This window comes from Pseudomonas sp. NY15372 (genome assembly GCF_048068215.1).
Lineage (GTDB): Bacteria > Pseudomonadota > Gammaproteobacteria > Pseudomonadales > Pseudomonadaceae > Aquipseudomonas > Aquipseudomonas guariconensis_A.
Genome location: NZ_JBLUPY010000003.1, coordinates 228,382 through 284,677 on the forward strand (window position 1 = coordinate 228,382; position 56,296 = coordinate 284,677).

Annotated in this window: 50 protein-coding genes, 1 other RNA gene and 1 pseudogene (2 of these 52 running past the window's edge); 14 read left to right on the forward strand and 38 right to left on the reverse strand. The window is 63.9% G+C overall.

The annotated features are described in order from the left end of the window. From ACNFG0_RS04225 to ACNFG0_RS04245, 5 genes are all read right to left on the reverse strand, one after another. Positions 1 to 184 carry the start of an ABC transporter ATP-binding protein gene (locus ACNFG0_RS04225; protein ID WP_196143870.1) on the reverse strand. The gene continues 959 nt to the left of window position 1, outside the view, so the window shows 184 of its 1,143 coding nt (coding positions 1-184); the start codon lies at positions 182 to 184; its stop codon lies beyond the left edge, outside the window. A gap of 72 nt (positions 185 to 256) precedes the next feature. After that, on the reverse strand, positions 257 to 1,351 hold the full coding sequence (locus ACNFG0_RS04230; protein ID WP_196143869.1) for a polyamine ABC transporter substrate-binding protein: 1,095 nt from the start codon (positions 1,349 to 1,351) through the stop codon (positions 257 to 259). Positions 1,352 to 1,513: 162 nt separating this feature from the next. Further along, positions 1,514 to 2,611: a polyamine ABC transporter substrate-binding protein gene (locus tag ACNFG0_RS04235; RefSeq protein WP_196143868.1), complete on the reverse strand. Its 1,098-nt coding sequence runs from the start codon at positions 2,609 to 2,611 to the stop codon at positions 1,514 to 1,516. A 169-nt stretch (positions 2,612 to 2,780) separates the two neighbouring features. Next, positions 2,781 to 4,142 carry an aspartate aminotransferase family protein gene (locus ACNFG0_RS04240; RefSeq protein WP_196165768.1) on the reverse strand — a complete coding sequence of 454 codons (1,362 nt, stop codon included), beginning with the start codon at positions 4,140 to 4,142 and terminating at the stop codon, positions 2,781 to 2,783. Between the two features lie 48 nt (positions 4,143 to 4,190). Continuing rightward, positions 4,191 to 5,549 carry a glutamine synthetase family protein gene (locus tag ACNFG0_RS04245; protein ID WP_084856531.1) on the reverse strand — a complete coding sequence of 453 codons (1,359 nt, stop codon included), beginning with the start codon at positions 5,547 to 5,549 and terminating at the stop codon, positions 4,191 to 4,193. Between the two features lie 667 nt (positions 5,550 to 6,216). On the opposite strand from ACNFG0_RS04245, the gene ACNFG0_RS04250 reads away from it, so the two are divergent. Beyond that, a complete protein-coding gene (locus ACNFG0_RS04250; RefSeq protein WP_016712594.1) occupies positions 6,217 to 7,593 on the forward strand; it encodes a glutamine synthetase family protein in 1,377 nt (458 codons plus the stop codon). Between the two features lie 149 nt (positions 7,594 to 7,742). Here ACNFG0_RS04250 and argA read toward each other — a convergent pair whose 3' ends face one another. Next, the gene (gene argA, locus ACNFG0_RS04255; RefSeq protein WP_196143865.1) at positions 7,743 to 9,041 is read right to left on the reverse strand and encodes an amino-acid N-acetyltransferase; all 1,299 of its coding nucleotides are present in this window, start codon (positions 9,039 to 9,041) and stop codon (positions 7,743 to 7,745) included. 127 nt (positions 9,042 to 9,168) lie between these two features. Beyond that, complete coding sequence (argE, locus tag ACNFG0_RS04260; protein ID WP_416764070.1) at positions 9,169 to 10,311, reverse strand: acetylornithine deacetylase; 1,143 nt, start codon at positions 10,309 to 10,311, stop codon at positions 9,169 to 9,171. A 222-nt stretch (positions 10,312 to 10,533) separates the two neighbouring features. Between argE and ACNFG0_RS04265 the strand changes: the two genes are divergently transcribed. Then, the gene (locus tag ACNFG0_RS04265) at positions 10,534 to 11,913 is read left to right on the forward strand and encodes an inorganic triphosphatase (RefSeq protein ID WP_416764071.1); all 1,380 of its coding nucleotides are present in this window, start codon (positions 10,534 to 10,536) and stop codon (positions 11,911 to 11,913) included. Positions 11,914 to 12,003: 90 nt separating this feature from the next. Here the strand turns inward: ACNFG0_RS04265 and ACNFG0_RS04270 are convergent, their stop codons facing one another. Next, positions 12,004 to 12,471 (reverse strand): Lrp/AsnC family transcriptional regulator, encoded by a 468-nt coding sequence (locus ACNFG0_RS04270; RefSeq protein WP_196143862.1) that lies wholly within the window; start codon positions 12,469 to 12,471, stop codon positions 12,004 to 12,006. Positions 12,472 to 12,774: 303 nt separating this feature from the next. Here ACNFG0_RS04270 and ACNFG0_RS04275 point away from each other — a divergent pair, with 303 nt between their 5' ends. Beyond that, positions 12,775 to 14,457 carry a GspE/PulE family protein gene (locus tag ACNFG0_RS04275; RefSeq protein ID WP_416764072.1) on the forward strand — a complete coding sequence of 561 codons (1,683 nt, stop codon included), beginning with the start codon at positions 12,775 to 12,777 and terminating at the stop codon, positions 14,455 to 14,457. 91 nt (positions 14,458 to 14,548) lie between these two features. Continuing rightward, entirely contained in the window at positions 14,549 to 14,869 is a 321-nt protein-coding gene (locus ACNFG0_RS04280) for a DUF2388 domain-containing protein (protein WP_416764073.1), read from the forward strand. A gap of 157 nt (positions 14,870 to 15,026) precedes the next feature. On the opposite strand, the gene gcvP is transcribed toward ACNFG0_RS04280, so the two are convergent. The 10 genes from gcvP to ACNFG0_RS04330 form a co-directional block, all read right to left on the reverse strand. Further along, complete coding sequence (gene gcvP / locus ACNFG0_RS04285; RefSeq protein WP_416764074.1) at positions 15,027 to 17,900, reverse strand: aminomethyl-transferring glycine dehydrogenase; 2,874 nt, start codon at positions 17,898 to 17,900, stop codon at positions 15,027 to 15,029. 171 nt (positions 17,901 to 18,071) lie between these two features. Continuing rightward, positions 18,072 to 18,455: a glycine cleavage system protein GcvH gene (gcvH, locus tag ACNFG0_RS04290; RefSeq protein WP_196143858.1), complete on the reverse strand. Its 384-nt coding sequence runs from the start codon at positions 18,453 to 18,455 to the stop codon at positions 18,072 to 18,074. Positions 18,456 to 18,503: 48 nt separating this feature from the next. Then, positions 18,504 to 19,586 carry a glycine cleavage system aminomethyltransferase GcvT gene (gcvT, locus tag ACNFG0_RS04295; RefSeq protein ID WP_416764075.1) on the reverse strand — a complete coding sequence of 361 codons (1,083 nt, stop codon included), beginning with the start codon at positions 19,584 to 19,586 and terminating at the stop codon, positions 18,504 to 18,506. A 125-nt stretch (positions 19,587 to 19,711) separates the two neighbouring features. Then, complete coding sequence (locus ACNFG0_RS04300; protein ID WP_416764076.1) at positions 19,712 to 21,364, reverse strand: ABC transporter permease; 1,653 nt, start codon at positions 21,362 to 21,364, stop codon at positions 19,712 to 19,714. Between the two features lie 102 nt (positions 21,365 to 21,466). Beyond that, a complete protein-coding gene (locus ACNFG0_RS04305; protein WP_196143855.1) occupies positions 21,467 to 22,468 on the reverse strand; it encodes an extracellular solute-binding protein in 1,002 nt (333 codons plus the stop codon). Between the two features lie 421 nt (positions 22,469 to 22,889). Then, positions 22,890 to 24,107: a 2-octaprenyl-3-methyl-6-methoxy-1,4-benzoquinol hydroxylase gene (locus ACNFG0_RS04310; protein ID WP_196154532.1), complete on the reverse strand. Its 1,218-nt coding sequence runs from the start codon at positions 24,105 to 24,107 to the stop codon at positions 22,890 to 22,892. 9 nt (positions 24,108 to 24,116) lie between these two features. Then, the gene (locus ACNFG0_RS04315) at positions 24,117 to 24,599 is read right to left on the reverse strand and encodes a DUF4442 domain-containing protein (RefSeq protein WP_196143854.1); all 483 of its coding nucleotides are present in this window, start codon (positions 24,597 to 24,599) and stop codon (positions 24,117 to 24,119) included. After that, a complete protein-coding gene (ubiH, locus tag ACNFG0_RS04320) occupies positions 24,596 to 25,795 on the reverse strand; it encodes a 2-octaprenyl-6-methoxyphenyl hydroxylase (protein WP_416764077.1) in 1,200 nt (399 codons plus the stop codon). Before ubiH ends, ACNFG0_RS04315 begins: the two co-directional genes overlap by 4 nt. Beyond that, complete coding sequence (gene pepP / locus ACNFG0_RS04325) at positions 25,792 to 27,126, reverse strand: Xaa-Pro aminopeptidase (protein WP_196143852.1); 1,335 nt, start codon at positions 27,124 to 27,126, stop codon at positions 25,792 to 25,794. Before pepP ends, ubiH begins: the two co-directional genes overlap by 4 nt. Before the next feature lie 22 nt (positions 27,127 to 27,148). Beyond that, positions 27,149 to 27,703: a YecA family protein gene (locus tag ACNFG0_RS04330; RefSeq protein WP_196143851.1), complete on the reverse strand. Its 555-nt coding sequence runs from the start codon at positions 27,701 to 27,703 to the stop codon at positions 27,149 to 27,151. Positions 27,704 to 27,856: 153 nt separating this feature from the next. Between ACNFG0_RS04330 and ACNFG0_RS04335 the strand changes: the two genes are divergently transcribed. The 4 genes from ACNFG0_RS04335 to ACNFG0_RS04350 all read left to right on the forward strand — a co-directional run bounded on the left by ACNFG0_RS04335 (position 27,857) and on the right by ACNFG0_RS04350 (position 29,268). After that, positions 27,857 to 28,066: a TIGR02449 family protein gene (locus tag ACNFG0_RS04335; protein ID WP_084856565.1), complete on the forward strand. Its 210-nt coding sequence runs from the start codon at positions 27,857 to 27,859 to the stop codon at positions 28,064 to 28,066. Then, on the forward strand, positions 28,063 to 28,380 hold the full coding sequence (locus ACNFG0_RS04340; protein WP_043212146.1) for a cell division protein ZapA: 318 nt from the start codon (positions 28,063 to 28,065) through the stop codon (positions 28,378 to 28,380). Before ACNFG0_RS04335 ends, ACNFG0_RS04340 begins: the two co-directional genes overlap by 4 nt. Positions 28,381 to 28,397: 17 nt before the next feature. Beyond that, positions 28,398 to 28,577, forward strand: a non-coding RNA gene (gene ssrS, locus ACNFG0_RS04345) — 6S RNA. Between the two features lie 82 nt (positions 28,578 to 28,659). Continuing rightward, positions 28,660 to 29,268 (forward strand): 5-formyltetrahydrofolate cyclo-ligase, encoded by a 609-nt coding sequence (locus tag ACNFG0_RS04350; RefSeq protein ID WP_196144009.1) that lies wholly within the window; start codon positions 28,660 to 28,662, stop codon positions 29,266 to 29,268. Between the two features lie 18 nt (positions 29,269 to 29,286). Here the strand turns inward: ACNFG0_RS04350 and ACNFG0_RS04355 are convergent, their stop codons facing one another. Continuing rightward, a complete protein-coding gene (locus ACNFG0_RS04355) occupies positions 29,287 to 29,436 on the reverse strand; it encodes a hypothetical protein (protein ID WP_196154523.1) in 150 nt (49 codons plus the stop codon). 179 nt (positions 29,437 to 29,615) lie between these two features. Between ACNFG0_RS04355 and ACNFG0_RS04360 the strand changes: the two genes are divergently transcribed. After that, complete coding sequence (locus tag ACNFG0_RS04360) at positions 29,616 to 30,068, forward strand: EVE domain-containing protein (protein ID WP_196154524.1); 453 nt, start codon at positions 29,616 to 29,618, stop codon at positions 30,066 to 30,068. An 86-nt stretch (positions 30,069 to 30,154) separates the two neighbouring features. Here the strand turns inward: ACNFG0_RS04360 and ACNFG0_RS04365 are convergent, their stop codons facing one another. Further along, on the reverse strand, positions 30,155 to 30,559 hold the full coding sequence (locus ACNFG0_RS04365) for a flagellar basal body-associated protein FliL (protein ID WP_196143848.1): 405 nt from the start codon (positions 30,557 to 30,559) through the stop codon (positions 30,155 to 30,157). Between the two features lie 157 nt (positions 30,560 to 30,716). Between ACNFG0_RS04365 and ACNFG0_RS04370 the strand changes: the two genes are divergently transcribed. Then, positions 30,717 to 31,694 carry an NADPH:quinone oxidoreductase family protein gene (locus tag ACNFG0_RS04370; protein ID WP_196143847.1) on the forward strand — a complete coding sequence of 326 codons (978 nt, stop codon included), beginning with the start codon at positions 30,717 to 30,719 and terminating at the stop codon, positions 31,692 to 31,694. 133 nt (positions 31,695 to 31,827) lie between these two features. Here ACNFG0_RS04370 and ACNFG0_RS04375 read toward each other — a convergent pair whose 3' ends face one another. From ACNFG0_RS04375 to trxA, 5 genes are all read right to left on the reverse strand, one after another. Then, a complete protein-coding gene (locus ACNFG0_RS04375) occupies positions 31,828 to 32,478 on the reverse strand; it encodes a gamma-glutamylcyclotransferase (protein ID WP_416764078.1) in 651 nt (216 codons plus the stop codon). Between the two features lie 276 nt (positions 32,479 to 32,754). Continuing rightward, entirely contained in the window at positions 32,755 to 33,723 is a 969-nt protein-coding gene (locus ACNFG0_RS04380; protein ID WP_416764079.1) for a CDP-6-deoxy-delta-3,4-glucoseen reductase, read from the reverse strand. Beyond that, entirely contained in the window at positions 33,723 to 35,189 is a 1,467-nt protein-coding gene (gene ubiD / locus ACNFG0_RS04385) for a 4-hydroxy-3-polyprenylbenzoate decarboxylase (RefSeq protein ID WP_023382977.1), read from the reverse strand. Before ubiD ends, ACNFG0_RS04380 begins: the two co-directional genes overlap by 1 nt. A gap of 208 nt (positions 35,190 to 35,397) precedes the next feature. Further along, positions 35,398 to 36,657: a transcription termination factor Rho gene (gene rho, locus ACNFG0_RS04390; RefSeq protein WP_043212134.1), complete on the reverse strand. Its 1,260-nt coding sequence runs from the start codon at positions 36,655 to 36,657 to the stop codon at positions 35,398 to 35,400. Between the two features lie 327 nt (positions 36,658 to 36,984). Then, positions 36,985 to 37,311: a thioredoxin TrxA gene (gene trxA / locus ACNFG0_RS04395; RefSeq protein WP_012274768.1), complete on the reverse strand. Its 327-nt coding sequence runs from the start codon at positions 37,309 to 37,311 to the stop codon at positions 36,985 to 36,987. A 247-nt stretch (positions 37,312 to 37,558) separates the two neighbouring features. On the opposite strand from trxA, the gene ppx reads away from it, so the two are divergent. Then, a complete protein-coding gene (gene ppx / locus ACNFG0_RS04400) occupies positions 37,559 to 39,061 on the forward strand; it encodes an exopolyphosphatase (protein WP_416764092.1) in 1,503 nt (500 codons plus the stop codon). A gap of 123 nt (positions 39,062 to 39,184) precedes the next feature. On the opposite strand, the gene ppk1 is transcribed toward ppx, so the two are convergent. After that, positions 39,185 to 41,356 carry a polyphosphate kinase 1 gene (gene ppk1, locus ACNFG0_RS04405; protein ID WP_416764093.1) on the reverse strand — a complete coding sequence of 724 codons (2,172 nt, stop codon included), beginning with the start codon at positions 41,354 to 41,356 and terminating at the stop codon, positions 39,185 to 39,187. A gap of 483 nt (positions 41,357 to 41,839) precedes the next feature. Between ppk1 and ACNFG0_RS04410 the strand changes: the two genes are divergently transcribed. Both ACNFG0_RS04410 and elbB read left to right on the forward strand, forming a co-directional pair. Then, complete coding sequence (locus ACNFG0_RS04410; protein WP_416764080.1) at positions 41,840 to 42,463, forward strand: DedA family protein; 624 nt, start codon at positions 41,840 to 41,842, stop codon at positions 42,461 to 42,463. Positions 42,464 to 42,617: 154 nt separating this feature from the next. Next, the gene (gene elbB, locus ACNFG0_RS04415) at positions 42,618 to 43,286 is read left to right on the forward strand and encodes an isoprenoid biosynthesis glyoxalase ElbB (protein ID WP_196154529.1); all 669 of its coding nucleotides are present in this window, start codon (positions 42,618 to 42,620) and stop codon (positions 43,284 to 43,286) included. A gap of 128 nt (positions 43,287 to 43,414) precedes the next feature. On the opposite strand, the gene ACNFG0_RS04420 is transcribed toward elbB, so the two are convergent. From ACNFG0_RS04420 to ACNFG0_RS04455, 8 genes are all read right to left on the reverse strand, one after another. Continuing rightward, positions 43,415 to 43,867, reverse strand: coding sequence for a YaiI/YqxD family protein (locus ACNFG0_RS04420; protein ID WP_196143840.1), 453 nt, complete (start codon positions 43,865 to 43,867; stop codon positions 43,415 to 43,417). Positions 43,868 to 44,007: 140 nt separating this feature from the next. After that, the gene (locus ACNFG0_RS04425; protein ID WP_416764081.1) at positions 44,008 to 45,951 is read right to left on the reverse strand and encodes an FTR1 family protein; all 1,944 of its coding nucleotides are present in this window, start codon (positions 45,949 to 45,951) and stop codon (positions 44,008 to 44,010) included. A 197-nt stretch (positions 45,952 to 46,148) separates the two neighbouring features. Then, a complete protein-coding gene (locus tag ACNFG0_RS04430; RefSeq protein ID WP_416764082.1) occupies positions 46,149 to 47,570 on the reverse strand; it encodes an efflux transporter outer membrane subunit in 1,422 nt (473 codons plus the stop codon). Next, positions 47,567 to 48,442 carry an HlyD family secretion protein gene (locus tag ACNFG0_RS04435; protein ID WP_196143837.1) on the reverse strand — a complete coding sequence of 292 codons (876 nt, stop codon included), beginning with the start codon at positions 48,440 to 48,442 and terminating at the stop codon, positions 47,567 to 47,569. Before ACNFG0_RS04435 ends, ACNFG0_RS04430 begins: the two co-directional genes overlap by 4 nt. Next, complete coding sequence (locus ACNFG0_RS04440; RefSeq protein ID WP_084856592.1) at positions 48,439 to 48,651, reverse strand: DUF1656 domain-containing protein; 213 nt, start codon at positions 48,649 to 48,651, stop codon at positions 48,439 to 48,441. Before ACNFG0_RS04440 ends, ACNFG0_RS04435 begins: the two co-directional genes overlap by 4 nt. After that, the gene (locus ACNFG0_RS04445) at positions 48,648 to 50,735 is read right to left on the reverse strand and encodes an FUSC family protein (protein WP_416764083.1); all 2,088 of its coding nucleotides are present in this window, start codon (positions 50,733 to 50,735) and stop codon (positions 48,648 to 48,650) included. The genes ACNFG0_RS04440 and ACNFG0_RS04445 overlap by 4 nt, the downstream gene beginning before the upstream one ends. Next, positions 50,732 to 51,175, reverse strand: a complete 444-nt coding sequence (locus ACNFG0_RS04450) for a MarR family winged helix-turn-helix transcriptional regulator (RefSeq protein WP_416764084.1) — start codon at positions 51,173 to 51,175, stop codon at positions 50,732 to 50,734. Before ACNFG0_RS04450 ends, ACNFG0_RS04445 begins: the two co-directional genes overlap by 4 nt. 165 nt (positions 51,176 to 51,340) lie before the next feature. Beyond that, entirely contained in the window at positions 51,341 to 52,153 is an 813-nt protein-coding gene (locus ACNFG0_RS04455; RefSeq protein ID WP_196143833.1) for a tetratricopeptide repeat protein, read from the reverse strand. Between the two features lie 208 nt (positions 52,154 to 52,361). Between ACNFG0_RS04455 and ACNFG0_RS04460 the strand changes: the two genes are divergently transcribed. Next, the gene (locus tag ACNFG0_RS04460) at positions 52,362 to 52,919 is read left to right on the forward strand and encodes a WYL domain-containing protein (RefSeq protein ID WP_416764085.1); all 558 of its coding nucleotides are present in this window, start codon (positions 52,362 to 52,364) and stop codon (positions 52,917 to 52,919) included. A 180-nt stretch (positions 52,920 to 53,099) separates the two neighbouring features. Here the strand turns inward: ACNFG0_RS04460 and ACNFG0_RS04465 are convergent, their stop codons facing one another. The 4 genes and pseudogenes from ACNFG0_RS04465 to ACNFG0_RS04480 form a co-directional block, all read right to left on the reverse strand. Then, positions 53,100 to 53,963 carry an ABC transporter permease gene (locus ACNFG0_RS04465; RefSeq protein WP_196143831.1) on the reverse strand — a complete coding sequence of 288 codons (864 nt, stop codon included), beginning with the start codon at positions 53,961 to 53,963 and terminating at the stop codon, positions 53,100 to 53,102. Between the two features lie 14 nt (positions 53,964 to 53,977). Next, a complete protein-coding gene (locus ACNFG0_RS04470; RefSeq protein WP_416764086.1) occupies positions 53,978 to 54,841 on the reverse strand; it encodes an ABC transporter ATP-binding protein in 864 nt (287 codons plus the stop codon). Positions 54,842 to 54,847: 6 nt separating this feature from the next. Continuing rightward, the gene (locus tag ACNFG0_RS04475; protein WP_196156598.1) at positions 54,848 to 55,867 is read right to left on the reverse strand and encodes an ABC transporter substrate-binding protein; all 1,020 of its coding nucleotides are present in this window, start codon (positions 55,865 to 55,867) and stop codon (positions 54,848 to 54,850) included. A gap of 18 nt (positions 55,868 to 55,885) precedes the next feature. After that, positions 55,886 to 56,296 (reverse strand): annotated as a pseudogene (locus ACNFG0_RS04480) (TauD/TfdA dioxygenase family protein) (it continues 488 nt past the right edge of the window).

Here is a 56,296-nt window from a genome sequence, read left to right on the forward strand (position 1 = left end):
ATTTGCCGGAACCGGAGCCACCGAGCAAGGCGAAGATCTCACCTTTGCGGATTTCCAGGGACACATCGTCCACGGCTACCGTTTCGTCGAATTTTTTCGTGACCCGGTCGATCTTGACCAGCACCTGCTTGGGTTGCTGGCCACCCTCGAGGGCTTTTTTATAGGCACCGGAGGCAACTGCCATGAGTGAAACTCCCAACAAGATTTTTATGCCCGCACGCGTGGCTTTCGCAGCCGGCGTGGCGGGTCTGGATAGTTACTTGCCCGACTTGACCTTGGTCCAGCTGCGGGTCATCAGACGTTGCACCTTGGGTGGCAACTCGGCATTGACGAACATCTTGTCCAGCACTTCCTGCGGTGGGTAAACCGCGGCGTCGGTCCTCACGGCCTGGTCCATCAGGTCGCCAGCCTTGGGGTTCGGGTTGGCGTAACCGACATAATCGCTGACCTGGGCGATGACCTCAGGTTTCAGCAGATAGTTGATGAAGGCGTGGGCCTCCTTGACGTTGTTGGCGTCCTTGGGGATCGCCAGCACGTCGAACCAGAGGTTGCCGCCTTCCTTGGGAATGGCGTAGGCCAGCTTCACGCCCTTGCCGGCTTCTTCGGCACGGGCCTTGGCCTGGAACACATCGCCCGAGAAACCTGCCGCGACGCAGATGTCGCCGTTGGCCAGGTCGGTGATGTACTTGGACGAGTGGAAGTAGGTCACGTACGGGCGTACCGCCAGCAGCTTCTGCTCGGCCTTGGCATAATCCTTGGGGTTGCTGCTGTTGGGGTCCAGGCCCATGTAGTTGAGCACCGCCGGCAGCATTTCGTCGGCCGAGTCGAGGAAGGCCACACCACACTTGGAGAGCTTCTTCATGTTCTCAGGCTCGAACAGCACGGCCCAGGAGTCGATGGTGTCGGTGCCCAACGCGGCCTTGACCTTCTCGACGTTGTAGCCGATGCCATTGGTACCCCACAGATAGGGCACGGCGTACTGGTTGCCCGGATCGTTCTTCTCGAGGCGCTTCATCAGCGCAGGATCCAGGTTGGAATAATTGGGCAGCAGGCTGCGGTCGAGCTTCTGGAAAGCGCCCGCCTTGATCTGCTTGCCGAGGAAATGGTTGGACGGCACCACCACGTCATAGCCGGTGCGTCCGGCCAGCAGCTTGCCTTCCAGGGTTTCGTTGGAATCGAAGACGTCGTACTTGGCCTCGATACCGGTTTCCTTGTGGAAATCGGCAAGGGTCGTCGGCCCGATGTAGTCCGACCAGTTATAGATATGCACCGTCGGCGCTGCTTGGACGCCGAATGCCAGCGTCAGACCCGCTCCAGCCATCATGGCCTTGCGAAATAAGGAAATAGACAAGTGGGTGGTCCTCACGATCAGTGCCTCCAGGTGCCGGCGTGACGCCGCCGTACACGCAAAACCGGCGCGCAACTTACCTTCGCTGCATCGATGCCGCAAACTAATTTGCCTTGCAGGCCTTCTGGGCCGGGAAACCCCGGCCCAGAAGGCTTCGAGACGGGCTTACTTGCCCGACTTGATCTTGGTCCAGCTGCGGGTGATCAGGCGCTGCGCGCTGGCTTCAGGTGCAGCGATCGCATACAGCTGCTTCTTCACTTCAGCAGGCGGATAGATGCTCGGGTCGCTGGTGATTTCCTTGTCCACGTACTGGGTGGCGGCCTTGTTGCCGTTCGGGAAGCGCACGGCGTTGGTGATCTCGGCCATGATTTCCGGCTGCATCAGGAAGTCCATGAACTTGTACGCGGCATCCTTGTGCTCGGCATCTTTAGGGATGGCGACCATGTCGTAGAACGTACCGGCACCTTCTTTCGGAATGATGTAGTCCACTTTGACCTTGTCGCCGGCTTCGTGAGCGCGGGCCTTGGACTGCTCCAGGTCGCCCGAGTAACCGACGGCCACGCAGATGTTGCCGTTGGCCATGTCGCCGATGTACTTGGACGAGTGGAAGTAGGTGATCGAAGGACGAATGCTCAGGAACAGCTCCTCGGCCTTCTTCAGGTCGTCTTTCTTGGTGCTGTTGCTCGGCAAGCCCAGGTAGTGCAGCGCAGCCGGAATCATCTCGGTCGGCGCGTCGAGGAAGCTCACGCCACAGCTTTTGAGCTTGGCGATGTTCTCGGGCTTGAACACCACATCCCAGGAATCGATCTTGTCCACGCCCAGCGCAGCCTTGACCTTCTCCGGGTTGTAGCCGATGCCGATGGAGCCCCACATGTACGGGAAGGCATGCTTGTTGCCCGGGTCGCTGGCATCGCCCACGGCCTTGAGCAGGTCTTCGTCCAGGTTCTTCCAGTTCGGCAACTTGGAACGGTCCAGTTCCTCGTAGACGCCTGCCTTGATCTGCTTGGCCAGGAAGTTGTTGGACGGCACGACCACGTCATAACCCGACTTGCCCGCCAGCAACTTGGCTTCCAGGGTTTCGTTGCTGTCGAACACGTCGTACTTGACCTTGATGCCGCTTTGTTTCTCGAACTTGGCGATGGTGTCCGGCGCGATATAGTCCGACCAGTTATAGACGTTCAATACCTTGTCTTCAGCCTGAACAGCGGTTGCCATGGCACCCAACAGGGCCGTGGCCAGCAACGTCTTGCCCATTTTCTTCATGCGAAATGCTCCAGAATTTATTATCAAGCCATCTGTTCAGCAGCCAAGATCCCACGGTACAGCGCTGGGCGACTGAAACAGTCGCTAGTCTGGCAAGTTACAAGGCGCTGTTTCAAGAAAAGCAGGACCTTGTAACCGCTTAATGTCACGCTGCCAGCCTAGCAGACCGTTACTTGATCGCCTCATAAGTCAAATCCAGGCACTTGCGTGCCTTTTCCACCAGCTCGTCAATCTCTTCACGGCTGATTACCAAGGGCGGTGCGATGATCATGGTGTCGCCCACCGCACGCATCACCAGGCCGTTTTCGAAGCAATGTTGGCGGCAGATCATGCCAACGCCCTTGCCCTCGAAGCGGCTGCGGGTGGCCTTGTCCTTGACCAGCTCGATCGCGCCGAGCAGGCCCAGGCCGCGGACCTCGCCCACCAGCGGGTGGTCCAGAAGCTCGCGCAAACGCTTTTGCAAATAAGGTGCCGTGTCTGCCTTGGCACGCTCGATGATCTTCTCATCACGCAGGATGCGCAGGTTTTCCAGGCCCACGGCAGCCGCGACCGGGTGGCCGGAGTAGGTGAAGCCGTGGTTGAAGTCCCCGCCCTCGGCGAGCACCTTGGCCACTTCGTCACGAACGATCACACCGCCCATGGGGATGTAACCGGAGGTCAGGCCCTTGGCGATGGTCATCAGGTCGGGTTCGAGGCCGTAGTAGTCGGAGCCGAACCATTCGCCGGTGCGGCCGAAACCACAGATCACTTCATCGGCGACGAACAGGATGTCGTACTTGGCGAGGATCTCCTTGACCTTGGGCCAGTAGGTTTCAGGCGGGATGATCACCCCACCGGCCCCCTGGATCGGCTCGGCGATGAAAGCGGCGACGTTGTCCTCGCCGACTTCCAGGATCTTCTTCTCCAACTGCTCGGCGGCCCAGACGCCGAATTCGTCCGGGGTCATGTCGCCCCCCTCGCCGAACCAGTACGGCTGCGGGATATGCACGATGCCAGGGATCGGCAGGCCGCCCTGCTCGTGCATGCCGCTCATGCCGCCCAGGCTTGCGCCGGCGACGGTGGAGCCGTGGTAGCCGTTGATACGGCCGATGAGGGTCTGCTTGCCGGGCTTGCCCTTGAGCGCCCAGTAATGGCGGACCATGCGCAGCACGGTGTCGTTGCCTTCGGAGCCGGAGCCGGTGAAGAACACATGGGTCATGCCCTTGGGCGCCACGTCGGTGATCGCCTTGGCCAGCTCCAGCGCTGGCGGGTGGGCGGTCTGGAAGAACAGGTTGTAGTACGGCAGCTCGCGCATCTGTTTTTCCGCCGCCTGCACCAGCTCCTCACGACCATAGCCGACCGCTACGCACCACAGGCCCGCCATGCCGTCGAGGATCTTGTGCCCCTCGCTGTCCCACAAATGCACGCCCTGGGCCTTGGTGATGATGCGCGGCCCTTTTTCCTTCAGCTGCTTGTAATCGCTGAAAGGTGCAAGGTGGTGCTCACCGCTCAAGGTTTGCCATTCACGGGTTTGCGGGTTGTTGACGCTCATGGGCTTCTCCGTTATCCGACAGCCGCGCTCCAGCGGCCCCAGGGTTGATCAGACGGCAAACAGCAGGAACTCACGTTCCCAGGAGCTGATTACCCGTTTGAAGTTCTCGTGTTCGGCACGCTTGGTGGCGACGTAACCGGTGATGAATTTCTTGCCCAGGTACTGGTCCAGGGCACGGCAGTTCTCCATGCGTTCCAGGGCATCCTCGATGGTCAGCGGCAGACGCAGGTTGCGGCGCTCATAGCCGCGGCCCTGGACCGGCGCGCTGGCACCGATCCCCTCGACCATGCCGATGTAGCCGCACAAGAGGCTCGCAGCGATGGCCAGGTAGGGGTTGGCATCAGCGCCTGGCAGGCGGTTCTCCACACGGCGGTTCTGTGGGCCGGCATCCGGCACGCGCAGGCCTACGGTGCGGTTCTCCTCGCCCCACTCGACGTTCACCGGTGCCGAGGTGTCCGGCAGGAAACGGCGGAACGAGTTGACGTTGGGGGCGAACAGCGGCAACGCCTCGGGGATGAACTTCTGCAACCCACCGATGTGGTGCAGGAACAGCTCGCTCATGCTGCCGTCATCGTTGGAAAAGATGTTCTTGCCGGTGGCCACGTCGATCACGCTCTGGTGCAGGTGCATGGCGCTGCCCGGCTCGCCGGTCATGGGCTTGGCCATGAAGGTGGCGGCCACGTTGTGCTTGAGCGCCGCCTCGCGCATGGTGCGCTTGAACACCAGGATCTGGTCGGCCAGGTGCAAGGCGCTGCCGTGACGGAAGTTGATCTCCATCTGCGCCGTGCCGTCCTCGTGGATCAATGTGTCCAGGTCCAGCTGCTGCAGTTCGCACCAGTCGTACACGTCTTCGAACAGCGGGTCGAATTCGTTGGCGGCCTCGATGGAGAATGACTGGCGACCGGTTTCCGGGCGGCCGGAGCGGCCTACCGGCGGCTGCAACGGAAAGTCCGGGTCTTCGCTGCGCTTGGTCAGGTAGAACTCCATTTCCGGCGCGACGATCGGCTGCCAGCCTTTGTCGGCATACAGCTTGAGGACCTTCTTGAGCACGTTGCGCGGCGACAGCTCGACCGGGTTGCCCTTCTTGTCATAGGTGTCGTGGATCACCTGGGCGGTCGGCTCGATGGCCCAAGGCACGAGAAACACCGCGTTCTCGTCGGGGCGGCAGATCATGTCGATATCGGCCGGGTCGAGCAATTCGTAATAGATGTCGTCGTCGACATAGTCGCCGGTCACGGTCTGCAGCAGCACGCTCTCGGGCAGACGCATGCCTTTTTCGGCGATGAACTTGTTGGTCGGCGAAATCTTGCCGCGGGTGATGCCGGTCAGGTCGCTGATCAGGCATTCCACTTCGGTGATCTTGTGCTCTTTCAACCAATCGGTGAGCTGGTCGAGGTTGTTACTCATAAATACCTCAGGAGGTAATGTGGCCCGGCTGATGAAGGTCGGGCGCCGCTGACGCCTGGCGTCGATCAAGGTGGGCGCTGCCTGGCTGCAAGTGCCTGGACAGACCCGCGCCTTGATTCTGGATGCAGTGCTTGGCTAAAGCAAAAGCGCATGCACGGGACGGCAGCGGATACACTCGAAACAAGCGTGTCCGTGAAGCGAATGAAGGGCAGAAAAGCGAAAAGTCGTGCAGGAAACTGCTACGAAAGGAGGATGATCCGAGCCAGCCGTCAATTATTGCGAGCAGCGCACGCGCACCGGCTCCGAGGCGGGCCATGCCCTCGCGACGAATGCTGGGGGGACCTGACAGCGCGGCGCAGGCAGCACTTTCAGGTCGCGGCAAGCGGACCATATGACCCTCGTATTATTGTGTTCTGGGTTGTGGCCGAGCTTAGCCTTGTTCATTTTTTTACACAACACCTCCGTAAAAAATAAAACACGCTCAGCGCGAGATAGCCCTTTGCGCCCAAAATAGCGGATAATGATTCGCCCCCAGATGCAGCATTTCTGCCGTCGCTGTGCCATTTAGGGGCATCATGGGGTTGGCTTGACTTCGCCAGGTCTTTCGGATTGACTGGGCTTGCAAGCCCCCCTTGATTGATATTTTTAACAACAAAGGTGTTGCATCATGTCGGTACCCCCGCGTGCCGTTCAGCTTAACGAAGCGAACGCGTTCCTTAAGGAACATCCTGAGGTTCTCTACGTTGACCTTCTGATTGCAGATATGAATGGTGTGGTGCGCGGCAAGCGCATCGAGCGCACCAGCCTCCACAAGGTTTACGAGAAAGGCATCAACTTGCCCGCCTCCCTCTTCGCCCTGGATATCAACGGTTCCACCGTCGAAAGCACCGGGCTCGGCCTGGACATCGGCGATGCCGACCGCATCTGCTACCCGATTCCTGGCACCCTCTCCAACGAACCCTGGCAGAAGCGCCCTACCGCACAGTTGCTGATGACCATGCACGAGCTGGAAGGCGAGCCGTTCTTCGCCGACCCACGCGAGGTCCTGCGCCAGGTGGTAAGCAAGTTCACCGAGATGGGCCTGACCATCTGCGCGGCGTTCGAGCTGGAGTTCTACCTGATCGACCAGGAAAACGTGAACGGCCGTCCGCAGCCGCCCCGTTCGCCGATTTCCGGCAAGCGCCCACAGTCGACCCAGGTGTACCTGATCGACGACCTGGACGAATACGCCGACTGCCTGCAGGACATCCTCGAAGGCGCCAAGGAGCAAGGCATCCCTGCCGACGCCATCGTCAAGGAAAGTGCCCCGGCGCAGTTCGAGGTCAACCTGCACCATGTCGCCGACCCGCTCAAGGCCTGTGACTATGCGGTGCTGCTCAAGCGCCTGATCAAGAACATCGCCTACGACCATGAAATGGACACCACTTTCATGGCCAAGCCCTACCCGGGCCAGGCTGGCAACGGCCTGCATGTGCATATCTCCGTGCTGGACAAAGATGGCAACAACATCTTCACCAGCGAGGATCCCGAGCAGAACGCCGCGCTACGTCACGCTGTCGGCGGTGTGCTCGAGACCCTGCCCGCGTCCATGGCTTTCCTCTGCCCGAACGTCAACTCGTACCGCCGCTTCGGTGCGCAGTTCTATGTGCCGAACGCACCGAGCTGGGGCCTGGACAACCGCACCGTGGCCCTGCGCGTGCCTACCGGCTCGCCGGATGCCGTGCGCATCGAGCACCGCGTGGCCGGTGCCGACGCCAACCCGTACCTGATGATGGCTGCCGTGCTGGCCGGCGTGCACCATGGTCTGACCAACAAGATCGAGCCGGGCGAGCCGATCGAAGGCAACTCGTACGAACAACTGGAGCAGAGCCTGCCGAACAACCTGCGCGATGCACTGCGCGAGCTGGACGACAGCGAGATCCTGAACAAGTACATCGATCCGAAGTACATCGACATCTTCGTCGCGTGCAAGGAGAGCGAGCTGGAGGAGTTCGAGCATTCGATCTCCGACCTCGAGTACAACTGGTACCTGCACACCGTGTAATGAAAACGCCGCCCTCAGGGGCGGCGTTTTTCATTGAATCACGGGTTGCCTGTACCGGCCCTATCGCCGGCAAGCCGGCTCCCCCTTAGCCCGCGCCGCACCTGCGGGAGCCGGCTTGCCGGCGATAGGGCCGTTGCAGGTAACGACTATTACAACGGTTTCTCGAAAATCTTCGAATTACGCTGGTAGTTGTACAGCGAAGCCCTTGCCGCCGGTAGACGCTCAACGCCGCTGGGGGCAAAGCCGCGTTCGCGGAACCAGTGCGCGGTACGGGTCGTCAGCACGAACAGGGTGTTGAGCCCCTGCTGCCGCGCCCGGCTCTCGATACGTTCGAGCAACTCGTCGCCGCGGCCACCATGGCGATACTCCGGGTTCACCGCCAGGCAAGCCAGCTCCCCCGCCTCCGAATCGGCGATCGGGTACAGCGCTGCGCAGGCGATGATCATGCCTTCGCGCTCGACCACGCTGAACTGTTCGATCTCACGCTCCAGCACCTCGCGCGAACGCCGCACCAGGATGCCCTGCTCTTCCAGCGGGCTGATCAGCTCCAGCAAGCCGCCGACATCGTCGATGGTCGCCTCGCGCACGACCTCGAACTGCTCCTGGGACACCAGCGTGCCGCCACCCTCGCGGGTGAACAGCTCGGTCAGCAACGCGCCGTCCTCGGCATAGCTGACGATATGGCTACGCGCCACGCCGCCCTTGCAGGCCTCGGCGGCGGCATCGAGCAGCTCGGCCTGGTAGTCGCTGCCCAAGCGCAGCAGGTGCGGTGCAACCTGCTGCGGGCGCAGTTCGCGCACCAGCTTGCCGTTTTCATCCAAAAGGCCCGGTGCGGCGCCGAACAGCAGCAGCTTGTCGGCCCCCAGCTCGATGGCAGCGCGGGTAGCCACGTCTTCGCAGGCCAGGTTGAAGATTTCGCCAGTGGGCGAGTAGCCCAAGGGCGAAAGCAACACGATGGAGCGCTCGTCCAACAGGCGGTTGATCCCCTTGCGGTCGATACGCCGCACCTCGCCGGTGTGGTGGTAGTCAACGCCTTCGAGCACGCCGATCGGGCGAGCGGTCACCAAGTTGCCGGACGCCACCCGCAGCCGCGAGCCTTGCATCGGCGAAGCGGCGATGTCCATGGACAACCGCGCCTCGATGGCCAGGCGCAAGGCACCGACGGCATCGATCACGCAATCGAGGGTCGCCGCATCGGTGATGCGCATGCCGCGATGATAGTGCGGCGTCAATCCGCGGGCGGCCAGGCGGCTTTCGATCTGCGGGCGCGAGCCATGCACCAGCACCAGCCGCACACCCAGGCTGTGCAACAGCACCAGGTCATGGACGATGTTGCCGAAATTGGGGTGGTCCACGCCATCGCCGGGGAGCATGACCACGAAGGTGCAATCGCGATGGGCATTGATATAGGGGGACGCATGGCGTAGCCAGTTGACGTATTCGGGCATGACAGGGCCTGTGGATAAGTGAACGGAGAACGGCGAAACAAACGGCGGCGTTCAAAATCATCGTCGGAACAGGCTTGCGGTCACGCGCGGTCTCCTCTAGGCAAGGACGAATCAGGTCGAAGAACGTTTAGCTCAGGCAATAGTGCCGGATCAGGTCACGCAATAGACGCACGGTAGGCTCGATTCGTGACATTTCAAGGTATTCGCCCGGTTGGTGCGCACAGGCAATGTCGCCTGGGCCGAGCACGATGGTCTGGCAACCCAGTTGCTGAAGATAAGGCGCTTCGGTGCCAAAGGCCACCGCTTCGGCACGATGCCCGGTAAGCCGCTCGGCCAGTTGCACCAGCTCGGTATCGGCCGGCTGCTCGAAGGGCGGTACCTCCGGGAACAGCGGCGCGTAGTCGATGCGCACTTCCAGGCGCTCGGCCAGCGGTACCAGCTTCTCGCGGATGGCCGCACGCAACTGCTCGACGTCCATGCCCGGCAAGGGGCGCAGGTCGAACTCCAGGGCGCACTGGCCGCAGATACGGTTGGGGTTGTCGCCACCATGGATGCAACCGAAGTTCAAGGTCGGGGTCGGCACGCTGAACTGCGGGTTGCGGTAGGCCTGTTGCCATTGCTGGCGCAAACCCATCAGTTCGCCCATCACCGCGTGCATGGCCTCCAGGGCACTGTGCCCAAGGCTGGGGTCCGACGAATGGCCGCTGCGTCCGAGGATGTCGATGCGGTCCATGAGGATGCCTTTATGCATGCGGATCGGTCGCAACCCGGTGGGCTCGCCGATCACCGCCGCGCGGCCGAGGGGCTGGCCAGCCTCGGCCAAGGCGCGGGCACCGGACATGGAGCTTTCTTCGTCGCAGGTAGCGAGGATCAGCAGCGGCTGCTTGAAGTCGTGGGCCAGAAGCGGCAAGACCGCCTCGATGACCAGCGCGAAAAAGCCTTTCATGTCGCAACTGCCAAGGCCCACCCAACGGCCGTCGATCTCGGTCAGCTTGAGTGGGTCGCTGGACCACAATTGCTCATCATAGGGCACGGTGTCGCTATGGCCGGCCAGGACCAGCCCGCCAGGGCCGCTGCCACGGCTGGCCAGCAGGTTGAACTTGCCAGGAGTCACCTGGCGAATTTCGCAGGCAAAGCCCAAGTCGCCCAACCAGCCGGCCAGCAGTTCGATGACCTGGCGGTTGGACTGGTCCAGCGCAGGTTGGGTGCAACTGACCGAGGGCGCAGCGATCAGGGCGGCGAATTGGTCTTTCAGCGACGGCAACGGCATGCGCGTACTCCTCGGAGGCGTTGCCCATCATAGCAATGCCGTCCCCGCTTGCGGCAAGCAATGCTGGGGCCTTCTCGCTGCACAGGGCCGCTCCGACAAGGGCCGACACTGGGCGCAGGCGCGGCCTCGTGTCGCGAAAGGGGTGCGCAGCGCCCCCAAATGCAACAGTCCACAAGCGACTCCTGTAGACTGCACCCAAAGATGCCCTCCTTCGAGCCTGCGATGCACAAAGAAACCGAACTCAAGCTCCGCGCCAGCCGCGAGACCCTGGCCGCCCTGCGCGAGCACCCCCTGCTGAAAAAGCGCAACAAGTCCGGTTGGCAGACCCGCGAACTGCTCAACCAGTACTTCGACACCCCGGAGCGTGAACTCTCCGCCGCCCACGTCGCCCTGCGCCTGCGCCGCGATGGCGAGCAGGTCATCCAGACCCTCAAGTGCCGCGGCCAGAGCGTGGCCGGCCTGTCCGAGCGCAACGAGTACGAATGGCACCTGGACAAGGTCAAGCTCGACCTGAAGAAGCTCGACGACACCTGCTGGCCGGCCCAGCTGGCCGGGCTGGACAAAAAGACCATCAAGCCACTGTTCACCACCGACTTCACCCGCGAATATGCCGAAATCGCCTGGGGCCGTGGCAAGGCCAAGGTGGTGATCGAAGCCGCCCTGGACCAAGGCTTCGTGATTGCCGGCAAGCGCAAGGAAGCAATCTGCGAACTGGAACTGGAGCTGCGCGAAGGCGCGCCCGAGGCGCTGCTTGAACTCGCCGCCGAGCTGGCCGCCAGCCTGCCCCTGATGCCGTGCGACATCAGCAAGGCCGAGCGTGGCTATCGCCTGCTCGAGCCCGACAGCTATGACCTGAGCCTGCCGACCACCGTGCTGGAAGCCGAAACCGCACTGGACGACGCCTTCGCCGCCCTTGCTTGGCAGTTGCTGGGCAGCAGCCAGCGCCTGGCCGAGCAGTACCGCCACAATGGCCATTGGAGCCTGTTGCAGGGTTGGGTGCAGTGCCTGGCAGAACTGCGCGCTCTGGTCAGCACCCTGGGCCAGGCTGCACCTCGGGCCACCACCCGTGAGCTGCGCAGCCGCCTGGACGCGCTGCTGGAAGATTGGCGCCCACTGGTGCAGGCCGGAAATGACGACGAAGACGTCCGCCGCGTCGCCCCCGAGCAGTTCGCCGACGAGCTGGAAGACACCCGCTGGGGCCAGTTCTCCCTGGAAACCTCGCGCTGGCTGCTGGCCCGCGCCTGGACCGAGGAGCGTAAAGGCCGTGGCGAACGCCAGGGCAAGGCGCACCTGGCCAGCTGGCTGATGCACCTGCTCGGCGAGGAAGCTCGTGCATTGCAATTGCCGCTGTACAAGCAGCGCCCCGAAGACCTGGCCGAACAGCTACCGCGCATCGAGCGCCTGCAGGCCTGGTTGCACCATGCCCGCCAGGTACTGGACGTACCGCAACTCGACCGTCTCTATGGCGAGCTGAACAAACTGCACCAACTGGCCGAACAACCGTTGTCCGACGAGTTGTTGGAAGCCCGCATCGAACAGGCCCGCGCGGTGGACCAGAACCGCGCCTGGAAGTACCTGCTCAAATCTGCGTCCACGCGCTGATCCAGCGCGCAATGGGGCTGCTTTGCAGCCCTTTCGCGGCGCAAGGCCGCTCCTACAGGGGCGGCGACATGCGGAGGACGCGAGAGGTGCCTAGGCCAAGGGCAAGCTGGTCGTGGACTTGATCTCGGACAAGGCCACGATCGAATTGACCTCTTGGATCCCCGGCACATTCGACAGCTTCTCGAAGAAGAATCGCTCGTAGGCTTCGATGTCCGACGTGACGATGCGCAGCAGGAAGTCCACCGAGCCCATCAGCACATAGCATTCGAGTACCTCCGGAAAGCCGCGGATCGCCTCGGTGAACTCGGTGAAATTCGAGCGCCCGTGGGCATTGAGCTTGACCTCAGCGAAGATCTGCGTGTTCAGGCCGACTTTCTTGCGGTCGAGCAACGTCACCTGGCTGCGGATCACGCCTTCATCTTTCAAACGCTGAATGCGCCGCCAGCAGGGCGATTGCGACAGCCCGACACGTTCGGCGATCTGCGCGCTGGACAACGAAGCGTCTTCTTGCAGCAACGCCAGGATGCGCCGGTCATAGGCGTCCAGTTCACCTTGCATTAATAAGTCCTTTAACTATGAAAATTTGAATTTCTCGATCGAAAACCCAAGGGAATCGAAGGAATCATAGCGGAGAATTATCCCAGTACCGCGTGTTCATTCTGTTCGCGCTGCACAGTTTTGCGCGAGCCCGCTCCCACAGAGGTCAGCGCTTGCCACCGGTTCTTTGCCCAACAGCGCAGCCCGAAGGGCGGGGTAGCCTCCCACAAGATCGCGCAAGATCCCGAAACCCTTTGCCCCGCCTGCACCTTGTCATGCCGGCTAGCCTTACCAGCACCGACCCATCTGGCAAGGAAGCCAAGTATGCACACCGACGATACCCACGCCCTCGACCTGGGCCGGCTGCTCGATGCCCTGCTGCTCGACCAGCGCCTGGATGCCGGCGATACCCTGCGCGTCCTCGAGCAGGCCAGCGGCCAGCCAAGCATCCACCCGCTGGAACGCATCGCCGGCCTGGCCCTCGAGGATCGTCAGCGTCCAGGCCGGCGCCTGGACCTGGACACTCTTTGCCAATGGCTCGCCAGCAAGGCCAAGCAACCCTTCTTGCGCATCGACCCGCTGCAGGTCGACGTGCAGAAGGTCAGCGGGTTGATGTCCCCGGCCTTCGCCCAGCGCCACGGCATATTGGCCGTGGCTGCGGACGACAACAGCGTCACGGTGGCCAGCGCCCAGCCCTACCAGTGCGAATGGGAAGCTGACCTTACTCGCAGCCTGGGCAAGCCGGTCCGGCGGGTACTGGCAAGCCCGGTGCAGATCCGCCAGCTGGCCCAGACCTTCTTTCGCCTGGCCCATTCGGTCCAGGGCGCCCAGTACCAGCAGCCTACCGGCCTGGGGGAGCTGGAGCAGTTGCTGGAGCTGGGCCAGCGCCATACCGACGCCAGCGCCGATGATGCGCATATCGTGCACATCGTCGACTGGGTGCTGCAGTACGCCATCGAACAGCGGGCCAGCGATATCCACCTCGAACCGCGCCGCGAACAGGGGCAACTGCGTTATCGCATCGACGGCCTGCTGCACGGTGTCTATGCCTTTCCCGCAGGCGTCACCCTGGCCTTGGTCAGCCGCCTGAAACATCTGGGACGCATGGACGTAGCAGAAAAACGCCGCCCCCAGGACGGCCGCCTGAAAAGCCGCCTACCCGGTGGTGGCGAAGTGGAGCTGCGCCTGTCCACCCTGCCCACGCCCTTCGGCGAGAAACTCGTGCTGCGCCTGTTCGACCCGCAACAGCTGCACCAGGACTTCGACCGGCTGGGCCTGGAAGGCGAGCAACTGCGGCAATGGCAAGCCCTGCTCGGCCATCGCCAGGGCATCCTCCTGGTCACAGGCCCCACCGGGTCAGGCAAGACCAGTACGCTCTACGCCAGCCTTCGGCAACTGGCCACACCCCAGGTCAACCTGTGCACCATCGAAGACCCCATCGAACGCCTGGAGCCGGCGTTCAACCAATTGCAGGTCCAGCCGGGCCTGGACCTGGGTTTTGCCAACGGCGTCCGGGCTTTGCTGCGCCAGGACCCGGACATCATCATGGTGGGCGAGATCCGTGACCGCGAAACCGCACAGGTCGCCGTCCAAGCCGCATTGACCGGGCACCTGGTACTTTCCACGCTGCACACCGACGACGCCTGCAGCGCGATCATCCGGCTGCAAGAACTGGGCGTGGCCGACTACCTGATCAAGGCCACGCTGCTCGGCATCATGGCTCAGCGCCTAGTGCGCACGCTGTGTGTCGACTGCCGGGGCGCCGCGGCCCACGAAACCCTGCCCTGCCGCACCTGCCGGGGCACCGGGTACCACGGCCGCACGGGCCTGTTCGAGCTGTTGACGCCCAGTGCACAGCTGCGCGCCAGCATCGGCCCGGGCAGCGACTTGGCGACCTTGCGCCAACAGGCTGTTGCCGAAGGGCTGCAGGATCTGCGTCGGTGCGGCGAAGCGAAAGTCGAGGCCGGCACAACCAGCCTGGCGGAGGTGCTACGCGTCTGCTCTTGAGGAAAAAACCCTTGTATTCAGGGAACTTGCGTCACCTAGGCAAGATCAAAGCGGCCATCCCACAACCCTCACCATTCGAGGTGAATGCATCATGCGTCTCAAAACCGTCATCGCAGCCGCTGCCCTGCTCTCGCTGCCCCTCGGCTCCGCCATGGCCGACGATGAAACCTTCTGGCGCAACGTCATTTCTTCCGGCGCGACCACCGCATCGAGCTACCTGACCTCTGCCGACCACAAGATGGTCCTGGCTGCCCAGGACGATGCCGGCAGCTTCGTCGCCAGCGAAGGCGCCATCCGCGGGCCTTACCTGGAAGCGGCGATTCGCAAGGTGCGCGCCGACAATCCAGGCATGAAGGCGAGCGACATGGACCTGGCCAACGCGATCCTGGCCAAGAACGCCGTCGTCGAGTAACCCCATCGCGGTCGCGCTGAGCACAAGCGGCTAGCGCAGCCGCCCCCTGTGGGAGCGGGCTCGTCCCGCGATTGGGCCGGGCCCGATATCATCGTCGCCTGGCAAGGGCTTCGCCCTTGATCGCGGGACCAGCCCGCTCCCACAAGGGCTTGCAAAATCAGCGATACGCTTCCACCGGCACACACGCGCAAAACAGGTTCCTGTCTCCATACACGTTGTCGACCCGGTTCACCGCCGGCCAGTACTTGTGCTGCCGGACGTGGGCACTGGGGGCGACCGCCTGCTCCAGGCTGTATGGTCGCGTCCATGGCGCCAATACGTCGGCCAAGGTATGCGGCGCATGCTTCAGCGGGTTGTCATCTGCCGGCCAGCTGCCCTCCTGTACCTGGTCTATTTCCGCACGAATCGCCAGCATCGCCTCGACGAAGCGGTCCAGCTCGGCCTTGGACTCGCTCTCCGTCGGCTCGACCATCAGCGTTCCCGGCACCGGGAACGACATGGTCGGTGCATGGAAGCCGTAGTCCATCAGACGCTTGGCGACATCCTCCTCGGTGATGCCGGTCAAGGCCTTGAGTGGGCGCAGGTCGAGAATGCATTCATGGGCCACGCGTTCGTTGCGCCCACGGTAGAGCACCGGGAAGACCCCTTCGAGCTGGCGGGCCAGGTAGTTGGCCGACAAGATCGCCACCTCGCTGGCGTCGGCCAGTTGCGGCCCCATCATGGCGATGTACATCCAACTGATCGGCAGGATGCTGGCACTGCCCCACGGGGCTGCGCTGACGGCACTGTTGTTCGGGTCGAGCCCCGGCACCGGCACCACGGGGTGGCTGGCAACGAACGGCTTGAGGTGCGCGCGCACGCCGATCGGCCCCATGCCCGGGCCGCCACCGCCGTGGGGGATGCAGAACGTCTTGTGCAGGTTCATGTGCGAGACATCGGCACCGATGTCCGCCGGCCGCGCGAGGCCGACCTGGGCGTTGAGGTTGGCGCCGTCCATGTACACCTGGCCACCGTGCTGGTGGATCACTTCGCAGATCTCGCGGATACCTTCCTCGTACACGCCGTGGGTCGACGGGTAGGTGATCATCAGGCATGACAGCCGTGTGCCGGCTTGACGGGCCTTGGCCTTGAGGTCGTCGAGGTCGACGTTGCCAGCGTCGTCGCATTCGACGATCACCACCTCCATGCCGGCCATCTGCGCCGAGGCCGGGTTGGTGCCGTGGGCGGAGGAAGGAATCAGGCACAAGGTCCGCTGCGGTTCATGGCGGCTGTGGTGATAACGGGTGATCGCCATCAGACCGGCATATTCGCCCTGGGCACCGGAGTTGGGCTGCATGCAGATCGCATCGAAGCCGGTTATGGCGCATAACCAGCTTTCCAGCTCGTCGATCATGGCTTTGTAGCCCTGGGCCTGAGCCGCCGGGACGAAGGGGTGCAACAGGGCGAAGCCAGGCCAGGTGATAGGGATCATCTCACTGGTGGCGTTGAGCTTCATGGTGCAGGAGCCCAGCGGGATCATCGACTGGTTCAGCGCCAGGTCCTTGTTCTCCAGCTGTTTGAGATAGCGCAGCATCTCGGTTTCGCTGTGGTGCAGGTTGAACACCGGGTGGGTGAGGAACGGCGTACGCCGTACCAGGGCGCCGGGAATGCCTTCGGGCAAGGCCTGGCCATCCAGCTCGGCGATGTTCAGACCATGGTCGACCCCCAGGAAAATATCGAACAGGCGCAGCACCGTCGCCTCGCTGCAGGTCTCGTCCAGGCTCACGCCCAGGTGTCCACGCCCGAGGATCCGCAGGTTGATGCGCGCATTCTCGGCACTCTCGATGATCGCCGCCTGGGCACCACCGACATCGAGGGTCAAGGTATCGAAGAAATGCTGGTTCAGGCGCTTGATGCCCTTGGCCTCCAGGCCTGCAGCCAGGATGAAGGTCAGCCGGTGCACCCGCTGGGCGATGCGCCGCAGCCCCTCCGGGCCGTGATAGACGGCATAGAAGCCGGCGATATTGGCCAGCAGTACCTGGGCCGTGCAGATGTTCGAGTTGGCCTTCTCGCGGCGAATGTGCTGCTCGCGGGTCTGCAAGGCCATGCGCAGGGCTGTGTTGCCTCGGGCATCGCGCGACACACCGATGATGCGCCCGGGCATGGCCCGCTTGTATTCGTCGCGGCAGGCAAAGTAGGCGGCATGGGGGCCGCCATAGCCCATGGGCACGCCAAAGCGTTGAGTCGAGCCCAGCACCACATCGGCACCCAGCTCGCCGGGCGGCGTGAGCACGACCAGGCTTAGGATATCCGCAGCTACGCAGGCCAGGGCATGCTGGCCATGCAACTGGTCGATCAGCGGGCGCAGGTCGCGCACCTCGCCATGGGTATCCGGGTATTGCAGCAGGGCACCGAACACCTGGTGCTTGCCCAGGTTATCCACCGAGTCGACGACCAGTTCGAAGCCGAAGCCTTCGGCGCGCGTGCGCAGCACCGAGAGCGTCTGTGGGTGGCAGTGCTCGTCGGCGAAGAAGACGTTGCTCTTGTTCTTGGCCACCCGCTTGGCCAGCGCCATGGCCTCGGCTGCCGCGGTGGCCTCATCGAGCAGCGAGGCATTGGCCAGGGCCAGGCCCGTGAGGTCGATGACCATCTGCTGGAAGTTCAGCAGCGCCTCCAGGCGCCCTTGGGCGATTTCTGGCTGATAGGGCGTGTAGGCGGTATACCAGCCTGGGTTCTCCAGCACGTTGCGCAGGATGACGGTTGGCGTGACGGTGGCGTGGTAGCCCATGCCAATCAGGCTGGTCCAGACCTGGTTCTGCTCGGCGTAGCCGGCCAGCTTGGCCAGGGCGGCCTGTTCGTCCAGCGCAGGCGGCAGGTCGAGGGGCCGCCCGAGGCGAATGCCGGGTGGCACAGTCTGCTCGATCAGCTCCATACGGCTGGCGACGCCCAAGGCGTCGAGCATGGCCTTCTGCTCCGAGGCATCAGGCCCCAGGTGACGATGCAGGAAGGGGTTGAGCTCTTGCAGTTGACTCAGCGATGGCGACTGGGACATGGCGACGATCTCTTCCTGGACCCGTTCTCTTGGAAACTTACAAGTCTAGGAAGGGATTGCCGATGCTGCGGGATTTTTGGGGTGCTTTGTGCCCTATCGCGGAACAAGCTCCACAGGACCTATGGGAGCGGGCTTGTTCCGCGATGGGCTGCACAGCAGCCCCGGAGCGACTTACTCGCCGATGGCAGCCTTGTAGCCGGCAGCATCCAGCAGCTTGTCCAGCTCGGCCTTGTCGCTTGGCTTGAGCTTGAAGATCCAGGACTCGTAAGGCTCCTCGTTGAGCAGTTCCGGGTTGTCGGCCAGTTCTTCGTTGACCGCGATGACTTCACCGCCCACCGGGGCATAGATATCCGAAGCGGCCTTGACCGATTCGACCACGCCTGCGGCGTCGCCTGCAGCGAACACCTTGCCGACTTCGGCCAGTTCGACGAACACCACGTCACCCAGGGCTTGCTGGGCATGGTCGCTGATACCTACGGTCACGGTGCCGTCGGCTTCCAGGCGAGCCCACTCGTGGCTCTCGGCAAAACGCAGGTCGTCGGGGATTTGGCTCATTGTCTTGTCTTCCTCGTTAGGGTCAGCGGTCGGCCCGCCGTTGGGTATTCAGATCAGGATCTTGCCATGGCGCACGAAGGTCGGCTTGACCACCCGCACCGGGTACCACTTGCCACGAATCTCCACTTCGGCACGGTCGCCCGTGGCCATGGGTACGCGTGCCAAGGCAATGGACTTGCTCAGCGTAGGCGAGAAACTACCACTGGTGATCTCTCCTTCGCCAATTCCGGCTACCCGCACCACCTGGTGGGCACGCAGCACGCCACGTTCCTCCAGCACCAGGCCGACCAGTTTTTCCTGCACGCCCTGCTCGATTTCCGCCAGCAGGCCGGCCCGGCCGATGAAGTCGCGCTCGGCCGGTTCCCAGGCGATGCTCCAGCCCAGGTTGGAGGTCAGGGGAGTATGGGTTTCGTCGATATCTTGGCCGTAGAGGTTCATGCCGGCTTCCAGGCGCAGGGTGTCGCGCGCCCCCAGGCCGCTGGGCGCGATGCCCGCTCCGACCAGGTCGTTGAAAAAGGCTGGGGCCTGAAGCCCCGGGAAGATGATTTCCAGGCCGTCCTCGCCGGTATAACCGGTGCGGGCGATGAACCACTCACCTTCGGCCACCCCTTCGAACGGGCGCAGTTCGCGAATCAGCGCGGCGCGCGGCGCGCTGAGCAGCTGGGCGACTTTTTCGCGGGCGTGGGGGCCCTGGATAGCGAGAATGGCGAGCTCCGAACGCTCGACGAAGTTGACTGCGAAGCCCACACTCTGCGCCTGAAGCCACGCCAGGACCTTGTCGCGGGTGGCGGCGTTGGCCACCAGGCGATAGCCCCCTTCGGTGCGGTAGGCGATCAGGTCGTCGATGACCCCGCCCTCGGCATTGAGCAGCGGGCTGTACAACGCCTTGCCGAGGCTGTCCAAGCGGGCCACGTCGTTGGCCAGCAGGCGCTGCAGCCAAGCCGTGGCCTCATCGCCGGCGACGTCGATCACTGTCATGTGAGATACATCGAAGACGCCGCAGTCACTGCGCACCTGGTGGTGCTCTTCGACTTGCGAGCCATAGTGCAGGGGCATGTCCCAGCCACCGAAATCGACCATCTTGGCGCCGAGCGCCAGGTGCAGGTCATACAGAGGCGTACGCTGTCCCATGGGTTTCTCCTTCCGGGCGTGGCGAGGCCGCGGCGGTCAGTGACGTTTAAGTCATCACCTGATCTTGTAGGACCCGTCGCAGCGAATGCCGCGCATTGTAGCCGCAAGGACGAGCCCTGGCACCCTCAGTGGCGATGGCCGGGGCGGCGGGCCGAACGCCGGATCAAACCGATGACCGGCAACAGCCCGACCAGCACCAGCGTCAGCGCAGGCAGCGAGGCCCGCGCCCATTCCCCCTCGCTGGTCATCTCGAACACCCTCACGGCCAAGGTATCCCAGCCGAACGGTCGCATCAGCAGGGTGGCCGGCATCTCCTTGAGCACGTCGACGAACACCAGCAGGGCGGCGCTCAACGCACCGGGGACGAGCAAAGGCAGATACACCTTGAAAAACAATCCCACGCCGCCCACACCCAGGCTGCGCGAGGCCTCCGGCAGCGACGGCCGGATACGCTCAAGGCTACTTTCCAGCGGGCCATAGGCCACAGCCATGAAGCGCACCAAGTAGGCCAGCAGCAAGGCCGACAGGCTGCCCAGCAGCAAAGGCTTGCCGGCTCCTCCGAGCCATTGGGAAAGCGGCACCACCAGTTGGTTGTCCAGGTAACTGAAAGCCAGCATGATCGACACCGCCAGTACCGAGCCAGGCAACGCATACCCCAGGTTGGCCAGGCCCACGCCGGCACGAATGCCCCCGGTCGGCGCGTGGCGCCGGGCGAAGGCCAGCATCAGCGCCACGCAGACCGTGACCAAGGCGGCCATGCCGCCCAGGTACAGGGTGTGCAGAACCAGCCCGACATAGCGCTCGTCCAGGTCATGCCGACCACGCTGCCAGAACCACATCAGCAGCTGCAAAACAGGGATGACGAAGGCGCAGGCGAACACCAGCACGCACCAGCTGGTCGCCGCCGCGGCCTTGGCCCCACGCAGGTGGTAGAGCGCCTGCCCCCGCGGGCGCTCGCTGCCGCTGCGCGAGGCACCGCGGGCGCGACGCTCGCCGTACAACACCAGCATCACCACCAGCAACAACAGGCTGGCCAGCTGGGCGGCACTGGAAAGGCTGAAGAATCCGTACCAGGTCTTGTAGATGGCCGTGGTGAAGGTGTCGAAATTGAACACGGCCACCGCGCCGAAATCCGCCAGGGTCTCCATCAGCGCCAGGGCGATGCCCGCACCGATGGCCGGCCGGGCCATGGGCAACGCCACCCGCCAGAACGCCTGCAGCGGCGACAGGCCCAGCACCCGCGCCGCTTCCATCAGGCCCTTGCCCTGGGCCAGGAAGGCGCTACGCGCCAGCAGGTAGACGTAGGGATAGAACACCAGCACCAGGACCGTGATCACCCCGCCGGTGGAGCGCACCCGCGGCAGGCGCATGGGCCCGAACACTTCGCGCAGGGCCGTTTGCACCGGGCCCGCGAAGTCCAGCAGGCCGACGAAGACGAATGCCAACACATAGGCGGGAATGGCGAAGGGCAACATCAGCGCCCAGTCCAGCCAGCGCCGGCCCGGGAACTCGCACAGGCTGGTGAGCCAGGCCAGGCTTACGCCCAACACGGTCACACCGGCACCGACGCCCAGCACCAGCGTGAGCGTATTGCCCAGCAAACGACTCATCTGGGTGTCGAGCAGGTGCGACCAGATCTGCATGTCGATCGACTGCCATGACAACAGCAGAACGCTCAGCGGCAACAGCACCAGGGCGGCGACCAGGGAAACCGGGAAGTACCAGCGGCGTTGGGGGGCGTGGGACAAAACTGAAGTCTCGATACGTGGCGACCGCATCGCGGAACAAGCCCGCTCCCACAGGGGGTTACACCAGACCCTGTGGGAGCGGGCTTGCCCCGCGATTGGGCTTCGATGGCCCTGAAGGATAAAGCCTGGCGCTTAGTTCCAGCCAGCCCGGTCCATCAAACGGATGGCCTCGGCCTGGCGCTTGCCGGCCACTTCCACCGGGATGCTGTCCGCCTTGAAGGTCCCCCAGGCCGCCACTTCGTCCGATGGCTTGACCTTCGGGTTGGCCGGGAATTCCTGGTTGATATCGGCGAACAGCTTTTGCGCTTCGTCGCCGGTCATCCACTCCACCAGCTTCCTGGCGGCTTCCGGGTGAGGCGCATGCTTGGTCAGGCCAATACCCGAGAGGTTCACGTGCACGCCACGGTCGCCCTGGTTGGGCCAGAACAGCTTGACCGGCAGGCTGGGCTTTTCCTTGTGCAGGCGGCCGTAGTAGTAGGTGTTGACGATGCCCACGTCGCACTGGCCGGCCTCGATGGCCTGGAGCACGGCGGTGTCGTCGGAGAACACATCGGTGGACAGGTTGTTGACCCAGCCCTTGATGATTGCCTCGGTCTTGGCCTCGCCGTGGGTCTCGATCAGGGTGGCGGTCAGCGACTGGTTGTAGACCTTCTTCGCCGTGCGCAGGCACAGGCGGCCTTCCCACTGCTTGTCGGCCAGGGCTTCGTAGGTGGACAACTCCTCGGGTTTGACCCGGTCGGTGGAGTAGGCGATGGTCCGCGCGCGCAGGCTCAGGCCGGTCCAGTCATGGGAAGAGGCACGGTACTGCGGGGGGATGTTGTTGTCGATGACGTCCGACTTGATCGGTTGCAGGATGCCCATCTGCTCGGCCTGCCAGAGGTTGCCGGCATCGACGGTGAGCAGCAGGTCGGCGACGCCGTTCTCGCCCTCGGCCTTGATGCGCTGCATCAACGGGGCTTCCTTGTCGGTGATGAACTTGATCTTCACGCCGGTCTTGGCGGTGTAGGCGTCGAACACCGGCTTGATCAGCTCATCGATACGCGAGGAGTACACCACCACTTCGTCCGCCGCCTGGGCGGTGCCGCCGAACAGGGTCAGGGCCAGGGCGGCCAGTAGAGGCTTGCGTGGCAACATCGGGTATTCCTCGCTGAGTTGAGAGGTGCAAATGGTAGTGAATCCCATTCTGCCTCTCACCTACGCAGACGTTACCGAATGTTGCCAAAGATATTGCTTCGCAGCCCAATCGCGGGACAAGCCCGCACACAGGGTGTGGTTGGCGAAGTACCGGTGGGAGTCGGCTTGCCGGCGATTGGCCAGAACGGGCAACAGCATCATGAATCCTGAGCGAGCAGGGCTGGTTGAGTGCAGGGTGATTACCCACACCGGGATGCGATCTGGCTTTGGGTAAAGGGTTGTCTTCATCGCCGGCAAGCCGGCTCCCACAGGGTGTGGTTGGCGCTGCACCAGTGGGAGCCGGCTTGCCCACAACCATAGAATCTCCCACAGGGCCCTTTGTGCACTTCTGTGGGAGCGGGCTTGTCCCGCGATTGGGCCCTCAGGCCTTCGCCAGCTCAGGCAAATCCCCGGAAAGCCCCAGCGCCTGGCGCACGAACAGCGCCTTGGCTTCTGGCATCTGCTCCACCAGCTTCAACCCGCTGTTACGCAACCAGCGCAACGGCAACGGGTTGGCCTGGAACAACCGCTCGAACCCTTCCATCGCCGCCATCAGCGCCAGGTTGTGTGGCATGCGCCGACGTTCGAAGCGGCTCAGCACCTTCACGTCCGCCAGCCGCTCGCCCCGCTCGCAGGCCCGCTCCAGCTCCTCGGCCAGCACCGCAGCATCCAGGAAGCCCAGGTTGACGCCCTGCCCGGCCAGCGGATGGATGGTGTGGGCGGCATCGCCGATCAGCGCCAGCCCTTCGTCGACATAACGCTTGGCATGGCGCTGGCGCAGGGGCACGCACACCCGCGGGTCGGCCCCCAGCACCTCGCCCAGGCGCCCTTCGAACGCGCGGCCCAGCGCCTCGCAGAAGGCCACATCATCCAGCGCCATGACCTGCTCGGCCTGCTCCGGCGTGGTCGACCAGACGATCGAACACCAGCTCTGCCCGTCCCCGCGATCCAGCGGCAGGAACGCCAACGGCCCTTCATCGGTGAAGCGCTGCCAGGCCGTCGTCTGGTGCGCCTGGCTGCAGCGCACGCTGGTAACGATGGCATGGTGCAGGTAATCCCACTCACGGGTTTCGCAGCCGGTCAGCTTGCGCACTGCGGAATTGGCGCCGTCGGCAGCCACCACCAGCGGTGCGCGCAGGCGCCGGCCATCGGCTAGGGTCAGCAGCCACTCGTCGCCGGAACGGCGCATCTGTTCCAGCCGGGCATTGGGCAGCAGCCCTACGTCGCTGTCGTGCAGGCGCTCCAAGAGGCCGTCCTGCACCACCCGGTTCTCGACGATATGGCCGAGCACCTGGGCATGCACGCTGGCCGCCGAGAAGTGGATCTGGCCAGTGCCGCTGCCATCCCAGACGTGCATGTCCGAATACGGCGAGACACGCCGGCCGGCGATGCCTTCCCAGGCTCCCAGGCGCTCGAGGATACGCTGGCTGGCTGCCGACAAGGCGCTGACCCGTGGCTCGAAAGGCGCCTGGGGGTCGAAAGGTTTGACCGACAGCGGGCCGCCATCGAGCAGGAGGATTTCCAGGCCGCTGTGGTGCAACGCCAGGGCCAGAGCGCTACCGACCATACCGGCACCGACAATCAACAGATCTGCGCGCATTTCCATGCCTTACGCCTGCCTCGCTTGCGGCTTGAGCCGCACATAAAGGGTTTTATCGACCCGCGCCACCAGCTCGCCGGCGCCGTCGCGGATATCGACCTGCAAACGGGGCAGGTATTTCTTGCCGCCAGCGGTCTGTTGGCGGATCTCGTCCAGCAAGGCGTCATCGACGTGGAACTCGGCGAATACCGCGCCCTTGCCCGGCGCGATGAAGTCGATGCTGGCAGCCTTGTCCCAGACGATGTAGTCACGCCCGAGCCGCTCTATCAGCAGCAACATGTAGAACGGGTCGACCATCGAGTACAGGCTGCCGCCGAACTGGGTACCGACATAGTTACGGTTCCAGCGGGTCAGGTTCATGCGCACCTTGATGCTGCGCATATCCGGGCTGATGTGCTGCACCCGGATGCCCGCGCCCAGGTAAGGGGGATAAAGGTTCAGCACCCAGCGCAGCAGGCGCGCCCTGCGGGCCAGTCGACGTGGGTTGCTCATGCCCGCCCCCGCGGATCAGGGCGGGTGCCCAGGCCCATGGCCTGGCGGGCGAACCAGCGCTTGGCCGGCGGCAGCAGGTCGAGCCCCAGCAGGCCGATGTTGCGACCGGCGGCCAGCAGTGGCTGGCTGCTACCGAACAGTCGGGTGACCTGGTCGGAGAAACCGATGGTCAGGGCCTGGTCCAGCCGTTGGCGCTGGTGGTAGGCCTGCAGCGTGGCCAGATCGCCGGGCTGCTGCGGGCCGGCCAGCAAGGCATCGGCCAAGGACTGCACGTCACGCAGGGACAGGTTGAACCCCTGCCCGGCGATCGGGTGCAGGCTATGGGCGGCGTTGCCCAGCACCACTAGGTTTGGGCGTACCTGTTCCTCGGCCTCGACCAGCGCAAGCGGGTACAGATGCCGCGCCCCCACCTGGCGCAGGGCGCCCAGGCGGTAGCCGAAGGCCGCCTGCAGCTCGTGCAGGAAGCTGCGCTCGTCGATGTCCGCCAGCCGCTGGGCATCCATCCCCTGGCGGGTCCAGACCAGTGCGCAGCGGTTTTCCGGCAAGGGCAGCAGCGCCATCGGGCCTTGCTCGGTGAAGCGTTCGAAGGCCTGCCCACGATGCGCCTCACCCGGCGTGATGTTGGCGATCAGCGCGCTCTGTTCGTAGGGGGTACGGCGAACATGGATCCCCAACTGTTCGCGCAGGCCAGAGCGGCCACCGTCGGCCAACACCGCCAGGTCGCACTCCAGGCTGGTGTCGTCGTCCAATTGCAGACGATAGCCACCGGCGACAGCTTGCAAGCTCTTGACCTCGGCCGGGCAGCGCCAGCTCACCACTTCGGTATCCAGGCCCTGCCATAGGCATTGGCCGAGCCAGGCGTTCTCCACCACGTAGCCGAGGGCCGGTACCCCTTCCTCGATGGCGTCAAGGCGGGTAGCGCCGAAGCGGCCACGGTCGGACACCTGGATCTGGCTGATGGGCTCGGCGCGGCGGCTGATGACCTGCCACAGGCCCAGCTGTTCGTAGATCTGCCGGGTGCCGTAGGACAGCGCAGAGGAGCGGGCATCGTAGCTGGGCTGGAAGCTGTCGCCCGGTGCGAACGGTTCGATTAGGAGGATCTTCCAACCGCGTGCCTTGGCGCCTGCCTGCAGGGCCAGGGCCAGGCTGGCGCCGACCAGGCCGCCGCCGATGATCGCCAGGTTGACCCGACTCATGCCACGCCCCTGCGGGCCGCGGCCATCAGCGCCTCGATCTCGGCGACCGTGCGCGGCACACCGCTGGTCAGGATTTCACAGCCTTGCCTGGTCACCACCACGTCGTCCTCGATCCGTACGCCGATGCCGCGCCATTTCTTCGCGACGTTCTGGTTGTCGGCGGCAATGTAGATGCCCGGCTCGACTGTCAGCGCCATGCCCGGCTCGAGCACGCGCCACTGGCCGCCGACCTTGTACTCGCCCACATCGTGCACGTCCATGCCCAGCCAATGGCCGGCGCGATGCATGTAGAACGCACGGTGGGCCTCGCTGTCGATCAGCGCCTGCACCTCGCCCTTGAGCAGCCCCAGTTCCACCAGCCCTTCGGTGATGACCCGCACGGTCGCCTCATGGGCGTGGTTCCAATGCTTGCCCGGGGCGATCTCGGCGAAGGCGGCCGCCTGGGCCTTGAGCACCAGCTCGTAGATGGCCTTCTGCTCCGGCGAGAAACGCCCGCTGACCGGGAAGGTGCGGGTGATGTCGCTGGCGTAGCAGTCGATCTCGCAGCCTGCATCGATCAGCACCAGGTCGCCATCCTTGAGCGGCGCATCGTTCTGCTGGTAATGCAGGATGCAGGCGTTGCGACCCGCCGCGACGATCGAGCCGTAGGCCGGCATCTTCGCCCCGCCCTTGCGGAATTCGTAGTCGAGCTCGGCTTCCAGGCTGAATTCGTGCAGCCCCGCCCGGCAGGCCTGCATGGCCCGCACGTGGGCGCGCGCGGAAATATCCGCCGCGGTGCGCATCACCTTCACTTCCGCCGCCGATTTATACAGGCGCATGTCGTGCAGCAGATGATCCAGGGCAACGAATTCGTTCGGTGGCTGGGCACCCAGGCGCGCCTTGGAGCGGATCACGTTGATCCACTCCATCAGGCGGCGGTCGAATTCCGGGTTGCTGCCCATGGCGGTGTAGACCCGGTCGCGGCCTTCGATCAGGCCGGGGAGGATCTCGTCGATATCGGTGATGGGAAAGGCGTCGTCCGCGCCAAAGTCGCGGATCGCGCCTTCCTGGCCGGCACGCAGGCCGTCCCACAGTTCGCGCTCGGGGTTGCGCTCACGGCAGAACAGCACGTACTCGCCATGTTCGCGGCCCGGGATCAGGGCGATCACCGCCTCGGGCTCGGGGAAGCCGCTGAGGTACTGGAAATCGCTGTCCTGGCGATACACGTGCTCGACGTCGCGGTTGCGGATGGCAACTGCGGCGGCGGGCAGGATGGCGATGCTGTTGGGGACCATCTGCGCCATCAGCGCCTTGCGCCGACGGGCATACTCGGCCTTCGGAATACGGCTCATGGGCACGAAAACCCCCGCAATATCAGTGCAGCGATGGCTTGGGCGCGGGCGCGGCCGGCTTGGCCAGCTCCGTGTATAGCAGCAGGGGCGCGACGCGCAGGTACTCCATGACTTCCATGTAGTCGCTCTCGCCATCCTCGGACTCTTCCAGCGCTTCCTGGACCTGCGAAATGGCCACCAGGTCCTGGAGCACCTCCTGCGCATCGGTGGACAAGTCCTTGCCGCCGGCGTTCAGGCCAAAGCCAGTGATGAAGCCTTGGCACCACTGGCCCAGCGCGGTGGCGCGCTCGGCGAGCGGGGCTTCGTCGCTGGGCAGCAGCAGGACGATGGCGACGTCCTCGCCGGTGAGCTCGGCCTTGACCATTTCCTGCAGGCCGATGAGTGCGGCGCGCACGTTGTCTTCAGGCTCGTTTTCCAGCGCGCCGGCGGCATCGGCCAGCCAGGCGTCGGCATCGAAACCTGCGCCGGCACAGCTGCGGCCGATCAGCAGGCCGTGCAGTTCGGCTGGGGAAACAGGGTGGCCGTTGCTGGCGAGCAGCGAGGCGAAGGCGGTGTAGGGCGATTGGGTATTGGGCATGGGCAGCTAGGCGCCAAGCGGCGCAATGACTAGAATGAAGACCTTGTATCCTAGCACCGGCAGGCGCGCCAAGACCATCAGCACTGGCCGTACCGCCCCCGGAACAGGCATGATCGCCGGGCAGTCAACGAGGGAGCGAATCGAGTGCAACCCATGCCAGAGAACGACCTGCAGGCACTGATGAGCCGATTCGAATCGCTCATCGAGCGTGTCGAGCAACTAAAACGCCAAAATGCACTCCTAGTAGCTCAGGAAAAATCCTGGCGCGAGGAGCGCGCCCACCTCATCGAAAAGAACGAGATCGCAAGGCGCAAGGTCGAGTCGATGATTTTACGCCTCAAGGCCCTGGAGCAAGACTCATGAGTTCAAGCAATAGCGTCACCGTCCAGATCCTCGACAAGGAATACTCGATCATCTGCCCGCCGGAAGAACGCAACAATCTGGTCAGCGCCGCGCGCTACCTGGATGGCAAGATGCGCGAGATCCGCAGCAGCGGCAAGGTGATCGGTGCCGACCGTATCGCGGTCATGGCTGCGCTGAACATCACCCACGAACTGCTGCACCGTCAGGAGCGCCCGGACGTTGCCGCCAGCGGCACCACCCGCGAGCAGGTACGCGACCTGCTGGAACGGGTCGACCAGGCGCTGTCCGACGACGCGGATACCAAAATCGGCTGAGATTGGTATACTGGCGCCACTCCCTGGGGGATGCGCCAGTCGGTTATGTCCCTGAGCCGATACGCACAACCACGGGGGTTGCACGCTGGGGCCGGTGTGCATGTCCGCCCGACGGAAAGCCTTAACGCCCCCTGCAATCTCCACCTTGAACTTTCGGGTTCAAGGGCTACACCGATAGCGGTTCCATCGGGGAGCCTGAATTCTTGCTTGCCCGCCACCCTCGGCGGGCAATTTCGTCTGGCCGCCATGGCGGCCGGTACACCTGGGAACGCACGTGCCATGACCGACACCGCGCAGCTCACCCGCCCTCAACTGCGCCGCCTGCTTCGCAATGCCCGCCGCGCACTGACACCTGCCCAGCAACGCCAGGCCTCTCTCGGCCTCTACCGCCAACTGGCCCAGCACCCGTTGTTCCGTCGCGCCCGGCACATCGCCCTGTACCTGCCCAACGACGGCGAGATCGACCCACGCCTGTTGCTGCGCGAGGCCCAGCGACGCGGCAAGCGCACCTACTTGCCGGTGCTGCATGCCTGGCCGCGCACGCGCATGGTCTTCCAGCGTTTCGAACGAGGCGAAAAGCTACGGCCCAACCGCTTCCGTATTCCCGAACCACTGGTCGAGCGCAAGCGCCAACGGCCGATCTGGTCGCTGGACCTGATCCTGCTGCCGTTGGTCGGCTTCGATGAAGTCGGTGGGCGCCTGGGCATGGGGGGCGGTTTCTATGACCGCAGCCTGGCGTACCAGGCACGTCGCAAGGCGTGGAAAAAACCGCTGCTGCTGGGGCTGGCCCATGAATGCCAGAAGGTAGAGCGCCTGGCCCAGGCCAGTTGGGATGTACCGCTCAAGGGGACGGTCTCGGACCGTGGCTGGTACTTGGCACCGGCTTGACCGGTGCCCGCGAAAGAATCAGCGCTGCTGCTGGGTCGGCTCGAACGGCATCTGGTAGGCAGCGTCAGCCTTGCGCTCCCAGAAACTCTGCGCATAACCCGTGGTGACGACACCCAGGCCGAAAATGAAGACCAGGATCCAGAGCAAGTCCGGTTTGCGTTGGTTCATGGATGAATGCCCCCCTAAGGCAAACAGTCAGGCTCGGCAACCTTCTTGGTGCTGCCGGAGCGTCGAGCTTTAAAATCGGCGCATTTTCCGACAACCTGAGGCGACACGCAAACCTTGACGTCAACCGACTGTCGGTTTCATGCAACAGGTTATTTCAAATATTTTCAGGAGCCGTTTCCATGGCCTATTGGCTGATGAAATCCGAGCCCGACGAGCTCTCCATCGACGCCCTGGCACACCTCGGCCAAGCGCGCTGGGACGGGGTTCGCAACTACCAGGCGCGCAATTTCCTGCGCGCCATGAGCGTAGGCGATGAGTTCTTCTTCTATCACTCCAGCTGCCCTCAACCGGGAATCGCCGGTATCGCTCGTATCAGCGCAGCGGCCTACCCCGACCCGACCGCCCTGGATCCCGATAGCCACTACTTCGACGCTAAGGCCAACGCCGAGAAAAACCCTTGGAGCGCAGTCGATGTCACCCATGTGAAGACGTTCCACCAGGTGCTGGGGCTTGGGCTGCTCAAGCAGCAAGCCGCGCTAGCCGAACTGCCGCTGGTGCAAAAAGGCAGCCGGTTGTCGGTCATGCCGGTGACCGCCGAGCAATGGGCGGCGATTGTTGCGCTGGCGCGCTGAACCTGGCGTGAGTGGCCTGGCGCGTTTTCGATCGAACGCCGCCCGCGCGGCGCTCGCTCTTACGGGCAACCAATCGCTAACGCCATTCACTGCACGATCAGGTTATTGAACAGCAGGTCTTCGACGATCGGCTTGCCTTCCTCGGTTTCCATCACCTGCTGCACCTGCTTGAGCGCCTCCTGACGCAGCTTTTCCTTGGCTTCGACATTGCTCATGTTTTCCAGCCCTTGCTGGGTGAACAGTGCCACCAGTTGGTTGCGGATCAGCGGCTCGTGGTGCTTGACCGCGGCAGCCGCGGCGTCGCCGGTCACGCGCAGGGCCACGTCGGCCTTGTACACGCGCAGCTTGGGGCCGCCATCGAGGGCGTAGTTGCCAACGAAAGGTGGGCTCAGGTTGATGTAGGAAACCTTCTGCTCCCCTTCCTTGCCTTCTTCAGCCATCGCCACGGCCGGCAACAGCAGGGCCAGCACCATCAAGATCCACGCTTTCACGAATTCGCTCCTCAATACAGTTGGCGCCAGCTTACCCAGCACACCGATCAAACCCAAGCCCAGGCTTATGCCACCCCATCAAGGTGGACCATGCTCGTTGACCTGGCCTACGCCCCTCCTACACTTATCGGCCAACGCACGCAAAGGAATAGCCCCGATGAAAGCAGTGTTGTGCAAGACCCTCGGCCCGGCACGCGACCTGGTGCTCGATGAGGTGGCGAGCCCGGCGCCCAAGCGCAACGAGATCTTGCTGGATGTGCACGCCGCGGGCGTCAACTTCCCCGATACCTTGATCATCGAAGGCAAGTACCAGTTCCAACCGCCCCTGCCTTTCTCGCCAGGCTGCGAGGCAGCCGGTGTGGTCGCAGCCGTCGGGGAGAAGGCCGGCGGTTTCAAGGTCGGTGACCGGGTCATGGCCCTGACCGGCTGGGGAGCCTTCGCCGAGCAGGTGGCCGTGCCCTTCTACAACGTGCTGCCGATGCCCGCCACCCTGGATTTCACCACCGCTGCGGCCTTCGGCATGACCTACGGCACTTCCATGCATGCGCTGGCCCAACGTGGCCAGCTCAAGGCAGGCGAGACGCTGTTGGTACTGGGCGCATCCGGAGGCGTTGGCCTGGCGGCCGTGGAGATCGGCAAGGCCATGGGCGCCCGGGTGATCGCCGCCGCCAGCAGCGGCGAAAAACTCGCGGTGGCCAAGGCAGCGGGAGCCGATGAGCTGATCGATTACGGCCAGGCCAGCTTGCGGGACGAGATCAAGCGCCTGACCGGCGGTCAGGGCGTGGATGTGGTCTACGACCCGGTGGGCGGCGAGCTGTTCGAGCAGGCGGTGCGCGGCCTGGCCTGGAACGGGCGGTTGCTGGTGGTGGGTTTTGCCAGCGGGACCATCCCGCAGTTGCCGGTGAACCTGGCATTGCTCAAGGGCGCTGCGGTGGTGGGGGTGTTCTGGGGCGCCTTCGCCCAGCGCCAGCCCGAGGACAATGCGGCCAATTTCCGCCAGCTGTTTGCCTGGCATGCCGAGGGCAAGCTCAAGCCGCTGGTATCGCAGACGTATCCGTTGGCCGAAGCCGGGGTGGCCATCGAGCGGTTGGCGCAGCGCCAGGCGGTGGGCAAATTGGTGGTGGTGGCTCGCTAGGCCTGGGGCTGCTTCACAGCCCATCGCGGCACAAGGCCGCTCCTACAGGCGAGCAATGCAGCCCCTGTGGGAGCGAGGGCTGCTGTGCAGCCCCTGTGGGAGCGGGCTTGTCCCGCGATTGGGCCAAACCTGCCTACACCTCACGCAGGCCATGGCACCGACGGAACCGCGCCTCCAGGTTGCGATCGGGCATTTGGTGGCTGCGCAAGGCGTTCAGGGTCTGCTCGACGTAGTCCCGCGTCGTCCCGTAACGGCCCTTGGCACTGGCCAGGATCTGGCTGAGCAAGGTGTCCGGCAGATTCCCGGCATAGCACGGCAGGTGACGCTCCAACACGAAGCCCAGCGCCTGGACCTTGCTGCCATTACCCAGCCGGCAACTGAGCCAATGCGGCCGATAGGCGGGATAAGGCATCTCTCGCTGCCACAGGGCCATCAACGAATCGTCCAGGTTGCTTTCATCCAGGCGGTAGGCAAAGCCGCTGCACGAGCCGCCTCGATCCAACCCGAAGACCAAGCCAGGACATTCCGGTGTACCACGGTGCTCGTGGGACCACAAATACAGGCCCCGGTGATAGCCATGCACGCGGGCCCGCTGACGCTCGACCGAATTGCACTCCGGCCGCCAGATCAATGACCCATAGGCGAACAACCAGACCGGCCCGCCCTCATGACGCGACATGGTCAGTTTCATTGAATGGTGCAATTGATCGCGGGTCAGTTGCTGCCCAAAATCCAGCGAAGGAGGGTAAGTTACTTGCCAGGACGAACTTTCAAGTGTCGACATGATGCTGCCGCCATGATTCCCCGTAAACTTCCGAAGGCCGTCACTGTATCGCAATGGCGCTTCGCTGCACTTACCGTACGGCAGAAAGCACTGTGCGTTCAAGCCCTTTGCACGGCCTGCGCCCCGCACTTGATTGCCATGAAATCAATATAGACAGGTATTGTTCCGTGAAAGGAGAATGTTATTAACGGCGCCAGCAAGAATAAGCGCCTTATCATCCTTTCAGGCAACTCGAGTTATAAAGATCGGCACACCGTTGCAGTGTGCCGTGTACTTTCAGCCCCGGGGGGCGTAGGCAAACACATCGGCGCGCATGCGGTGCGCGTCCATGCCCGCCTCGACCAGCGCGTCCAGGGTGGCATAGACCATGTTCGGCGAGCCGCTGGCATAGACATGCACTTGGTTCAGGTCGGCGATGTCTTCACAGACCGCCTCGTGCAGCAACCCGCAGCGCCCCTCCCAGCTGCACAGATCGCTCACTACCTTGTGCAAGAACAGGTTGGGCAGGCGCTGCCATTCGGCCCAATGCTCGATCTGGTAGAAATCCTCGGGCCGACGCACCCCCCAATAGAGGTGCACCGGGTGCTTGAACCCTTGGGCACGGCAGTGCTCGACCAGGCTGTGCATCTGGCCCATGCCGGTACCCGCGGCGATCAGCACCAGCGGCCCGTCCGGCAGCTCGGCCAAATGGGTGTCGCCGAACGGCATTTCGATGCGCGCGACACCGTCGCGCCGCAATTGGGCCAGCAACTGCAAGGCGCTGTTTTCCCGCGCCAGCACGTGCAGTTCCAGGTTTCGCCCGCCATGAGGCGCCGAGGCCAGGGAGAAGGCGGCCTTGTCGGCGCCGTCGCGCTCGATCATCAGGTATTGCCCGGCATGGTAGCGGGGCGGCTTGCCAGCAGGTGCACGCAGGCGCACGCGCCAGACGTCGCCACCGACCTCCACGCATTCGCTCACGGTGCAGGCCAGCTTGCGCACCGGCAGCTCGCCCCGGGCCAGTACGCCGTCCCAGAGCAGCACGCAGTCTTCCAGTGGCTCGGCAATGCAGGTGAACAGCTCGCCATGGTCGCGCACTTCACCTTCCTGGCGCACCCGCCCTTCCACCAGCAAGGCGGCACAGACGTGGCAATTGCCGTTGCGGCAGCTGTTCGGGCAGTCGTAGCCCAGGCGCCGCGCGGCGTCCAGAATTCTCTCCCCGGGCTCGATCGCCAATACCGCCCCGGACGGCTGCAAGGTTACCTGCATCAATCTATTCCCAACTGATCCCACAGCTCATCGATACGGCGGGTGACGGCCTCGTCCTTGACGATGGCACGACCCCATTCGCGTGTAGTCTCGCCCGGCCACTTGTGGGTGGCATCCAGGCCCATCTTCGACCCCAGGCCCGATACCGGTGACGCGAAGTCCAGGTAGTCGATCGGCGTGTTGTCGATCATCACCGTATCACGCTTGGGGTCCATGCGCGTGGTGATGGCCCAGATCACATCGTTCCAGTCGCGGGCGTTGATGTCGTCGTCGGTGACGATAACGAATTTGGTATACATGAACTGTCGCAGGAACGACCAAACACCCAGCATCACGCGCTTGGCGTGACCCGGGTACTGCTTTTTCATGGTCACCACCGCCATACGGTACGAGCACCCTTCAGGCGGCAGGTAGAAGTCGACGATTTCCGGGAACTGCTTCTGCAGGATCGGCACGAACACTTCGTTCAGTGCCACACCCAGAATCGCCGGCTCATCCGGTGGACGGCCGGTGTAGGTGCTGTGGTAGATCGGCTTCTGGCGGTGAGTGATGCGCTCGACGGTGAACACCGGGAAGCTGTCCACTTCGTTGTAATAGCCGGTGTGGTCGCCATAAGGGCCTTCCGGGGCCATTTCGCCCGGGTGGATCACGCCTTCGAGAATGATCTCGGCGGTAGCAGGCACCTGCAGGTCGCTGCCCCGACACTTGACCAGTTCAGTGCGGTTGCCGCGCAGCAGGCCGGCGAAGGCATATTCGGACAGGGTGTCAGGCACCGGCGTCACGGCGCCGAGGATGGTCGCCGGGTCCGCGCCCAGGGCCACGGCCACGGGGAACGGTTGGCCGGGGTGCTTTTCGCACCATTCCCGGTAGTCCAGGGCACCGCCGCGGTGGCTCAGCCAGCGCATGATCACCTTGTTGCGGCCGATCAGCTGCTGGCGGTAGATGCCCAGGTTCTGGCGGTCCTTGTTGGGGCCGCGGGTGACGGTCAGACCCCAGGTGATCAGCGGCGCCACATCGCCCGGCCAGCAATGCTGGATAGGCAGCTGGGTGAGGTCGACGTCTTCGCCTTCGACCACCACTTCCTGGCATACCGCGTCCTTGACCACTTTAGGCGCCATGGACACGACCTTCTTGAAGATCGGCAACTTGGACCAGGCGTCTTTCAAGCCCTTCGGCGGCTCTGGCTCCTTGAGGAAGGCCAGCAGCTTGCCGATTTCGCGCAACTCATCGACCGATTCGGCCCCCATGCCCATGGCCACGCGCTCCGGCGTGCCGAACAGGTTGCCCAGCACCGGCATGTCGAAGCCGGTGGGCTTTTCGAACAGCAGTGCCGGGCCCTTGGCGCGCAGCGTGCGGTCGCAGACTTCGGTCATTTCCAGGACAGGGGAGATCGGAACCTGGATGCGCTTGAGTTCACCGCGCTGTTCCAGGCCACGGATGAAGTCGCGCAAGTCGCGATACTGCATGCATGTGCCTCGTGGTTGGCCGTATCGGTCGGGGGTGCTGAGTGTAGCGCCGTTCGGCGTTTTGTTGGGGGCGAAAATGAATCGGGGCCGCTTCGCGCCCCATCGCGGGACAAAGCCCGCTCCTACAGGATCGGCGTGATCCCCGTAGGAGCGGCCTCGCGCCGCGATGGGCTGCGAAGCAGCCCCAATCAATTCCAGCTTGAAACGCTTACTTGCGCTTCATCGACAGGAAGAACTCGTCGTTGGTCTTGGTCTGCTTGAGCTTGTCGACCAGGAATTCGATGGCAGCGACTTCGTCCATCGGGTGCAGCAGCTTGCGCAGAATCCACATGCGCTGCAGTTCGTCGTCGGCGGTCAGCAGCTCTTCGCGACGGGTACCGGACTTGTTGATGTTGATGGCCGGGAACACGCGTTTCTCGGCAATGCGACGGTCCAGCGGCAGCTCCATGTTGCCGGTACCCTTGAACTCTTCGTAGATCACTTCGTCCATCTTCGAGCCGGTTTCGACCAGCGCGGTGGCGATGATGGTCAGCGAACCACCTTCCTCGATGTTACGAGCAGCACCGAAGAAGCGCTTTGGCTTTTCCAGGGCGTGGGCGTCGACACCACCGGTCAGCACCTTGCCGGAGCTCGGGATCACGGTGTTGTAGGCACGGGCCAGACGGGTGATGGAGTCGAGCAGGATGACCACGTCCTTCTTGTGCTCGACCAGGCGCTTGGCCTTCTCGATGACCATCTCGGCAACCTGCACGTGGCGGGTCGGCGGCTCGTCGAAGGTGGAGGCGACCACTTCGCCGCGCACGGTGCGCTGCATCTCGGTCACTTCTTCCGGGCGCTCGTCGATCAGCAGGACGATCAGGTGGCACTCGGGGTTGTTACGGGTGATGTTGGCCGCGATGTTCTGCAGCATGATGGTCTTGCCCGCTTTCGGCGGAGCGACGATCAGGCCACGCTGGCCTTTGCCGATCGGAGCGCACAGGTCGATGACACGACCGGTGAGGTCTTCGGTGGAACCGTTGCCGGCCTCCATCTTCAGACGTTCGTTCGGGAACAGCGGCGTCAGGTTCTCGAACAGGATCTTGTTCTTCGCGTTTTCCGGACGGTCGAAGTTGATGGTGTCGACCTTCAGCAGGGCGAAGTAACGCTCCCCTTCCTTCGGCGGGCGGATCTTGCCGACGATGGTGTCGCCGGTGCGCAGGTTGAAGCGACGGATCTGGCTGGGCGAGACGTAGATGTCGTCAGGGCCGGCCAGATAGGACGCATCTGCCGAACGCAGGAAACCGAAACCATCCTGGAGAATTTCCAGCACGCCGTCACCCGAGATCTCTTCGCCGCTTTTCGCGTGCTTCTTCAACAGGGCGAAAATCACGTCCTGCTTGCGCGAACGGGCCATGTTTTCGATGCCCATCTGTTCGGCCATTTCCAGCAGATCGGTAATCGGCTTTTGCTTGAGTTCTGTCAGGTTCATAAGGGGAGTGACGTAATCATGTAAGAAGGGAGAAATTAAGCGTTGGCTTAATGAGGCCGCGCCGCAAGATGGCGACAGGATCGCGTACTGATTCGAATTAGGGATGCTTCGGCGACGGCGTGCAGAGGGCACTGGAGAAGCAGTGCGAGGCCGAATGTAACACTTGCTTTTTTCGACGTCTAGTGGTTTTGGCTGGGTAAATTGTGCCCCGTGAACGCGGGTTTACCCATGAAGGCGGCAGTGGGTTTAACGATGAATACACGGGCGAACCCGCTCCCACAAGCCCTTCGGGCCAAAAAAAGCCCCGCATTCGCGGGGCCTTTCACATCACAGGTGGGCGTCGAGGAACGCAGCCAGCTGGGATTTGGACAGGGCGCCGACCTTGGTCGCCTCGACGTTGCCGTTCTTGAACAGCATCAGCGTCGGGATGCCGCGCACGCCGTGCTTGGCAGGGGTTTCCTGGTTTTCGTCGATGTTCAGCTTGGCGACGGTCAGTTTGCCTTCGTAGGTGGCAGCGATGTCGTCCAGGACCGGAGCGATCATCTTGCATGGGCCGCACCATTCAGCCCAGTAGTCGACCAGCACCGGGCCTTGAGCCTGCAGTACATCGGCTTCGAAGCTGGCGTCGGTGACGTGTTTGATTTTGTCGCTCATGGAAATCTCCAAGGTCGTAAGCAATAAAAAACGTTGCCCATCATAGCCTCAGCTACGCCCTACAGGAAGTCGCTGGCGATTGAGGGTAACTATAGTTGTGCAAGACGCCACGTATCGAAGCAGACATATACCTGTCATGGCACTGCGTGGCACCTTGCCCTGCATCAAGAACCAACATTGTAATGCGTTGGCGCGAGCCATGGATCATGGCAGGATTGCTGGGTTATCGACCGAGAACATCGAGATCATGCCGCATACCACCGCGAAGAACCTGTCTCTGATCGCCGCCATCGACCTTGGCTCCAACAGTTTCCACATGGTCGTGGCCAAGGCCCACCTCAGCGAAATCCGCATTCTCGAGCGGCTCGGGGAAAAAGTGCAGCTGGCCGCCGGCATCAACGAAGAACGCCAGCTCAGCGAAGAAGCCATGCAACGGGGCCTGGACTGCCTCAAGCGCTTCGCCCAACTGATCAACGGCATGCCTGCGGGCGCCGTGCGCATCGTCGGCACCAACGCCCTGCGCGAAGCCCGCAACCGCAATGAATTCATCCAGCGCGCCGAAGCCATCCTCGGCCACCCGGTCGAGGTGATTTCCGGCCGCGAGGAAGCGCGCCTGATCTACCTGGGCGTCTCCCATACCCTGGCCGACACACCCGGCAAGCGCCTGGTCGCCGATATCGGCGGCGGCAGCACCGAGTTCATTATCGGCCAACGCTTCGAGCCGCTGCTGCGTGAAAGCCTGCAGATGGGCTGCGTCAGCTTCACGCAGCGCTATTTCCGTGATGGCAAGATCACCCCGGCGCGCTATGCCCAGGCCTACACCGCCGCGCGCCTGGAGCTGATGAGCATCGAGAACGCCCTGCACCGCCTGACCTGGGACGAGGCCATTGGCTCCTCGGGCACCATCCGCGCCATCGGCGCTGCCATCAAGGCCAACGGCATGGGCAGCGGCGAGGTCAACGCCGACGGCCTGGCCGCGCTCAAGCGCAAGCTGTTCAAACTGGGCGAGACCGACAAGATCGACTTCGATGGCGTCAAGCCGGACCGCCGCGCCATCTTCCCGGCGGGCTTGGCCATTCTGGAGGCTATCTTCGACGCCCTGGAACTGCAACGCATGGACCACTGCGACGGCGCCCTGCGCGAAGGCGTACTGTACGACCTGCTGGGCCGCCACCACCACGAAGACGTGCGCGAGCGCACGCTGAACTCGCTGATGGAACGCTACCACGTGGACAACGGCCAGGCGGCACGGGTCGAGCGCAAGGCATTGCATGCGTTCGACCAAGTGGCCAAGGCATGGAACCTCGAGGAAGGAAACTGGCGCGATCTACTGAGCTGGGCAGCCAAGGTTCACGAGATTGGCCTGGATATCGCCCACTACCATTACCACAAGCATGGCGCCTACCTGATCGAGCACTCCGACCTGGCCGGCTTCTCCCGGGAAGACCAGCAAATGCTGGCGCTGCTGGTGCGCGGCCACCGCCGTAATATCCCCAAGGACAAGTTCGCCGAATTCGGTGACGAAGGCATCCAGTTGATCCGCCTGTGCGTACTGCTGCGCTTCGCCATCCTGTTCCACCACATCCGCGGTACCCAGCAGATGCCGAAAGTGGAGCTGCATGCCGGCGACGAAAGCCTGGAAGTCGTGTTCCCCGAGGGCTGGCTGGAAGAAAACCAGCTGACCCAGGCCGACTTCGCCAACGAGGCGCAGTGGTTGGCGCGGGTCGGTTTCGTGCTTAGCGTGCGTTAGGTTCGAACTCGGCGTAGACGTTGGCGGGGTGCTTCGCCCCCGTTTCGCGGCGCAAGGCCGCTCCTACAGAGAGCGCAATACCCTGTAGGAACAGCCTTGTGCCACGAAGAAAGGGCCGCATGTCTAGCGTACGTTGAGCACCGGGTTGCTCAGGCGCTCGAGCAAGGCCGCCTGGACATTGCGCGGGTTCTGGTTGCCCGTCGGCGTGCTGCGCACGTAGCGCCCGTCCGGCTGCAAGATCCATGCATGGGTATTGTCGGTGAGGTAGCCTTCGAGCTCCTTCTTCACCCGCAAGATCAGCTTCTTGCCCTCCACCGGGAAGCAGGTCTCGACACGCTTGTCGAGGTTGCGCTCCATCCAGTCGGCACTGGACAGGAACATCTGCTCCTCGCCGCCATTGAGGAAATAGAACACCCGCGTGTGCTCCAGGAAGCGGCCGATGATCGAGCGCACCTGGATATTGTGCGAAACCCCCGGGATGCCTGGGCGTAGGCAGCACATGCCACGCACCACCAGATCAATGCGCACACCGGCCTGGCTGGCCTTGTACAACGCACGGATCACCTTGGCGTCGGTCAGCGAGTTGAACTTGGCGATGATGTGCGCCGGCTTGCCCTCGACCGCGAACTGGGTTTCCCGCGCGATCATATCGAGCATGCCCTTCTTCAGCGTGAAGGGTGCATGGAGCAGCTTCTTCATGCGCAGGGTCTTACCCATGCCGATCAGCTGGCTGAACAGCTTGCCGACGTCCTCGCACAGGGCATCGTCGGAGGTCAGCAGGCTGTAGTCGGTATACAGGCGGGCGTTGCCGGCGTGATAGTTGCCGGTGCCCAGGTGGGCATAGCGCACGATCTCGCCCTGTTCGCGGCGCAGGATCAACATCATCTTGGCGTGAGTCTTGAAGCCGACCACGCCATAGATCACTACTGCGCCGGCGGCTTGCAGACGGCTGGCCATCTGCAGGTTGGACTCTTCGTCGAAACGCGCGCGCAGCTCGATCACCGCCGTGACTTCCTTGCCGTTTCGCGCGGCATCCACCAGCGCATCGACGATCTCGGAGTTGGCGCCACTGCGGTACAGGGTCTGGCGCACCGCGAGCACGTGCGGGTCCTTGGCGGCCTGACGCAGCAGGTCGACCACCGGGGTGAAGGATTCGAAGGGGTGCATCAGCAGCACATCCTGCTTGCCGACCACGCTGAAGATGTTTTCGGCGTTTTGCAGAATCTTCGGAATGGCCGGGGTGAACGGCGTGTACTGCAGCTCCGGATGGCTGTCCAGCCCGGTGATGCTGAACAGACGGGTCAGGTTGACCGGGCCATTGACCTGGTACAGCTCGCTTTCGCTCAGGCTGAACTGCTTGAGCAGGTAATCGGACAGGTGTTTCGGGCAATTGTCGGCCACTTCCAGGCGCACGCCATCTCCGTAGCGACGCGAGAACAACTCGCCGCGCAGGGCGCGGGCCAGGTCTTCGACATCCTCGGAGTCCAGCGCCAAGTCCGCGTTGCGGGTCAGGCGGAACTGGTAGCAACCCTTGACCTTCATGCCCTGGAACAGATCATCGGCATGGGCGTGGATCATCGACGACAGGAACACGAAGTTGTCGCCGCTGCCGCCGACTTCCTCCGGCACGCGGATGACCCGCGGCAACAGGCGTGGGGCCGGGATGATGGCCAGGCCCGAATCGCGGCCGAAGGCATCGACACCCTCGAGCTCGACGATGAAGTTCAGGCTCTTGTTGACCAGCAGTGGGAACGGGTGGGTCGGGTCGAGGCCGATCGGGGTGATGATCGGTGCGATCTCGTCGCGGAAGAAACGGCGCACCCAGGTCTTGAGCTTGGTGTTCCAGTGGCGACGGCGGATGAAGCGGATCTGGTGCTTTTCCAGCTCCGGCAGCAACACGTCGTTGAGGATCGCATACTGGCGCTCCACCTCGCTGTGCACCAGCTCGCTGATGCGCGCCAGGGCCTGGTGCGGCTGCAGGCCGTCGGCTCCGGCCTGTTCGCGGGCGAAGGTGATCTGCTTCTTCAGGCCCGCCACGCGGATCTCGAAGAACTCGTCCAGGTTGCTGGAGAAGATCAGCAGGAATTTCAAGCGCTCGAGCAGCGGGTAGGACTCGTCCAGCGCCTGCTCCAGCACACGGATGTTGAACTGCAGCTGCGAAAGCTCGCGATGAATGTACAGGCTGCTGTCGTCCAGGCTCGGAATAGTGACCGCCGGAGCCGGTGCAGGCGCTGGAACTGCGGTTTCGGCTACAGGTTGCGCAGCCTCCGGCAGGTCCGGCGGGGTCTGTACCATTTCTTCGGGAACCGCCTGGGCATCCTTGATCGCGACAGGTGTTAGCACTTCGTTATTCATCTGACGTTCCTGGAGGGCGTTACGGCCCTCTCGATAATTGAGCGGCACGCGCGGTGAAATGAGCCAGGATGCCATCGGTGTTCGCCGGTTTGAAGTCCATTGCGGCGCGAAAAGGCCGCTTTGTCATTTTTGCGGTCCCGCCAAGCGGAAACTGGGACCGACCGTCGCGGCGCAAGGAGGCGACCCGGGACGAAAAGGCAGCGAGGCAAGCTCACGATAAGGCTCCTGAACCCGCACGGGCGGGCTGGCGCGACAGTTATAAGCAGCCATTATGACGCCTGGATGACAGCCAAAGGCACCTTGTGACTGACGGCCGAAGCCATTGTCAGGGTAGGAAATGTTCACGCCGAGACACATTTCGACACTTTCCCGATTGCGCGCGAAGGGGTAGGCTTCGCGTTCATTTCGCTAGCACCCCAGAAAATGCTTCAACAATTCCTGCAGGATTTCGGCTATTTTGCCCTTTTTCTCGGCACGTTTTTTGAAGGCGAGACCATCCTGGTTCTTGCGGGCTTCCTTGCGTTCCGCGGTTACATGGACATCAATCTGGTGGTGCTCACGGCGTTCTTCGGCAGCTATGCCGGTGACCAGCTGTGGTACTTCATGGGCCGTCGCCATGGCCGCGCGATCCTGGCACGCAAGCCGCGCTGGCAGGCGATGGGCGACCGGGCCTTGGACCATATCAGGCGCCATCCGGACATCTGGGTGCTGAGCTTTCGCTTCGTCTACGGCCTGCGCACGGTAATGCCGGTTGCCATCGGCCTGTCCGGCTACCCGCCACGCCGCTATCTGCTGCTCAACGGCATCGGTGCGGCAGTCTGGGCCTTGGCCCTGGGCGCGGCGGCCTACCATTTCGGCGCCATCCTCGAAGGCATGCTGGGCAACGTCAAGAAGTACGAGCTCTGGGTACTCGGCGGCCTGTTGCTGCTGGGTGGCCTGCTCTGGCTGCGCCGACGCTTCCGCACCCTGCGTGCCGAGCGCAAGGCGGCGGCAGCGGGCCAAGCCTCGGAGGCGGTTTCCCGGGAGCAGGGCACAGACCGACACTAGTGCGCTCGCGCCATCCCATGCGCTGTTCGGATAATGAACATGCCCCCGCCGCTGCACTCCAAATAGACAGGATTTCGGTCTCTGCGCGGGAAACCCTGTGACGAGTTCTGCCAAACTAGAGGACAGTTAGCGCCTCGACACTGGAGTAATGAGCATGCAAAAAAAAGTTGCGGTGATTCTGTCTGGCTGCGGCGTCTACGATGGCGCCGAAATCCATGAAAGCGTGATCACCCTGCTGCGCCTGGACCAGCGCGGCGCCCAGGTGCAGTGCTTCGCGCCGAACATCGCGCAGATGCACGTGATCGACCACCTGACCGGCCAGGAAATGCCGGAATCGCGCAACGTGCTGGTAGAGTCGGCGCGCATCGCCCGCGGTGACATCAAGGATATCCGCGAGGCCAAGGTCGAGGACTTCGACGCCTTGATCGTCCCAGGCGGCTTCGGCGCGGCGAAGAACCTCTCGAACTTTGCCGTCGAAGGCACCAACTGCACGGTGAACCCGGACGTCCTGGCCCTGGCCGAAGCCTTTGCCGAAGCCGGCAAGCCGGTTGGTCTGATGTGCATTTCCCCGGCTTTGGCGGCGAAGATCTATGGACCGGGCGTGGTCTGCACCATCGGTAGCGATGCCGACACCAGCGCAGCGGTGGTGAAGATGGGCGGCACGCACGAGGAATGCGATGTGCATGACATCGTCGAGGATACCCAGCGCAAGCTGGTGACCACACCGGCCTACATGCTCGCCCAGTCGATCAGCGAGGCGGCCGGCGGCATCTACAAACTGGTGGACCGGGTGCTGGAGCTGACGCATGAGGGTGAGCAGTAATCACCTCATGCGGTAGCGCCCCCCCCCTGGCCATCGCGGGGCAAGCCCGCTCCTACAGGTCTTCCGTAGAGATCGCCCATGCCCTGTGGGAGCGGGCTTGTCCCGCGATGGGCTGCAAGGCAGCCCATTCAACCTTTGGATAACCGGGTCAGTATCCGGTCCAGCGCATTGGCGAACGCCTGTTTCTCCCGCTCGCCATAAGGCGCCTGTCCTCCCCCGACCTGCCCTTGCTCGCGCAGCTCGGTGAACAGGTTGCGCACAGCCAGCCGTTCGCCCATGTTGCGCTCGTCGAATTCACGCCCTCGTGGGTCCAGCGCTGCTACACCTTTCTTGATCAGCCGATCGGCCAGCGGCACGTCGCTGCAGATCACCAGCTCGCCCGGCACGGCGTTTTCCACCAGGTAATCATCGGCCGCGTCCATGCCGCTAGGGACCACGATCAGCCGCACACAGGCGAACGCGGGCTTGATCTGGGCCTGGCCAGCCACCAGGACGACCTCGAACTTGCGCTTGAGGGCGAATTTGACGATCAGGTCCTTGGCCGCCTTGGGGCAGGCGTCGGCATCGATCCATACACGCATGGGGAAGTATTCCTTGGCAATCGGTGGAGGGCTTCACCCTGCAATCGCGGCACAAGGCCGCTCCGGCAAAGGAGAGCGGCCTTGAATCACGACTGGGCGGCGAAACAACCCCAGGGGCTGAAAGTGCCCATTGTACGGTTTCAGCTCGCCGCAGGCCGGCGCTTTTCGGCCAGGCGGCTACGCCCGTACAGCACAACGATAGCCAGCAATGCCACCACCTGCGCGCCCAGCGAGTAGGCGTCGGCATGGATGCCCAGCCAATCGAACTCGAAGAACGGCACCGGCCGGGTTCCCAGCACGCCGGCTTCCTGCAGCGCCTTGACGCCATGCCCGGCGAACACCACCGACAGCGCACACAGCAGCGCCGCGTTGATGCTGAAGAACAGCGCCAGCGGCAACTTGGCCGAGCCGCGTAGGATCACCCAGGCCAGGCCCACCAGCAGCACCAACGCCGTGGCGCCACCGGCCAGTACGGCATTGTGGCCAGCAGGGCCTGCCTGCAGCCACAGGGTTTCGTAGAATAGGATCACCTCGAACAACTCGCGGTACACCGAGAAGAACGCCAGCACGGCAAAGCCGAAGCGCCCGCCACCGCTGACCAGGCTGCTCTTGATGTAGTCCTGCCAGGCTGCGGCATGGCGCCGGTCATGCATCCACACGCCAAGCCACAGCACCATCACGGCGGCGAACAGTGCCGTGCAACCTTCCAGCAGTTCGCGCTGGGCGCCGCCGACGTCGATCACATAGGCCGCCAAGGCCCAGGTGGCAAAGCCTGCGACCAACGCCAGGGCCCAGCCGATATTGACGCTGCGCACGGCCGACTGCTGGCCGGTATTGCGCAGGAAGGCCAAGATCGCGGCCAGCACCAGGATCGCCTCGAGCCCTTCGCGCAGAAGGATCAGCAGGCCAGACACGAAGCTCAGCGACCAGCTCAGCCCATCGCTGCCCAACAACTTCGCCGCGCCCTCGAGCTTGCCCTTGGCCTCGGCCAGGCGTTGTTCGGCCTGGGCGACCGGCAGGCCGTCTTGCAGGGCCTGGCGGTAGGCCATCAGGGCTTTTTCGGTGTCCTTGCGGGCTTGGGTATCGATGTTGTCCAGGGAGCTTTCGACCAGTTCGAAGCCTTCCAGGTAAGCGGCTACCGACAGGTCATAGGCTTGGTCATGATCTCCATTGCGGTAGGCGGCGAGGCTCTTGTCCAAGGTACTGGCGGTGTACTCGAGCAACTGCGCCGGGCCCCGCTGGACCTGCGGCGGTTGGGCCCGCTGGGCGCGGAAGGCGGCCACGGCATCGGCACCTTCGCTGGCCGCGACCTCGGCGGGCGTCTGGCGTGCCAGGTCGGCCAGGTTCCAGGCCTTGTCCGCCTTGGCGGCCTTCGGGTCGGCGGTCAGGCTTGCCACGTAGGCCGCCACATCCCAGCGCTGACGCTCGTCGAGCTGATCGGCGAACGACGGCATCTCGGTGCCGTCGATGCCCAGCGCCAGGGTGTTGTAAAGGTCGAACAGGCTCAACTGGTCGAGCCGCTCGACACTGCGCAGGTTGGCAGGCGGTGGCTCCAGCCCGAGCCCGGCAGGGCCGTCGCCAGCACCGCTTTCGCCATGGCAGATCGCGCAGTTCTGCGCATATAACGCGGCACCGCGGGCCGGGTCGGGGGTGATGATCGGTGCCTGGCTGACCTCATAGGCGACGGCCAGGCGCGCACCCAACTGGCGAGCCTGCCTGGCGACCAGCGCGCCGTCCTGGCGCTGATCGATGGCTTGGCGCAGTGCCGCGACGCCTTGCTCCAGCCCTGGGCGTTCGGCATTTTCCGGCAGGCCTTTGAGCAAGTCGGCCAGCACGGTGCTGAACTCTTGCTGCTCGCGGTATTCGCCCTCGTCCACCACCTTGCCGTCGTGCACGGTCGGCGGGTAGTCGGCACCGATGTAGTCGAGCAGGTGCAAGGCCTTGGCGGCCTCGGCGGGGGATTCAGCGAGTGCCAAGGTGCTGCACAGGGCCAACACTGGCGCCAGCAACAAGGCAGGCAGCCAGGCGAACAGACGGAAACGGGAAGTCATGGCCAGTCTCGAAGGAAATGCGAAAGAGAACATTGTTCACTTCCACTCCTTTTCGCTCAAGGCTCGCGGGCGGATTTCATGAAAAATCTTGTGACAAATCTTCGAGTGGTCGGCGAGGGCTTTGCCCTCGATTCGCGGCACAAGGCCGCTCCTACAGAGAGAATGCGTTGGTCGCTATCGTGGCGACGAGCAGGGTCCTGTGGGAGCGGGCTTGTCCCGCGATTGGGGCATCAGGGTTTGGCGGGACTGTCTTTCCAGCCGCCACCCAGCGCCAGGAATACACCGATCTGCCCCATGGCCACTTGGCTATTGGCCGCCGCCAGCTGCGCACGGACATCGGTATAGGCCCGGGTAGCCTGCAGGTCGGCCAGGAATGACTCGCGCCCGGCCTGATAGCGCAGGTGGGTCTGCTCGGCCGACTCCTTTGCCGAGCGCTCGGCGTCGGCCAGGGCGTCGCGGCGGTCCAGCAAGGCGCTGTACTGGGCCAGGCGGGTCTGGGTCTCGCGGATGGCATTGAGCACCACGCCATCGAAGTGGGCCAGCGCCGCCTGGGTGGAGGCTTCGGCCTCGCGGATACGGGCACGGGTGCCGTTGGTGGGGATGTTCCAGCTGATCTGCGGGCCGAAGCCCCAACGGTTGGTCGAAGGATCACCCAGGTTCTCGAGGATACCGATGGTGCCGACCTGGGCACCGATGCTGATATCCGGGTACAACGCGCCCGTGGCCACGCCGATGGTGGCAGTGGCGGCGGCGAGCTGGCGTTCGGCCTGGCGTACGTCCGGGCGACGCTTGAGCAACGCGGCGCCGTCACCCACCGGGATCAGCTGGCCGATATGCGGCAACTCGGCACATTCTGCCGTACCGGCAGGCAATTGCTCGACCGGTTTGGCCAGCAGCGCCGCCAGGGTATACAGGCCCGCTTCGCGCTCGGCCTTGAAGCGCGGCAGCTCGGCGCGCAGGGATTTGAACTGGGTCTGCGAGCGGGTGACCTGGGTTTCGTCGCCGCGCCCGGCATCGCGCAGGCGCTGGTTCAATTGCACGCTCTGCTCCTGCAGGTCGAGGGACTGGCGGGCAATGTGATATTCCTCGTTGGCCGAGCACACCTGGGTGTATGCCTTGACCACGTCCGCCACCAAGGTGATGCGCGCGGTGTCAGCTGCGGCCTGCACCGCATCGGCATTGGCCTTGGCCGCCTCGGTGCCGCGCTTGAAGGTGCCCCACAGGTCGAACTGGTAGGAGGCACTGATAATGGCCTCGCCGATGTTGGCCACAGGTACTTTCTCCGGCAGCAGGAACGCCTCGCCAGACTCCTGCAGGCGCTGCGCGCCGAGCTTGAGGCCACCCTCGAAGCCACCCTGGGCCTCGGCCACCTCGACCTGCGCACGGGCCTTGGCGATATTGGCCGCCGCCACGCGCAGCTCGGTGTTGGCAGCCAGGGCCTGGCGCACCAAGTCGTTCAGGCGCGGGTCCTGGTACAGCTGCCACCAGTTCTCCGGTACCGGCGCCGAAACCACGCTGCCTGGGTCCTGGCGCAGTGGGCCGTTGAGGTCGCTGCGCTGCACGGCAGCATCCTTGGGCACTTGGTAGTCCGGGCCGACCAGGGCGCACGCCCCCAGGGACAGCGCCAAGCCAGCCACCATCAGGTATTTCATGGCCGTTGGCCCTCGACGATCGACACCGTGGCGGTACGCCCGGCGATCATGCGAAAGTTCTCGGGCACCTCGTCGAAGGCGATGCGTACCGGGATGCGCTGGGCCAGGCGTACCCAGCTGAACGCCGGGTTGACGTTGGGCAGCAGGTTGGCGCCGCTGCTGCGGTCACGGTCCTCGATGCCGGCAGCCATGCTTTGCACGTGGCCGCGCAGCCGGGTGTTGTCGCCCATCACGCGGATATCCACGGCATCGCCGATGTGGATACCGCCGAGCTTGGTCTCTTCAAAGTAGCCATCGACGTGGTAGGAGGCGCTGTCGACCACCGACAGCACCGGCCGGCCGGCGGTGACGAATTCATGGGCACGGGGCGCGCGGTCGTTGAGGTAGCCGTCGACGGGGCTGCGCACCACCGAGCGGTCGAGGTTGAGCTGGGCAGTGTCCACCGCCACCTGGGCCTCGTTGACCGCCGAGCGGGCGCGGGCTTCGCGGGACTGGCTCTCCTCCAGCTGCTCGGCCGCCACCAGGTTGCCCAGCTTCCGGTTGCGTCGCGCCTCACGAGAGGCCTGGGCCAGGGTCTCCTCACGTTCGGCCAGGGTCGCCCTGGCCTGGCGCAAGGCCAGGGTGAAGCGGTCCTGGTCGATGGTGAACAGCACATCGCCGCGCTTGATCATTTGGTTGTCGCGCACCTCTACCTTCTGGATCAGCCCGGAGACGTCCGGGGCGATCTGGATCACGTCGGCACGGATGTGCCCGTCACGGGTCCAGGGCGCGAACAGGTAATACACGACCATCTGCCAGACCAGCACGGCTGCGAAGGTCACCACCAGCAATGTCAGGACCACACGGCCCAGGGTCAACAACGGTTTTTTCATGGCACCATCAGGTTTCGGCAAAAGTGATCCACCGCGCCAAGCAGCACGGCGTAAAGGGCAACGTTGAACAGCGCCCGGTGCCAGACCAGGCGGTAGAACTGCAGGCGCACCAACACGGCGTGCACGCCCAGGAACAACAGGTAGGTGAAGACCATCATCACCAAGAGCGTGGGCAGGAACACCCCGCTGATATCCAGATCACCGATCACAAGGGCGCTCCATCGATGCCGGGGGGCAGTTGCGGTTGGTCGGCAGGCTCGAGCATCACTTCGATGCCAGGCAACAGGGCCAGGCGCAGGCCGCTCAGGGCATGTAGCAGGTGCACGCGGGCATCGCCACGCTCATGCTGGGCATCCAGGGCCAGGGCCTGGCGGGCGCGCTCCATGTTGCGCAGCAGCGCCGACGGAGCGTGCAGACGCTCATTGGCGCGCAGGCAGGCGGCGTAGTGAGCGCCCACTTCCTCGACCACGGTCTGCAGGCGCTCACGAGCCTGTTCTCCCACCCGCGACATGTAGGCCAGCAAATCCAGCAGGTTGAGCCCAACGCGCAGGTCGCGCAGCGCCACGCCGCTGTCCTGGCCGGTCTGGGACAGACGCGGCAGGTGCTGCATCAAGCGGTCGAGCATTTGCACACCCACGTGGCGGTGCTCGGCCAGCGTCGCCGGCTGGGTCATCTCGACGATGTCGCGCCAGCTGAAGCGGGTCAGGCGCTTGGCCGCCAGCTCCACGCCAAACGGGCGCAGCAGCAGGGTCCAGATGAAGGCGAACAGCAAGCCGACCGGGCCGGCCATGTTGGCATTGATGAAGGTCAGGAAGTCCGCGTCGTAGGCACCCTGGATGCTGATGAAGGTAGCGGTGTTGACGATGGTCAACAGCGTGCCCAGGTAGAACCGCGGCTGCACGGTGAGCGTGCCGACGCAGATGAACGGCACGGCGAAGGCCAGCACCAGCATCGGAAAGTCGTGCAGGTTGGGCAGTACCAGAAACAGATAGACGCTGGAGAAGATCACCGACATCAGTGTCCAGAAGAAGAACCGGTAGATCTGCGGGGCCGGGTCGTCCATGGCAGCGAAGAAGCTGCAGGCCACCGCAGCGAGGATCACCGCGCTGCCGCCGTCGTTCCAGCCAAGCAGGATCCACAGGCCACTGGCGACGATGATCGCGGTGACGGTGGAAAACACCGAGTACAGCATCAGGCCACGGTCGAAGAAGGGCGTCAGGCGGCCCAGGCGCCAGTGCCGATACACCGCACGCCAGGGCGTGGCGTCATCCTTGCGCAGGGCGTGCTGCAAGGTGCAGCAGTCCTGCCACAGGTCGACCCATTCGGTCAGGCGGTACAAGGCGTTGGAGAGCAGCAGCGCGTGACGCTGGTCTAGCGCCGCCGCACTGGGTTGCAAGCGCTCGAGCTGCTCGTGCAGGGCGCTCCAGCGCGCCAGCGAGGCATCTTCGGCCGTGCCCTCGAGCCAGCCACGGGCCGCCTCCAGCAGCGGCTGGATCTGCGCGAACTGGGCCGGGGCGCGGCCTTCCAGTGCGACCAAGGCATCGTCCAGGGCGTCGATCACCGGCAGCAGGTGGATCATCCGCCCGCGCAGCTCGCGGGCGTTCTTCACGGTATGGGGCCCTGCGCCTTCATGCCCAAGCTGGCCGATCATCATTTCCAGGCTGTTGAAGGTGGCGACCATCGTGGCCCGCATGCCGCCAACCTTGTCGGCGGCCACATCACGGGCCAGGTAGGTGTCGCTGTAGCGGATCGCTTCGTTGAACCAGCTGTTGGTCGAGCCCAGCACCACCGGGGCCAGGCGACGGGGCCAGAAGATCGCGCCGACCACCGCCGCACAGACGATGCCCAGACAAATCTCCTGGGCGCGGGAAGACGCTACGTCGAACACCGCCAAGGGGTTGTCCACCACGGCCAGGGCGATCATCGGCAAGGTGTAGCCAGCCAGCATCAACACGTAGTTGTTGGCCGTGCGCAGGTTCAGCGAGAGGAACAGCAAAGTGCCCGTCCATAGGGCGATGGCCACGGCCAATAAAGCCGGCGACTGCACCAGGGGCGGGACCAGCAGCACTGCGCCGCCTGCCCCGAGCAGCGTGCCCAGGGCACGGTACAAGGCCTTGGAGCTGGTAGGGCCGACGAAAGGGCTGGAGACGATGTACACCGTCGCCATGGCCCAGTAAGGGCGCGGTAGCTGCATGAGCAAGGCGATGTACAAAGCGATCATGGACGCGGCGAAGGTCCGCACGCCGTAGAACCAATCGCGGGCCGGCGGCACCGAGCTGAAGAAACCGTTCATGCCGGGTTCACCTGACCGGCTGTTTCGAAGGCCTGGATGACGCGCAGGGTCGCCTCCAGGTCCGCCTGGTCGATACCCTGCAAGACTTCCCGGCGCAGGCGTACCAGTTCACCTTCGATGGACTCGGCGAGCGCGCGGCCATCGACGGTCAGGTTCAAGGCCTTGGCGCGGCGGTCCAGGGGGTCTTCACTGCGGCACACCAGGCCGGCCTTGCACAGCTGGTCGAGCAGGCGTACCAACGACGGGCTTTCCAGGCCCGCAGCCTGGGCCACCGCCACCTGGTGCACGCCATCGCCCAGGCGCACGATCATCAGCAGCGGTACGGCGCAGGCCTCGGAAATGCCGTAGCCGGTCAGCGCCGCCTGGCAGATGCGTCGCCAATGACGGGCAGCCACGACCATGCCGCTGCTGATTTTCATGTGCAGTGCATCAAGTGTCATGTGAGGAACCGAGGATATTCATAGTTTGCTAACTATCAATATTACGCTCTGCCCTCCCCCTGTCGTCAACCGGGGGCGACGGATTGCCTGGATGAATTGTTGTTCATACAGAGGCAGCGCAGCCCGGAAGGTTGGATGATCAACCACAAGGTACGCGGCCTGGCTTCAGCCCTGGACCTGGTCTTCCAGCTTCATGGTCAGCGCCAGGGCACTGCCCATTTCGATCGCCTGGTCGCGCCAGCTCAAGTAACGGGCGCCGTCACGGCGGCTGTAGTGCACCGCCAGTTCCTCTGCAGCCTGCATCACGCCCGCTGCGGCTGCCAATTCCAGCCAGTACAACGCAGCCTTGGCATCGACTTGCACATGCACCCCATGCAGCAACCGATAGCCCACTTCGAAGCGGCAACGGGGCTCGCCCTGTTCGGCACCACGCAGGAACCACTGGCAGGCTTCGGTCAGGTCGACCTGCCAATGCAAGGTCGGGTCGCACACCTCTTCTTCATAGAGATCGCCCAAGGCCGCCGCGGCATGGCACATGCCCCGCTCGAAGGCGTGCCGATAGCATTCGGCGGCCTGGCTGTAGGACACCTTCACGCCTTTACCGAAATAATGCTGCTGGCCCAGGTTGAACCAGGCCATGGCGTCGCCTTGCATGGCCGCCATGCGCAGCAGGTGCCCGGCCAGCAGCGTATCGGCGCGCCAGTATTTGCCGTTGAGCCAGATCCAGCCCAGGTCATTGAGCGCTGCCACGCTGCCTTCCAGTGCCTGGCCCCGCAGGTCGCGGTAGACCTCCAAAGGGTCGCTCGACTCGTCCAGGCGGGAGACCAGCCTGGCGCGCTCGCCCGGCAGTGTCGGCTGGCTGGGCAGGCCGATACCGACGAATTGCCGATGACGCAAGGCATGGCGTGCCGGGGCTGGCGTGACCCGCTCGGGTAGAAGGCGCGCAAGCAGCGAATGGATATTGCTGGCAGCAGACATGTTCATCCTCATTGAACGATCCACAGCTCCGACCGCGACTGTGCGAGCCAGAGATTCTGCGCAACGGCACGTCAAAACCTGTCGCGAACGAATCGAAACCAGGCAACCAAACGTCGGTTCCTTGATCTGAGCAGAGCAATGGCTAATTGCCATGCATCCATGACAGCCGCCATGCTATTGCAGCAACCCTAGACAAGGACGTTTCGTTTTGCCGTTCGCCACCACCCGAGCCACCCTCAGCCGACAATGGGCGCTGCTGCGCCAACTGCCCAGCCGCTCCCCGGGGATCACCAGTACCGAGCTGGTCTGGCGCCTGCGTGATGTGGGCTTCAGTGTCAGCAAACGCACGATCGAGCGGGACCTCAATGAGCTGTCGCTGATCTTCCCGCTGGAGCGCAACGACAAGAGCATCCCGTACGGCTGGCATTGGTCGGCCAGCGCCGTGGGTGAACTGCGGGGTAATTTCGACCTGCACGGTTACTTGCGCAGCGATGCGCTACAGCCGGTGCAAGAGGCAGGCATCACGCTGCAGGCCTGGATCAGCGATGAACTGGCTCGGCAGTTGCGCGAGGCTCCGCTGACCCGCGACATGCAGCTCACCGCACTGGACCATGGCCACCGCCTGCGGGCCACGGTCAGCGATGGCGGGCCGCTGCGTTGGTGGCTGTTGAGCCAAGGGGGTGGGCTGGTGGTGGAGCGGCCGCTGGCGTTGCGCGAGGAGATTGCGCAGACGCTGAACAGTGCAGCGGCGTTGTATAAGGAGTAGGCACCGGTGTAGGCCCTATCGCGGGACAGCCCGCCCACCAGGCCTGCGCTGTTTTCAGAGACACCGCTGTACCTGTGGGAGCTGGCTTGCCAGCGATAGGACCGGGGCAAGCAACTCAAGACAGTTGGCTCCCACACCTTGCGCTGCGAAGGGGCGCGAAGCCGCCCCTGACCAACGTATCTAACGCTGCATTCCCCAGCGTCGCACGGTCACCCGCTCCAGGCTGTTGAACACCAGCCCTTCGACCAGCAAGCCGATGACGATCACCACGGCCAACCCGGCGAATACCTTGTCGGTGTATAGCTCGTTACGGTTCTGGAAGATGTACCAGCCCAATCCGCCCTTGCCGCTGCTGGCACCGAACACCAGTTCGGCGGCGATCAATGTGCGCCAGGCAAAGGCCCAGCCGATCTTGAGCCCCGAGAGAATCGACGGCAGCGCCGCTGGCACCAGGATATGCAGCACCAGGCGCAAGCCGCGCAGACCATAGTTGCGCCCGGCCATGCGCAGGGTCTGCGAAACGCCGAGGAACCCGGCATAGGTGTTGAGCGCCAGCGCCCAGAGCACCGAATGCACCAGGACGAAGATCAGGCTGTTGTCCCCCAGGCCAAACCACAACAGCGCCAGGGGTAGCAGCGCAATCGCCGGCAGCGGGTTGAACATCGAGGTCAGGGTGCCGAGCAGGTCACGGCCGAACTGGGTCGATACTGCCAGGCTGGTCAGGCCAAAAGCCAGGACAATCCCCAGCACATAGCCCTTGAGCAGCACCACCAGCGAAACGCCCACCTTGGCCGGCAACTCCCCGCTGAGCAGGCCGTCCCACAGCGCCGTGGTCGTCTGCAGGAAGCTGGGCAGTAGCAAATCATTGCCCTGATAGCGGGCAATACCTTCCCAGATCGCCGCCAATACCAGCAGGATCACAGCCTTGCGCAACCAGCCTTGTTGCCAGAGGCGTTGGGCCAGGGGCAGCCGCCGTTCGAGCGTCACATCCGGCAGTGGCGCCAGCTGCACTTCGTATTCCTGGCGTGCAGGTAGGGTCGTCATGGCACAGGCTCCTGTCAGTAGGCGATGCGGATATCGTTGAAACCAAGCTCCGCTGCGGCCTGCGCCTCTGGAGCCTGGTCGAACAGTAGGCGGTGGATCCGCCGCGCGCTGGCCTGGAAGTCGACACCGCCCAGGCTGCCGAAGCTGTACTGGTGGCTGTGCACTTCCGCGCGCACCCGCCCCGGATGGGGCGAAAGCAGCAGGATGCGGTTGCCGACCACCAATGCTTCCTCGATGGAGTGGGTAACGAACAGCAATGTGAAGCGCACCTCTTCCCACAGGTGCAGCAGCTCCTCCTGCATCTTGCGACGGGTCAGGGCGTCGAGCGCGGCGAAAGGCTCGTCCATCAGCAGGATCTTCGGCTGGGTGGCCAGTGCCCGGGCAATGGCCACCCGTGCCTTCATGCCGCCGGACAACGTGTGCGGGTAGGCATCTGCAAAGTTGGCCAGGCCTACCTTGTCCAGGTAATGCAGCGCCCGCTCCTCGGCCTCGGCGCGCTTGATCTGGCCGCCCACCAGCAGCGGGAACATGACGTTCTGCTTCACCGTTTTCCACGGTGGCAGCTGGTCGAACTCCTGAAACACGACGATACGGTCGGGCCCAGGGCCCTTGACCGGCTGCCCCTGGAGCAGGATCTGCCCTTCCCTGGGCTCGATGAACCCGGCCACGGCCTTGAGCAGCGTGGACTTGCCACAACCGGAAGGCCCCAGCAGGACGAAGCGGTCGGCATGATCGATTTCGAAGCTGACCTGGTGAGTGGCCCGTACCACACGCTGGGCGGTGCGGTATTCAAGGCTCAGGTCGTTCACCTGTAGCAGCGCGGGTGTGGCGACATAGCTCAAGTTGCTGGCCGCGTGGCCTGGCAGTGGGGCGGTCATCGTCGATCAGCTCCCTTGCAGCGGGCGTTCGTCCTGGAAGAAGTAATCCTTCCACGACTCGGGCTTGTGCTTGATGGCGCCGACCCGGTAGAGGAACTCGGCCAGCTTGTAGGTGTTCTTCGGCGTGACGGTGAACTCGTATTGCGGGTTGTCGATCAGCTTGATCAGCGTGTCGCGGTCGATCTTGGCCTTGGTCACGCGAATGTAGGTATCGGCAGCGGCGGCCTTGTCTTTCTGGGCGAACTCGGCGGCTTCGGCCAGCGCGTCGACGAAGGCCTTGTAGGTCTTGGGGTTGTCCTTGCGGAACTGCTCGGTGGCGAACAGCAAGGTCGGTGAGTTCGGGCCGAGCAGGTCGTAGCTGTTGAGCACCACGTGGACGTTCTTGTTGGCTAGCACCTGGTCCTGGAACGGCGGGTTGGAAAAGTGCCCGTTGAGCTCGGTGCCGCCGGCCAGCAAGGCTGCGGTGGCGTCCGGATGCGGCACGGCCAGGGTGTACTTGTCCAGGCGGGCGTATTCCTTGTCGCCCCACTGCTGGGCCGCGGCATACTGCAGGAAGCGCGACTGCACCGAGACGCCGACCGCCGGTACGGCGATGCGGTCGCTGGCGCCAAGGTCGGCGATGGTTTTCACGTTCGGGTTGCTGCTGACCAGGTAGTACGGGAAATTGCCCAGCGAGGCCACTGCCTTGACGTTCTGCCGCCCCTTGGTGCGGTCCCATACGGTCAACAGGGGGCCGACACCTGCACCAGCGATGTCCACCGAACCGGATAACAGCGCGTCATTGATCGCCGCACCGCCGGAGAGCTGCGCCCAGTCGACCTGGATGTCGATGCCCTGCGCCTTGCCATGCTTCTCGATCAACTGCTGGTCGCGGACCACGTTGAGCAGCAGGTAGACGATGCCAAACTGTTCGGCGATACGGATCTTGCCTTCGGCCTGGGCCGCAGCCGGGGCGCCCAGGCTACCGACGACCAGGGTGACGCCCAAGCCAATGCTTGTTGCCAGGCGGCTGATGGATTTGCGCATGATGACTGTCCTCGGTCGTCAGAAAGGGGCATCGCCCTGGATGGTGGTGCGGTACAGCTTGCGCCGCAAATGCGCGGGGCAACCGGCGGCCAGGTGGATCAACGAGCGGTTGTCCCAGAACACCAGGTCGTGGGGCTGCCAATGGTGGCGGTAGATGTTCGGTTCGAGCACGCTTAAGGCGTAAAGCTGCTGCAGCACGTCGCGGCTTTCGTCATCTGGCAGGCCGACGATGCGGGTGGTGAAGCCTTCGCTGACGAACAGCGCCTTACGGCCGTTTTCCGGGTGGGTGCGCACCACCGGGTGGATGACTTCCTTGACCTCGGCCAATTGCGCGGCGGTCAACGTTGGCCGCCAGTTGCCCTCGAACTTGGTCTCGGCGTAACGGGCGGTGTAGGAATGAGCGGCGCTACGACCTTCGACCACCTTGCG

Coding starts and splice junctions, on each gene's coding strand:
- ACNFG0_RS04335 (WP_084856565.1), top strand. CDS start 27,857: ATGCCAGAGAACGACCTGCAGGCACTGATGAGCCGATTCGAATCGCTC.
- ACNFG0_RS04380 (WP_416764079.1), bottom strand. CDS start 33,723: ATGCAGGTAACCTTGCAGCCGTCCGGGGCGGTATTGGCGATCGAGCCC.
- ACNFG0_RS04375 (WP_416764078.1), bottom strand. CDS start 32,478: ATGTCGACACTTGAAAGTTCGTCCTGGCAAGTAACTTACCCTCCTTCG.
- elbB (WP_196154529.1), top strand. CDS start 42,618: ATGCAAAAAAAAGTTGCGGTGATTCTGTCTGGCTGCGGCGTCTACGAT.
- argE (WP_416764070.1), bottom strand. CDS start 10,311: ATGCCGTTGCCGTCGCTGAAAGACCAATTCGCCGCCCTGATCGCTGCG.
- ACNFG0_RS04275 (WP_416764072.1), top strand. CDS start 12,775: ATGCACACCGACGATACCCACGCCCTCGACCTGGGCCGGCTGCTCGAT.
- ACNFG0_RS04455 (WP_196143833.1), bottom strand. CDS start 52,153: ATGTCTGCTGCCAGCAATATCCATTCGCTGCTTGCGCGCCTTCTACCC.
- argA (WP_196143865.1), bottom strand. CDS start 9,041: ATGCCCGAATACGTCAACTGGCTACGCCATGCGTCCCCCTATATCAAT.
- ppx (WP_416764092.1), top strand. CDS start 37,559: ATGCCGCATACCACCGCGAAGAACCTGTCTCTGATCGCCGCCATCGAC.
- ppk1 (WP_416764093.1), bottom strand. CDS start 41,356: ATGGTACAGACCCCGCCGGACCTGCCGGAGGCTGCGCAACCTGTAGCC.
- ACNFG0_RS04240 (WP_196165768.1), bottom strand. CDS start 4,142: ATGAGCGTCAACAACCCGCAAACCCGTGAATGGCAAACCTTGAGCGGT.
- ACNFG0_RS04235 (WP_196143868.1), bottom strand. CDS start 2,611: ATGAAGAAAATGGGCAAGACGTTGCTGGCCACGGCCCTGTTGGGTGCC.
- ACNFG0_RS04270 (WP_196143862.1), bottom strand. CDS start 12,471: ATGCAAGGTGAACTGGACGCCTATGACCGGCGCATCCTGGCGTTGCTG.
- ACNFG0_RS04410 (WP_416764080.1), top strand. CDS start 41,840: ATGCTTCAACAATTCCTGCAGGATTTCGGCTATTTTGCCCTTTTTCTC.
- ACNFG0_RS04350 (WP_196144009.1), top strand. CDS start 28,660: ATGACCGACACCGCGCAGCTCACCCGCCCTCAACTGCGCCGCCTGCTT.
- ACNFG0_RS04330 (WP_196143851.1), bottom strand. CDS start 27,703: ATGCCCAATACCCAATCGCCCTACACCGCCTTCGCCTCGCTGCTCGCC.
- ACNFG0_RS04355 (WP_196154523.1), bottom strand. CDS start 29,436: ATGAACCAACGCAAACCGGACTTGCTCTGGATCCTGGTCTTCATTTTC.
- gcvP (WP_416764074.1), bottom strand. CDS start 17,900: ATGTCCCAGTCGCCATCGCTGAGTCAACTGCAAGAGCTCAACCCCTTC.
- pepP (WP_196143852.1), bottom strand. CDS start 27,126: ATGAGCCGTATTCCGAAGGCCGAGTATGCCCGTCGGCGCAAGGCGCTG.
- ACNFG0_RS04245 (WP_084856531.1), bottom strand. CDS start 5,549: ATGAGTAACAACCTCGACCAGCTCACCGATTGGTTGAAAGAGCACAAG.
- ACNFG0_RS04250 (WP_016712594.1), top strand. CDS start 6,217: ATGTCGGTACCCCCGCGTGCCGTTCAGCTTAACGAAGCGAACGCGTTC.
- gcvH (WP_196143858.1), bottom strand. CDS start 18,455: ATGAGCCAAATCCCCGACGACCTGCGTTTTGCCGAGAGCCACGAGTGG.
- rho (WP_043212134.1), bottom strand. CDS start 36,657: ATGAACCTGACAGAACTCAAGCAAAAGCCGATTACCGATCTGCTGGAA.
- ACNFG0_RS04470 (WP_416764086.1), bottom strand. CDS start 54,841: ATGACCGCCCCACTGCCAGGCCACGCGGCCAGCAACTTGAGCTATGTC.
- ACNFG0_RS04265 (WP_416764071.1), top strand. CDS start 10,534: ATGCACAAAGAAACCGAACTCAAGCTCCGCGCCAGCCGCGAGACCCTG.
- ACNFG0_RS04430 (WP_416764082.1), bottom strand. CDS start 47,570: ATGAAATACCTGATGGTGGCTGGCTTGGCGCTGTCCCTGGGGGCGTGC.
- ACNFG0_RS04435 (WP_196143837.1), bottom strand. CDS start 48,442: ATGAAAAAACCGTTGTTGACCCTGGGCCGTGTGGTCCTGACATTGCTG.
- ACNFG0_RS04450 (WP_416764084.1), bottom strand. CDS start 51,175: ATGACACTTGATGCACTGCACATGAAAATCAGCAGCGGCATGGTCGTG.
- ACNFG0_RS04310 (WP_196154532.1), bottom strand. CDS start 24,107: ATGCGCGCAGATCTGTTGATTGTCGGTGCCGGTATGGTCGGTAGCGCT.
- ACNFG0_RS04300 (WP_416764076.1), bottom strand. CDS start 21,364: ATGCGGTCGCCACGTATCGAGACTTCAGTTTTGTCCCACGCCCCCCAA.
- ubiD (WP_023382977.1), bottom strand. CDS start 35,189: ATGCAGTATCGCGACTTGCGCGACTTCATCCGTGGCCTGGAACAGCGC.
- trxA (WP_012274768.1), bottom strand. CDS start 37,311: ATGAGCGACAAAATCAAACACGTCACCGACGCCAGCTTCGAAGCCGAT.
- gcvT (WP_416764075.1), bottom strand. CDS start 19,586: ATGGGACAGCGTACGCCTCTGTATGACCTGCACCTGGCGCTCGGCGCC.
- ACNFG0_RS04360 (WP_196154524.1), top strand. CDS start 29,616: ATGGCCTATTGGCTGATGAAATCCGAGCCCGACGAGCTCTCCATCGAC.
- ACNFG0_RS04465 (WP_196143831.1), bottom strand. CDS start 53,963: ATGACGACCCTACCTGCACGCCAGGAATACGAAGTGCAGCTGGCGCCA.
- ACNFG0_RS04305 (WP_196143855.1), bottom strand. CDS start 22,468: ATGTTGCCACGCAAGCCTCTACTGGCCGCCCTGGCCCTGACCCTGTTC.
- ACNFG0_RS04340 (WP_043212146.1), top strand. CDS start 28,063: ATGAGTTCAAGCAATAGCGTCACCGTCCAGATCCTCGACAAGGAATAC.
- ACNFG0_RS04280 (WP_416764073.1), top strand. CDS start 14,549: ATGCGTCTCAAAACCGTCATCGCAGCCGCTGCCCTGCTCTCGCTGCCC.
- ACNFG0_RS04475 (WP_196156598.1), bottom strand. CDS start 55,867: ATGCGCAAATCCATCAGCCGCCTGGCAACAAGCATTGGCTTGGGCGTC.
- ACNFG0_RS04370 (WP_196143847.1), top strand. CDS start 30,717: ATGAAAGCAGTGTTGTGCAAGACCCTCGGCCCGGCACGCGACCTGGTG.
- ACNFG0_RS04315 (WP_196143854.1), bottom strand. CDS start 24,599: ATGAGCAACCCACGTCGACTGGCCCGCAGGGCGCGCCTGCTGCGCTGG.
- ubiH (WP_416764077.1), bottom strand. CDS start 25,795: ATGAGTCGGGTCAACCTGGCGATCATCGGCGGCGGCCTGGTCGGCGCC.
- ACNFG0_RS04420 (WP_196143840.1), bottom strand. CDS start 43,867: ATGCGTGTATGGATCGATGCCGACGCCTGCCCCAAGGCGGCCAAGGAC.
- ACNFG0_RS04425 (WP_416764081.1), bottom strand. CDS start 45,951: ATGTTCTCTTTCGCATTTCCTTCGAGACTGGCCATGACTTCCCGTTTC.
- ACNFG0_RS04445 (WP_416764083.1), bottom strand. CDS start 50,735: ATGAACGGTTTCTTCAGCTCGGTGCCGCCGGCCCGCGATTGGTTCTAC.